This window comes from Thermostichus sp. OS-CIW-20 (assembly GCF_054061455.1).
This window is the reverse complement of record NZ_JBSSEF010000010.1, coordinates 1-54240: the sequence shown is the minus strand read 5'-3', so window position 1 is coordinate 54240 and position 54240 is coordinate 1. Positions and strand designations below refer to the sequence as shown.

54 protein-coding genes, 4 tRNA genes and 1 rRNA gene (1 of these 59 only partly in view) are annotated in these 54240 nt (G+C 61.1%); 23 read left to right on the top strand and 36 right to left on the bottom strand.

Going from position 1 to position 54240, the window contains the following annotated elements; translation table 11 throughout:
• The 7 genes from ACVWXC_RS05860 to ACVWXC_RS05830 form a co-directional block, all read right to left on the bottom strand.
• A protein-coding gene (locus ACVWXC_RS05860; protein WP_457391602.1) for a YbhB/YbcL family Raf kinase inhibitor-like protein crosses the window boundary here: on the bottom strand, positions 1 to 458 show its 5' portion. The gene continues 28 nt to the left of window position 1, outside the view; 458 of the gene's 486 nt are visible here — the first part of the coding sequence; it begins with the start codon at positions 456 to 458; its stop codon lies off the left edge, out of view.
• An 88-nt stretch (positions 459 to 546) separates the two neighbouring features.
• A tRNA-Ser gene (locus tag ACVWXC_RS05855) sits at positions 547 to 631 on the bottom strand.
• 79 nt (positions 632 to 710) lie between these two features.
• Positions 711 to 1127 carry a DUF2358 domain-containing protein gene (locus tag ACVWXC_RS05850; RefSeq protein WP_011431055.1) on the bottom strand — a complete coding sequence of 139 codons (417 nt, stop codon included), beginning with the start codon at positions 1125 to 1127 and terminating at the stop codon, positions 711 to 713.
• Complete coding sequence (locus tag ACVWXC_RS05845; RefSeq protein ID WP_011431056.1) at positions 1124 to 1921, bottom strand: MBL fold metallo-hydrolase; 798 nt, start codon at positions 1919 to 1921, stop codon at positions 1124 to 1126. Before ACVWXC_RS05845 ends, ACVWXC_RS05850 begins: the two co-directional genes overlap by 4 nt.
• Positions 1922 to 1925: 4 nt before the next feature.
• Positions 1926 to 3266, bottom strand: a complete 1341-nt coding sequence (locus ACVWXC_RS05840; protein WP_011431057.1) for a TldD/PmbA family protein — start codon at positions 3264 to 3266, stop codon at positions 1926 to 1928.
• Between the two features lie 12 nt (positions 3267 to 3278).
• Positions 3279 to 4187, bottom strand: a complete 909-nt coding sequence (locus ACVWXC_RS05835; protein ID WP_414402692.1) for a DUF4351 domain-containing protein — start codon at positions 4185 to 4187, stop codon at positions 3279 to 3281.
• Between the two features lie 15 nt (positions 4188 to 4202).
• Positions 4203 to 5663: a TldD/PmbA family protein gene (locus ACVWXC_RS05830; protein ID WP_011431062.1), complete on the bottom strand. Its 1461-nt coding sequence runs from the start codon at positions 5661 to 5663 to the stop codon at positions 4203 to 4205.
• A gap of 170 nt (positions 5664 to 5833) precedes the next feature.
• On the opposite strand from ACVWXC_RS05830, the gene ACVWXC_RS05825 reads away from it, so the two are divergent.
• Positions 5834 to 6574: a uracil-DNA glycosylase gene (locus tag ACVWXC_RS05825; protein ID WP_240527830.1), complete on the top strand. Its 741-nt coding sequence runs from the start codon at positions 5834 to 5836 to the stop codon at positions 6572 to 6574.
• 80 nt (positions 6575 to 6654) lie between these two features.
• Here ACVWXC_RS05825 and ACVWXC_RS05820 read toward each other — a convergent pair whose 3' ends face one another.
• Positions 6655 to 7503, bottom strand: coding sequence for a methyltransferase domain-containing protein (locus tag ACVWXC_RS05820; RefSeq protein ID WP_011431064.1), 849 nt, complete (start codon positions 7501 to 7503; stop codon positions 6655 to 6657).
• 122 nt (positions 7504 to 7625) lie between these two features.
• Here ACVWXC_RS05820 and ACVWXC_RS05815 point away from each other — a divergent pair, with 122 nt between their 5' ends.
• Positions 7626 to 9233, top strand: coding sequence for a B12-binding domain-containing radical SAM protein (locus ACVWXC_RS05815; RefSeq protein WP_457391606.1), 1608 nt, complete (start codon positions 7626 to 7628; stop codon positions 9231 to 9233).
• 20 nt (positions 9234 to 9253) lie between these two features.
• Here ACVWXC_RS05815 and rbsK read toward each other — a convergent pair whose 3' ends face one another.
• The gene (gene rbsK, locus ACVWXC_RS05810; RefSeq protein WP_457391608.1) at positions 9254 to 10183 is read right to left on the bottom strand and encodes a ribokinase; all 930 of its coding nucleotides are present in this window, start codon (positions 10181 to 10183) and stop codon (positions 9254 to 9256) included.
• 120 nt (positions 10184 to 10303) lie between these two features.
• Between rbsK and ACVWXC_RS05805 the strand changes: the two genes are divergently transcribed.
• Positions 10304 to 10615, top strand: coding sequence for a YbjQ family protein (locus tag ACVWXC_RS05805; RefSeq protein WP_457391642.1), 312 nt, complete (start codon positions 10304 to 10306; stop codon positions 10613 to 10615).
• Positions 10616 to 10625: 10 nt separating this feature from the next.
• Here ACVWXC_RS05805 and ACVWXC_RS05800 read toward each other — a convergent pair whose 3' ends face one another.
• A complete protein-coding gene (locus ACVWXC_RS05800) occupies positions 10626 to 11375 on the bottom strand; it encodes a YebC/PmpR family DNA-binding transcriptional regulator (protein WP_099812893.1) in 750 nt (249 codons plus the stop codon).
• A 95-nt stretch (positions 11376 to 11470) separates the two neighbouring features.
• Positions 11471 to 12070, bottom strand: a complete 600-nt coding sequence (locus ACVWXC_RS05795; RefSeq protein ID WP_457391611.1) for a hypothetical protein — start codon at positions 12068 to 12070, stop codon at positions 11471 to 11473.
• A 400-nt stretch (positions 12071 to 12470) separates the two neighbouring features.
• Between ACVWXC_RS05795 and ACVWXC_RS05790 the strand changes: the two genes are divergently transcribed.
• Complete coding sequence (locus ACVWXC_RS05790) at positions 12471 to 13181, top strand: hypothetical protein (protein WP_099812891.1); 711 nt, start codon at positions 12471 to 12473, stop codon at positions 13179 to 13181.
• Here the strand turns inward: ACVWXC_RS05790 and ACVWXC_RS05785 are convergent.
• A complete protein-coding gene (locus ACVWXC_RS05785) occupies positions 13178 to 15343 on the bottom strand; it encodes a serine/threonine protein kinase (protein ID WP_457391613.1) in 2166 nt (721 codons plus the stop codon). The genes ACVWXC_RS05790 and ACVWXC_RS05785 overlap by 4 nt on opposite strands.
• A gap of 427 nt (positions 15344 to 15770) precedes the next feature.
• Here ACVWXC_RS05785 and ACVWXC_RS05780 point away from each other — a divergent pair, with 427 nt between their 5' ends.
• Positions 15771 to 16730: an NAD(+) kinase gene (locus ACVWXC_RS05780; protein WP_011431074.1), complete on the top strand. Its 960-nt coding sequence runs from the start codon at positions 15771 to 15773 to the stop codon at positions 16728 to 16730.
• Positions 16731 to 16916: 186 nt separating this feature from the next.
• Here the strand turns inward: ACVWXC_RS05780 and ACVWXC_RS05775 are convergent, their stop codons facing one another.
• Entirely contained in the window at positions 16917 to 18125 is a 1209-nt protein-coding gene (locus tag ACVWXC_RS05775; protein ID WP_099812889.1) for a DUF58 domain-containing protein, read from the bottom strand.
• A 95-nt stretch (positions 18126 to 18220) separates the two neighbouring features.
• On the bottom strand, positions 18221 to 19381 hold the full coding sequence (locus tag ACVWXC_RS05770; RefSeq protein ID WP_011431076.1) for a DegT/DnrJ/EryC1/StrS family aminotransferase: 1161 nt from the start codon (positions 19379 to 19381) through the stop codon (positions 18221 to 18223).
• A gap of 499 nt (positions 19382 to 19880) precedes the next feature.
• On the opposite strand from ACVWXC_RS05770, the gene ACVWXC_RS05765 reads away from it, so the two are divergent.
• Positions 19881 to 20894, top strand: coding sequence for a glycosyltransferase family 9 protein (locus tag ACVWXC_RS05765; protein WP_457391616.1), 1014 nt, complete (start codon positions 19881 to 19883; stop codon positions 20892 to 20894).
• Positions 20895 to 20909: 15 nt separating this feature from the next.
• On the opposite strand, the gene ACVWXC_RS05760 is transcribed toward ACVWXC_RS05765, so the two are convergent.
• The 5 genes from ACVWXC_RS05760 to ACVWXC_RS05740 all read right to left on the bottom strand — a co-directional run bounded on the left by ACVWXC_RS05760 (position 20910) and on the right by ACVWXC_RS05740 (position 24535).
• Positions 20910 to 20990, bottom strand: a tRNA-Leu gene (locus ACVWXC_RS05760).
• A 339-nt stretch (positions 20991 to 21329) separates the two neighbouring features.
• The gene (locus ACVWXC_RS05755) at positions 21330 to 22307 is read right to left on the bottom strand and encodes a M23 family metallopeptidase (RefSeq protein WP_457391618.1); all 978 of its coding nucleotides are present in this window, start codon (positions 22305 to 22307) and stop codon (positions 21330 to 21332) included.
• A gap of 21 nt (positions 22308 to 22328) precedes the next feature.
• Positions 22329 to 23150: a biotin--[acetyl-CoA-carboxylase] ligase gene (locus tag ACVWXC_RS05750; RefSeq protein WP_457391620.1), complete on the bottom strand. Its 822-nt coding sequence runs from the start codon at positions 23148 to 23150 to the stop codon at positions 22329 to 22331.
• A gap of 18 nt (positions 23151 to 23168) precedes the next feature.
• Positions 23169 to 23801 (bottom strand): DUF3318 domain-containing protein, encoded by a 633-nt coding sequence (locus tag ACVWXC_RS05745; RefSeq protein WP_011431080.1) that lies wholly within the window; start codon positions 23799 to 23801, stop codon positions 23169 to 23171.
• Positions 23798 to 24535: a pyridoxine 5'-phosphate synthase gene (locus tag ACVWXC_RS05740; RefSeq protein ID WP_457391622.1), complete on the bottom strand. Its 738-nt coding sequence runs from the start codon at positions 24533 to 24535 to the stop codon at positions 23798 to 23800. The genes ACVWXC_RS05745 and ACVWXC_RS05740 overlap by 4 nt, the downstream gene beginning before the upstream one ends.
• 168 nt (positions 24536 to 24703) lie before the next feature.
• On the opposite strand from ACVWXC_RS05740, the gene ACVWXC_RS05735 reads away from it, so the two are divergent.
• Positions 24704 to 25771 (top strand): ATPase, T2SS/T4P/T4SS family, encoded by a 1068-nt coding sequence (locus ACVWXC_RS05735; protein ID WP_457391624.1) that lies wholly within the window; start codon positions 24704 to 24706, stop codon positions 25769 to 25771.
• Between the two features lie 129 nt (positions 25772 to 25900).
• Here the strand turns inward: ACVWXC_RS05735 and ACVWXC_RS05730 are convergent, their stop codons facing one another.
• Entirely contained in the window at positions 25901 to 26215 is a 315-nt protein-coding gene (locus ACVWXC_RS05730; RefSeq protein WP_011431083.1) for a BAR domain-containing protein, read from the bottom strand.
• A 160-nt stretch (positions 26216 to 26375) separates the two neighbouring features.
• Here ACVWXC_RS05730 and lepB point away from each other — a divergent pair, with 160 nt between their 5' ends.
• The gene (gene lepB, locus ACVWXC_RS05725; RefSeq protein WP_011431084.1) at positions 26376 to 27062 is read left to right on the top strand and encodes a signal peptidase I; all 687 of its coding nucleotides are present in this window, start codon (positions 26376 to 26378) and stop codon (positions 27060 to 27062) included.
• Positions 27063 to 27077: 15 nt separating this feature from the next.
• On the opposite strand, the gene sds is transcribed toward lepB, so the two are convergent.
• Positions 27078 to 28049: a solanesyl diphosphate synthase gene (gene sds / locus ACVWXC_RS05720; RefSeq protein ID WP_011431085.1), complete on the bottom strand. Its 972-nt coding sequence runs from the start codon at positions 28047 to 28049 to the stop codon at positions 27078 to 27080.
• 89 nt (positions 28050 to 28138) lie between these two features.
• Here sds and ACVWXC_RS05715 point away from each other — a divergent pair, with 89 nt between their 5' ends.
• Positions 28139 to 28558: a metal-sensing transcriptional repressor gene (locus ACVWXC_RS05715; protein ID WP_228375284.1), complete on the top strand. Its 420-nt coding sequence runs from the start codon at positions 28139 to 28141 to the stop codon at positions 28556 to 28558.
• 51 nt (positions 28559 to 28609) lie between these two features.
• Here the strand turns inward: ACVWXC_RS05715 and ACVWXC_RS05710 are convergent, their stop codons facing one another.
• Positions 28610 to 29047: a TerB family tellurite resistance protein gene (locus tag ACVWXC_RS05710; protein WP_414346108.1), complete on the bottom strand. Its 438-nt coding sequence runs from the start codon at positions 29045 to 29047 to the stop codon at positions 28610 to 28612.
• A 238-nt stretch (positions 29048 to 29285) separates the two neighbouring features.
• On the opposite strand from ACVWXC_RS05710, the gene rpsP reads away from it, so the two are divergent.
• From rpsP to cysQ, 5 genes are all read left to right on the top strand, one after another.
• Positions 29286 to 29753, top strand: coding sequence for a 30S ribosomal protein S16 (rpsP, locus tag ACVWXC_RS05705; RefSeq protein ID WP_011431088.1), 468 nt, complete (start codon positions 29286 to 29288; stop codon positions 29751 to 29753).
• A 63-nt stretch (positions 29754 to 29816) separates the two neighbouring features.
• Entirely contained in the window at positions 29817 to 30077 is a 261-nt protein-coding gene (locus ACVWXC_RS05700) for a KH domain-containing protein (protein WP_011431089.1), read from the top strand.
• Complete coding sequence (locus ACVWXC_RS05695) at positions 30074 to 31177, top strand: Get3/ArsA fold putative tail anchor-mediating ATPase NosAFP (protein ID WP_011431090.1); 1104 nt, start codon at positions 30074 to 30076, stop codon at positions 31175 to 31177. Before ACVWXC_RS05700 ends, ACVWXC_RS05695 begins: the two co-directional genes overlap by 4 nt.
• Before the next feature lie 27 nt (positions 31178 to 31204).
• Positions 31205 to 31966, top strand: a complete 762-nt coding sequence (hisF, locus tag ACVWXC_RS05690) for an imidazole glycerol phosphate synthase subunit HisF (RefSeq protein ID WP_011431091.1) — start codon at positions 31205 to 31207, stop codon at positions 31964 to 31966.
• A 17-nt stretch (positions 31967 to 31983) separates the two neighbouring features.
• Positions 31984 to 32781 carry a 3'(2'),5'-bisphosphate nucleotidase CysQ gene (gene cysQ, locus ACVWXC_RS05685; protein ID WP_011431092.1) on the top strand — a complete coding sequence of 266 codons (798 nt, stop codon included), beginning with the start codon at positions 31984 to 31986 and terminating at the stop codon, positions 32779 to 32781.
• Between the two features lie 11 nt (positions 32782 to 32792).
• On the opposite strand, the gene ACVWXC_RS05680 is transcribed toward cysQ, so the two are convergent.
• From ACVWXC_RS05680 to ACVWXC_RS05665, 4 genes are all read right to left on the bottom strand, one after another.
• A complete protein-coding gene (locus ACVWXC_RS05680) occupies positions 32793 to 33257 on the bottom strand; it encodes a pentapeptide repeat-containing protein (protein WP_011431093.1) in 465 nt (154 codons plus the stop codon).
• A 168-nt stretch (positions 33258 to 33425) separates the two neighbouring features.
• Positions 33426 to 34199 (bottom strand): PspA/IM30 family protein, encoded by a 774-nt coding sequence (locus ACVWXC_RS05675; RefSeq protein WP_011431094.1) that lies wholly within the window; start codon positions 34197 to 34199, stop codon positions 33426 to 33428.
• Between the two features lie 552 nt (positions 34200 to 34751).
• A tRNA-Val gene (locus tag ACVWXC_RS05670) sits at positions 34752 to 34823 on the bottom strand.
• Positions 34824 to 35117: 294 nt separating this feature from the next.
• Positions 35118 to 36314, bottom strand: a complete 1197-nt coding sequence (locus ACVWXC_RS05665) for a metallophosphoesterase family protein (protein ID WP_457391631.1) — start codon at positions 36312 to 36314, stop codon at positions 35118 to 35120.
• Positions 36315 to 36558: 244 nt separating this feature from the next.
• Here ACVWXC_RS05665 and ACVWXC_RS05660 point away from each other — a divergent pair, with 244 nt between their 5' ends.
• Positions 36559 to 36987, top strand: a complete 429-nt coding sequence (locus tag ACVWXC_RS05660; RefSeq protein ID WP_011431097.1) for a Fur family transcriptional regulator — start codon at positions 36559 to 36561, stop codon at positions 36985 to 36987.
• 64 nt (positions 36988 to 37051) lie between these two features.
• Here the strand turns inward: ACVWXC_RS05660 and ACVWXC_RS05655 are convergent, their stop codons facing one another.
• The 3 genes from ACVWXC_RS05655 to ACVWXC_RS05645 all read right to left on the bottom strand — a co-directional run bounded on the left by ACVWXC_RS05655 (position 37052) and on the right by ACVWXC_RS05645 (position 40321).
• Positions 37052 to 39157, bottom strand: a complete 2106-nt coding sequence (locus ACVWXC_RS05655; protein ID WP_457391633.1) for a thioredoxin domain-containing protein — start codon at positions 39155 to 39157, stop codon at positions 37052 to 37054.
• A 122-nt stretch (positions 39158 to 39279) separates the two neighbouring features.
• Positions 39280 to 39783 (bottom strand): GNAT family N-acetyltransferase, encoded by a 504-nt coding sequence (locus ACVWXC_RS05650; protein WP_099813335.1) that lies wholly within the window; start codon positions 39781 to 39783, stop codon positions 39280 to 39282.
• Positions 39784 to 39853: 70 nt separating this feature from the next.
• The gene (locus tag ACVWXC_RS05645) at positions 39854 to 40321 is read right to left on the bottom strand and encodes an SRPBCC family protein (protein WP_011431100.1); all 468 of its coding nucleotides are present in this window, start codon (positions 40319 to 40321) and stop codon (positions 39854 to 39856) included.
• A 294-nt stretch (positions 40322 to 40615) separates the two neighbouring features.
• On the opposite strand from ACVWXC_RS05645, the gene ACVWXC_RS05640 reads away from it, so the two are divergent.
• On the top strand, positions 40616 to 41383 hold the full coding sequence (locus ACVWXC_RS05640; protein ID WP_168173335.1) for a DUF502 domain-containing protein: 768 nt from the start codon (positions 40616 to 40618) through the stop codon (positions 41381 to 41383).
• Here the strand turns inward: ACVWXC_RS05640 and ACVWXC_RS05635 are convergent.
• Both ACVWXC_RS05635 and aroA read right to left on the bottom strand, forming a co-directional pair.
• Positions 41380 to 41712: a TIGR03792 family protein gene (locus ACVWXC_RS05635; protein WP_099812882.1), complete on the bottom strand. Its 333-nt coding sequence runs from the start codon at positions 41710 to 41712 to the stop codon at positions 41380 to 41382. The two genes, ACVWXC_RS05640 and ACVWXC_RS05635, sit on opposite strands and share 4 nt — an antisense overlap.
• 24 nt (positions 41713 to 41736) lie before the next feature.
• Positions 41737 to 43071, bottom strand: coding sequence for a 3-phosphoshikimate 1-carboxyvinyltransferase (aroA, locus tag ACVWXC_RS05630; RefSeq protein ID WP_011431103.1), 1335 nt, complete (start codon positions 43069 to 43071; stop codon positions 41737 to 41739).
• A gap of 333 nt (positions 43072 to 43404) precedes the next feature.
• Between aroA and rsmH the strand changes: the two genes are divergently transcribed.
• On the top strand, positions 43405 to 44334 hold the full coding sequence (gene rsmH / locus ACVWXC_RS05625) for a 16S rRNA (cytosine(1402)-N(4))-methyltransferase RsmH (RefSeq protein WP_011431104.1): 930 nt from the start codon (positions 43405 to 43407) through the stop codon (positions 44332 to 44334).
• Positions 44335 to 44660: 326 nt separating this feature from the next.
• Entirely contained in the window at positions 44661 to 44969 is a 309-nt protein-coding gene (locus tag ACVWXC_RS05620; protein ID WP_414511347.1) for a hypothetical protein, read from the top strand.
• On the opposite strand, the gene ACVWXC_RS05615 is transcribed toward ACVWXC_RS05620, so the two are convergent.
• Both ACVWXC_RS05615 and ACVWXC_RS05610 read right to left on the bottom strand, forming a co-directional pair.
• A complete protein-coding gene (locus tag ACVWXC_RS05615; RefSeq protein WP_099812881.1) occupies positions 44966 to 45709 on the bottom strand; it encodes a response regulator transcription factor in 744 nt (247 codons plus the stop codon). The two genes, ACVWXC_RS05620 and ACVWXC_RS05615, sit on opposite strands and share 4 nt — an antisense overlap.
• 130 nt (positions 45710 to 45839) lie before the next feature.
• The gene (locus ACVWXC_RS05610) at positions 45840 to 46700 is read right to left on the bottom strand and encodes a prephenate/arogenate dehydrogenase (RefSeq protein WP_011431107.1); all 861 of its coding nucleotides are present in this window, start codon (positions 46698 to 46700) and stop codon (positions 45840 to 45842) included.
• A gap of 227 nt (positions 46701 to 46927) precedes the next feature.
• Between ACVWXC_RS05610 and ACVWXC_RS05605 the strand changes: the two genes are divergently transcribed.
• Positions 46928 to 47431 carry a DUF6679 family protein gene (locus ACVWXC_RS05605; RefSeq protein WP_011431108.1) on the top strand — a complete coding sequence of 168 codons (504 nt, stop codon included), beginning with the start codon at positions 46928 to 46930 and terminating at the stop codon, positions 47429 to 47431.
• Between the two features lie 47 nt (positions 47432 to 47478).
• Here ACVWXC_RS05605 and ACVWXC_RS05600 read toward each other — a convergent pair whose 3' ends face one another.
• Complete coding sequence (locus tag ACVWXC_RS05600) at positions 47479 to 48234, bottom strand: segregation/condensation protein A (protein ID WP_457391638.1); 756 nt, start codon at positions 48232 to 48234, stop codon at positions 47479 to 47481.
• Between the two features lie 177 nt (positions 48235 to 48411).
• Here ACVWXC_RS05600 and ACVWXC_RS05595 point away from each other — a divergent pair.
• Positions 48412 to 48483: transfer RNA gene (locus tag ACVWXC_RS05595), tRNA-Val, on the top strand.
• A 210-nt stretch (positions 48484 to 48693) separates the two neighbouring features.
• Positions 48694 to 49143: a hypothetical protein gene (locus tag ACVWXC_RS05590; protein ID WP_041438520.1), complete on the top strand. Its 450-nt coding sequence runs from the start codon at positions 48694 to 48696 to the stop codon at positions 49141 to 49143.
• A gap of 58 nt (positions 49144 to 49201) precedes the next feature.
• Here ACVWXC_RS05590 and ACVWXC_RS05585 read toward each other — a convergent pair whose 3' ends face one another.
• The gene (locus ACVWXC_RS05585) at positions 49202 to 50290 is read right to left on the bottom strand and encodes a PQQ-dependent sugar dehydrogenase (protein WP_011431110.1); all 1089 of its coding nucleotides are present in this window, start codon (positions 50288 to 50290) and stop codon (positions 49202 to 49204) included.
• A 546-nt stretch (positions 50291 to 50836) separates the two neighbouring features.
• On the opposite strand from ACVWXC_RS05585, the gene ACVWXC_RS05580 reads away from it, so the two are divergent.
• Positions 50837 to 53206 (top strand): glycoside hydrolase family 31 protein, encoded by a 2370-nt coding sequence (locus ACVWXC_RS05580; protein WP_240530530.1) that lies wholly within the window; start codon positions 50837 to 50839, stop codon positions 53204 to 53206.
• Here ACVWXC_RS05580 and ACVWXC_RS05575 read toward each other — a convergent pair.
• Positions 53203 to 53670 (bottom strand): peroxiredoxin family protein, encoded by a 468-nt coding sequence (locus ACVWXC_RS05575; RefSeq protein ID WP_011431112.1) that lies wholly within the window; start codon positions 53668 to 53670, stop codon positions 53203 to 53205. The two genes, ACVWXC_RS05580 and ACVWXC_RS05575, sit on opposite strands and share 4 nt — an antisense overlap.
• 283 nt (positions 53671 to 53953) lie before the next feature.
• Between ACVWXC_RS05575 and ACVWXC_RS05570 the strand changes: the two genes are divergently transcribed.
• Positions 53954 to 54240 (top strand): 16S ribosomal RNA (locus tag ACVWXC_RS05570); the annotation flags it as partial.

The window sequence follows — 54240 nt, the reverse complement described above, 5'->3', positions numbered from 1 at the left end:
AGTTGGGCCTGGGCAAGGAGGTGGCCTTCCATAGCCTGCAGCAGGGCTTCCTTCGTCGCCCCTGCAGCCAAAGACAGTTGCCGATCCAGGGCGTAGAGGGTGAAGAAGTAGCGGTGGGTGCCGCTGGGAGGGCAAGGGCCACCGTAGTCGTTACGCTCCCAACTGTTTTGCCCATGCACAGCCCCCTGGGGCAAATCGGCATCGCCGCGGATCCCTTCTGGCAGGCTGCTAACGCTGGTGGGCAAGTTGTAGACCACCCAGTGGACAAAGGTGCCCCTGGGCGCGTCTGGGTCATCCATGATTAGGGCAAAGCTCTGGGTTTCCGAAGGTGCCCCCGACCAGGCTAGGGGTGGAGAGAGATCTTCCCCATCACAGGTGTAGCGGGAGGGGATGGATTCTGAGTGGGAAAAAGCGGAGCTGGTGAGTTGCAAAGCCATAATTTCTTCAGGTTTCAGCAACTGGCCATATCCTGCCACACGAGGGGACTGGGGGGTGGAGGGATATAGGGGGTCTCCTGCAGCTTCTACCTGAGGCGGGCCTCGATGACGGAGAGAGTGGGATTCGAACCCACGGTGAGTTGCCCCACACAGCATTTCCAGTGCTGCGCCTTCGACCACTCGGCCATCTCTCCAGAGGAGAGAAAACGACTTTTTAGCGAGCCTAAAAAGTCAGCTTTGTAATCCTAGCAGAGGTGTGGACCGGCAGTCAGCTCATTTGGCAGCCCCGACTCCCAAAATCTGCAGCATCACCTCCCAGCGGGAGCAGCGCCAGTGGTCGATGTGGGATCCGATCAACCCTGCTTCGTTGATCTGGATTTCTGTCCAGCCGGGGACGCACAGGCGGGGACGCCAGGGCAAAAAAGCCAGGGATCCCCTCAGCGTCCACTCGCTGCGGATGTGGTTGCCGCTCTGGTGGATGTCGTGCAGCTCGAGGTGGATATCCTGCAGCCAGCGTCCCAGGCTTTCGACCATGGCTCGATAGCGATCCAGGCCGCGAAACTCGTTGAGGGGATCCCGAAAATAAACTTGGGGATCGTAGATGGAGTAGGTTTGATCGCAAGGAAAGCGGGCGTAATCGGCCCGCAGGATGGCCACGAGATCGGGGGCGGCCTGAGAAGGAGGGCTCACGTCTTAACCTCAGCGGGAAGGGATACCGTCTCCCCCGGGGCAGGGCAGCACAACTGGATGGATTGGCCGGTGGCAGCGTTCAGGGATCCCAGCTTTTCCCGGAACTCCTCTAGGCTCCCCAGGGGGCGGATCTGGGCGGCAAACCAGCCGTGGTAGTCCACCTCTCCCATAGCGGTGGGAATCACCTGCTGCGGGCGCAGGGCGGCCACCACCTGCAGGGCCCGCTGCGGCCCCATGATCACCTCGCCCAAGAAGGGAAAGATCTGCCCTACCACCGGGATCAGCAGGGTGTGGATGGGGGTGAACTCCTGCTGCAGCCGCGGGCGGACATCCGGTTGGGAAAGGTGGGGCTCGTAGTAAAGCCGCGTCTGGGTCGGCAGCTCCTCCAGCAAAAAGCCCAGTTCCCGCACCGGCCCCAGGGGGGCGCCAGGAACCGCTGTGATGCCTAGATCTCCCCACTGCACGGACTGCCAGGGATCCAGGGCCTGCACCCTCATAAAGCCAAGGCTCCGCGCCACCCTGGCGGCTGTTGGAGAAGCGAAAACCGGGATCTGCTTGTCCAGCCGCTGCAGGGTGGGGGGGTGGCAGTGGTCGGGTTGGCCTTGGCTGAGGAGGATACCGTCGATTTTGGGCAGGGTTTCCGGCGTGAACGGCGGCATCTGGCGGTGCTGCAGGCGGATGAACCAGGGCAGGCCAAAGAACACCAAGGGATCCACCAGCCACGGATCCAGCAGGAAAGTCTGGGTCTGGGTATGGACTAGCCAACTGTTGAGGTCGATGCGGGTGAGTTTCATGGGGCTATTGGCCGGTGATGGAAAGATCGGCTACCCAAATGCGGGGACACAGACCACTAGGAGTGATTTGTGGCTCCGGCTCGACGTAGAAAATGGACTGCAAGAGTGCTAGAAAATCCCCCGCTACTGTCGCCGCCTCGATGCTGATGCGCTCCCCCTGGCGCACCCACCAGCCCTGGAAGGGCAGGGAAAAGGATCCCTGCAGAGGCTTGACTCCGGCATGGAGAGCCTGCAGCTCGTCAATCCAGACCACATTTTCAGCCGTGGCCAGGTCGTAGGTGCTCTCTGGCGGAGCCCCGGCAAAGACGTGGTAGTAGTGGGCTGCCACCGTCACCTTGGCGCCGATATTGGCGTGCCCCGTGGGCTGGGCCCCCAGGCGTTTGGCGGTGCCAGCGCTGTGCAAAAAGTGGGTCAGAACTCCGTTGGTAATCAGGGAAACGCGGCGGGTGGGGGTGCCTTCGCCGTCAAAGCTAATCGCGCTTACGTTAGTCGGGTGCAAGGCATCGTCACACACCGAAAGCAGCGGCGAGGCAATCTGCTGGCCCAGCGAGTCGGGGGTGGACAGGCTTTGGTTGTCCAAGATGTTCTGGGCGTTGAAGAGATTGGAGAAAGCCCCCAACAGGCTTAAAAAAGCTTCCCCAGAAAAAACCACCGTATATTTCCCCGAAGGGATCTGCGCGTACTCCAGGTGGCTGATGAGCTTCTCGGCGGCTTCTTTTACGCACCCCTGGATATCCAGCTCCTCTAGGCTGCGGGCCACCCGCATGGCGCCGGCGCTGCGGGGCTTGCGGCCTTCTTGTTCTGCTTTGCCGTAGAGAAAGACCGAGGCCAGAGTGTGGCCCTCCTGGCGCAGAGCTTGGTCGCTGTTGAGGTAAAAGCGGTCGATCTGTCGCTGGGCCAGGCCGTTGTAGGGCACCCCCTGGATGGCGGGATGGGATCCCAGCAAAGCCTTCTCGGCAGCCACCAGCTGATCTAGGAGCTCGCTGGCCAGCGCCAGGGGCCTTTTGTCATTACAGGGCTGGAGAATGGGCAGCTTCGCTTCTGGACTGAATTGGGGCGCGTGTTCCCGCACGCCGAAGTGGCTGGCCTCAAAGGCCGTCTGCAGAGCTAGTTCCAGCCCTGCTTCGTCCACATCGGTGGTGGAGGTCACCCCTACCTGGCCCTGGTCGTTCCAGGCCCGCACCGTCACACTGCAGCGGTGAGAAGCTTTTACCTGACGGGGCTCCCCCTGCTCCACCTGCACGCTGGTCTCATCCACTGCGGCTCCGTAGAGATCAAACTGGGGGATCCCCAGGTGTTTGGCGCACCTTTGCGCCTGTTCGGCCAAGAGTTCAACTTGCAGCATGTCATTCCTTCTCTACCGACGGGCCAGCCAGGCGGTCAAGTCCTCCACGCTGTTGAAATCCAGCAGCGCTTCCCCCAGCGCCTCCAGTTGCGACGGGGGCAAGGCCCAAATCCTGTTTTCCAGGGCCGGGTCAAGGGATCCCAGCTTCCGCCGCAAAAGCCGCAAAACCAGCGTTGCTTCTCCATGCTGCAGTCCCTGTTGCAATCCCTGTTGCAATCCCTGTTGCAGCCCTTGCTGCAGGCCCAGTTGCAGACCTTCTTTGCGCCCTGCTTCCAGCCCCTCCCGCAAAGCTTCCGAGCGCCACTCCTGGTAGATCACCGATTCCCTCATATCCAAAGACCTCATGATTTGCCGAATCAAACCCCGATCCAATGCTAGTCCCGCCAAAACGGCTGTTGCTGCTGCCAGTTCTCGCTGCTTGCTGGGGTCTGGCAAGCGCTCCAGCTCGGCAACGACTTCTCGTAAGGTTTCTACAGGATCCTCCACCTGGCTTAAGACCCGAAAAGGCAGCAGGGCTGGCCAATCGACGTTGGTTGGCAAGTTGCATTCCCACAGGCGAATGACCTCAAACTCGTGGCTCAGCCGTTCTAGGCGAAAGGAAGTTTGGAAAACTCGCTCCGAGGTCGTTTTGCGCAGATAAATCACCACCTGATGCACAGGTAGCTGTGGATATTTCCGGTAAAGGCGCAGCCGATAGTCGGCCATGCGAAAGGGGATTTCAGGATCTGGATCTGTTTGAAATTCCAGGTGCAAAATGCCCTGCTGCAGCCCCAGCAAAATAACAGAATCTGCTCGAACAGGTTCCTCCGAAAGTTCTGTGGGCAACATTTGCACTGGCTCAGCCACTTCTCCCACTAGCCAACGGGCAAACTGCTCCGGGAAGCGCTCTGCCAGGTACTTGCAGACGTTGTCGTAAGCCATGGGGGATCCCTGGGCCTAGCGCCCGCCCACGGTGATGGCGTCCACCTTGATGTGGGGCTGGCCGACGGTGACGTAGATGCTGCCGCTGACAGAACCACAGAAGCCAGGGGCCAGGCGGAGATCCTTGGAGCACATGGAGATCTTGGTCAGGATATCCTTGGCTTCCCCGATTAAAGTGGCTCCCTTGAGGGGCTTGGTGATCTTGCCGTTTTGGATGAGATAGGCTTCTTCCACGGCAAAGTTAAATTGGCCGGTGGGGCCGACGCTGCCGCCCCCCATGCGCTTGCAGTAGATGCCTTTGTCGATAGAGGCAAACAGGTCGTCCAGTTCGGCGTCGCCGGGGGCGATGTAGGTGTTGCGCATGCGGCTGGCGGCGGCAAAGGTGTAGTTTTGCCGGCGACCGCTGCCGGTGCGGGGATGGCCGGTGCGCATCGAGCCGGCCCGGTCGGCCAGGAAGTTCTTCAAAATGCCCTTTTCAATGAGCAAAGTGCGCTGGACGGGCATGCCCTCGTCGTCCACATCCAAGCTGCCAAAGGCCCCCTCGGAAAGCCCCTCGTCCCAGGCGGTGAGGTTTTTGTGGGCAATCTTCTGGCCTTTTTTGTCGGCAAAGGGGGTGGTTTTGCGCTCAATTTGGGTGGTTTCCAAGAGATGCCCACAGGCCTCGTGGAAGATGACGCCGCCAAAGGCGTTGGACATCACAATGGGGTAGGTGCCCGATTCCACGTAGTCGGCATAGAGCATCTGGCCGGCAGCCTCTGCCAGCTCCTGGCTGTGGGCCACAAGATCCCAGCGGCGCAAAAAGTCGGGATCCCCGGTGCCCCCCGCGCGCTGGCTAACGGAAGCGCGATGATCCCCGTCGGCACAGAGCAGGGTAGAGCTGACCGACTGGGTAAGGCGGATGTCGCGCACAAAGGTGCCGTCGCTGCAGGCTACCAGGATCTCCTGCCAGTCGCGGAAGTAGTTGGTGCGGCGGGACTGGATGTGGTGAGCTTGCCGCTTGAGCTCTGCGTTGGCCCGCCCCAAGATCTCCCCCATCTCGGCAAGGGAGCTGCATTCTTTGAGCCAGCCGTCTTTGCGGCGGCGCTCGGCGTAGTCCTGCAAGATCCCCAAGTTGACAGGGGAGACCAAGGCGGCAGGGCCTGGGGGGGTAAGGCCCATCAAGAGCAGGCCTTTTTCCAGGGCGGCTTTGAGGCCGGCAAAGGAGAGATCGTTGGTGCTGACGTAGCAGTCGGCCAGGCCGCGGAACACCCGCACGCCGGCGCCAGTGGCAAGCCGAGGGGTGATGCTGGTGATGGCGTCGTCTTCGGCCAGGCAGCTGATGGAGTTAACCCGCTCCAGGAAGATCTCCACCAGGTCGGCGCCAGCAGCCCGCCCCCAGCCTAAGAGAGTTGCAAGGGGATCCCGCCAGTCTTCGTCGAAGCGCTGCAGGGTGGGACGATAGTCGAGGTTGGGCAGTTCTTTGGACAAAAGCAGCATAGGAGGCCGAGAGCACTCAAAAGAGGGAAAGGGCAGGCTGAGATGCCGCCACCTTCTGTTCCCTCAGTTTAACAAGACGTAAAGGCTGCCCTTTTGGGGAAAGAGACTCCAAGCTTGACAAGGGCAGAGGAGCAGCCGAAGATCGCTGCACAAGGATCCCTCACCTTGCAATGGCTGCCAAGAAAAGATCCTCGGAGCTTCAGCCCAGCCTATTTGACGATCCCCTAGAGCCACCTGCCCCCGCTGCGGAGACGCTTCCCCAATGGGATCAGATCCCGCTCTCGGCCCAGGTGCCCATTCCCCCCGGTACCTATCGAGAACTAGAACAACTGGAGCAGCACTGCCGGGTCTGCCAGCGCTGTGAATTGGCGGCCAACCGTACCCACGTGGTGGTGCACCGCGGCAACCCCAAGGCCAAGATCGTGATCGTCGGAGAAGGGCCGGGGGAAAACGAGGATCTGCAGGGGCTGCCCTTTGTGGGCAAGTCGGGCCAGTTGCTCGACAAGATCCTGGCCTCGGTGGGCCTAGATCCGGAGCAGGATACCTACATCTGTAACGTGGTCAAATGCCGCCCTCCCCACAACCGCGTGCCCACCCAGGAGGAGATGGACGCCTGTCGGCCCTATCTGCTGGAGCAGATTCGCCTGGTGGATCCCTGGATCATTCTGTTGACGGGGGCCACTTCGGTGCGCTCTCTTTTGGGGGATAAGCGCGGCATCACCAAGATCCGCGGCGAGTGGATCCAGTGGCAGGGGCGCTGGTGTATGCCGATTTTCCACCCGGCCTATTTGCTGCGCAACCCCGACCGCACCCCCGGCAGCCCCAAGTGGCTGATGTGGCAGGATATTCAGGCGGTGAAGCAAAAGTACCTAGAACTTGCCGGCGCAACGCCGCCCCAGCCGGACTTCTGAGCTACTTTCCCTGGTATTTGGCCAGCGCCGCTACCCTCACCCCCAGCCCCTCTCCCAAGGGAGAGGGGGGTATGGGATCCCTAACTTGCAGGCTTGAAGCCGCTCAGCAGGCCGAAGCGCAGCAAGCCGCTGGCATAGGCCCGCCGCATCAGGCCCAGCCCCAGCGCCCCACGGACGGTGACCCAGCCGCTGCGCAGCAAAGCCGGGATCCACCGCCAATCGCGAGCCGAGGCGATCACCTCGTCCCAAAAGGGGGCCACCCGCTCCGACCAGTCGGCGGTGCGCAACCGCTCGAACCCCACCTGGTGGGCCAGCGCTTCATACTCCGACAAGCTGATGACATAGGGCAGGCAGTACACGTCGTAGATCTGCTGCAAAAGGCGCTCATCCTGGCGGCTCAGGGATCCCTCGCGGTGGCACCAGGTAACCACCATCATCTGCCCGCCCGGCTGCAAGACCCGCCAGCACTCGGCCAGAAACCGCCGCTTATCCGGCATGTGCTCGCCGCTTTCCAGAGCCCAGACCAGATCGAAGGTGTTGTCGGCAAAGGGCATGTCCAGGGCATCGGCCACCCAAAAGCGCACCCTGTTGCTCAGGCCGGCTGCTTGAGCGCGCTCCTCGGCCCGCTGGGCTTGGACAGGGCTGAGGGTAATGCCTGTTACCTCGGCGCCAAAGCGCCGCGCCAGCTCCAGGCTGCTCCCCCCAATGCCACAGCCGAGATCGAGGATGTGCCGGGGGGGCTTGGGATCCCCGATCTGGCCCCATTGAATGACTCGGTCGATGAGATCGATCTGGGCTTGGCGGCGATCCTTGCCGGTCTGGCCCGGCTCGTAGTAGCCGTGGTGCATGTGCTCTCCCCACACCTGCTCCCAAAGGCCAGAGGAAGCATCGTAGAAGCGGCGGATGCGTTGGTTGAGCGGAGAGGTCATCGGCAGGTGCAGGTCGGGATCCCTCTTATTCTGGACGATCTTGCCGTCCTTCCTGGCCCTGGGGGCGGGCTGGCAAAACCCCGATTAAGCTGGGAAAGTAGGCTCTTGTTGCCGCTGGGATCTTGGCCACCTCAGACTTTGCCCTCGAGCAGCTTCTCTTCACCCCGGCCACGCCCGAGCCCGACGCGGTGCGGCTGATCTACGCTTTCCCCAACACCTACTCGGTGGGGATCACCAGCCTCGGCTACCAGGTCATCTGGAGCCTGCTGGCCAGCCGCCGTGATGTGTCGGTCGCCCGCCTGTTTACCGACCTGGCCGAGCCGCTGCCGCGGGATCCTGAGCTGCTGGGCTTTTCCCTCTCCTGGGAGCTGGACTACGTCCACATCCTGGATCTGCTGGAACGACAGAGGATCCCCCTCCAGGCCGAGGCGCGGGAAGAAGCGCACCCCCTGGTTTTCGGCGGCGGCCCAGTGTTGACGGCCAACCCTGAGCCCTTTGCTGCGTTCTTTGACTTGATCCTGCTGGGGGACGGGGAGGGGCTGGTGGAGCAGATGATCCAGACCTATCGGCAGGTACGGCGGGGATCCCGCGCCGAAAAGCTGCAGGCGCTGGCCCAGGTGCCGGGGATCTACGTGCCCAGCCTCTACGAGGTGCGCTACCGCGAACCCGACGGCCCAGTGGAGAAGGTGATCCCCAAGCTGGACGGGATCCCCAGCTCCATCCGCAAGCACACCTTCCGCGGCAACACCCTCTCGGTGTCCACCGTGGTTACCCCCAAGGCGGCCTGGGAGAGCATTTACATGGTGGAGGTGGTGCGCAGTTGTCCGGAGATGTGCCGCTTTTGCCTGGCCAGCTATCTAACATTGCCTTTTCGGGCAGCGGATGTGGAGGGACATCTGATCCCGGCGGTGGAGCGGGGGCTGCAGGTTACCCAGCGGATTGGCCTTTTGGGGGCTTCGGTAACCCAGCACCCCCAGTTTGAGGAATTGCTGGAGTACCTGGCGCAGGATCGCTTTGAGCAGGTGCGCCTTAGCCTGGCCTCGGTGCGCACGGGCACGGTTACGCCTCGCTTGGCGCAAGTGCTTTCCCGCCGCGGCAGCCAGTCCATTACCGTGGCCATCGAAAGCGGCTCGGAGCGGCTGCGCCGGGTCATCAACAAAAAGCTGGCCAACGAAGAGATCCTGGCGGCGGCTGCCCACGCCCAGGCCGGCGGCCTGAAGGGGATCAAGTTCTATGGCATGGTGGGGATCCCGGCAGAGACCCAGGCCGACCTGGAGGCCACGGTTGCCCTCTTCAAGGAGCTCAAGAAGGTGGCTCCCCGCCTGCGCTTCACCCTGGGCTGCAGCACCTTTGTGCCCAAGGCCCACACCCCCTTCCAGTGGCAGGGGGTGGATCCCCAGGCGGAGAAAAAGCTGCAGTGGTATCAAAAACACCTGCGCCCCCTGGGCGTGGAGTTCCGCCCGGAAAGCTACAGTTGGTCGGTCATCCAGGCCTTGATCTCAAGAGGGGATCGGCGGGTGGCCCAGGTTTTGCAGCTAGCACGGCAGTGGGGCGATTCCCTGGGCAGCTACCGCCGCGCCTTCAAAGAGCTCAAAGGGCAACTGCCGCCCCTGGACTTCTACGTGTACCACAACTGGGATCCGGCGGATCCCCTTCCCTGGCAACACATCGAAGGCCCTCTCAGCCTGGAGCGGCTGCAGCAGCACCGCCAAGAGGCCTTTTCCGTGTAGCATGTCGTGCCTAAAATCCCCTAGGAAGGGGATTGACGGTGAGAGCCTGAAGCGGCCAGAAACGCCTCGATCTCGGCGCGGTGGGGCAAACTGGGCTGAGCGCCAGGGCGGGTTACACACAAGGCCGCAGCGGCATTGGCAAACCGTAGAGCTTCCCTCAGGGGTTTGCCAGTAGCTAGGCAGGCGGCCAAAGCGCCGCAGAAGCTGTCGCCGGCAGCGGTGGTATCCACTACCGCCACAGGGTGGGCCGGCAGGTAGCCGCTTTCTCCGCCATCGGCCCAGACCAAGCCTGCTCCCCCCAACGTGACGATCACTGTCGGGATCCCCTGCCGTTGCAAGGCTTGGGCCACTTTTTCGGCTTGCGCGGGTGTCTCCACCGGGGATTGGGCAAGAGCAGCAGCTTCACTCTCGTTGAGCACCAAGTAGCGCACCTGGCGCAACAGGGATCCCGGCAGGGGCACCACAGGGGCTGGATTGAGCAGGATGGGGATCCCTTGGGCAAAGGCTTGCTCTGCCACCGCCTGCACCGTGGCCAGGGGGATTTCCAGTTGCAGCAGAACCATCGCTGCCGGCGTCCAAGGAGGCAGCTGGGCGGGGGTGTAGCGACCGTTAGCGCCGGGGCTGACCACAATCCGGTTTTGCCCTGCTGGATCCACAGTGATCAGAGCGATGCCGCTGGGCCCTTCCAGCTCCCGCAGGTGGTGGGTATCGACGCCGTTCTGCTCCAGGTTCTCTTTCAGCAGGCGGCCAAAGCTGTCAGATCCCACTGCCCCCCACATCTCCACCTGGGCTCCCGCCCGTGCCGCTGCCACCGCTTGGTTGGCCCCCTTGCCGCCAGGGTAGGTGGCGTAGTCGGATCCCAGCACCGTTTCCCCAGGCCCAGGATGGCGTGGTACCTGCACCACCAAGTCCAGATTCAAGCTCCCCACTACGCGAACTAGGGCTGTCATTGGCTAGCTGAAAAACGGTGCCCTAGAGGTAGCTCATTCTAGCTCCCACCACTGGGTTGGAGAGCTTTCCACCTTGGAGAGGATTGGCTAGCTTGTGAGGGGGTGACGCGGAAACAAGCCATGCTGCTGACCACCACAGACGTGCTCCAAGGTAGAGAGGTTGAGCGCTACCTGGGCATTGTTACCGCCGAGGTAGTTTATGGCACCAATGTTCTACGGGACTTCCTTGCTGCCCTCCGCAACATCATCGGGGGACGCACAAGAACCTATGAAGAAGTTCTCGAGAATGCCCAGAAAAAGGTTTTGGAAGAGTTGGAGCAGCGGGCCAAACGTTTGGGAGCAAATGGCATCCTAGGCGTTAGCATTCATACCAACATGAGCGCGACCATGATCCTCGTCACCGCCGCCGGCACCGCCGTTAAGCTGCGCTGACCATTTCCCTTTAGGCCAGGCTCTCCATCACCGCCTCGTCGATCTCGAAATTGGCGTAGACATTTTGCACATCATCCAAGTTGTCCAGCCGCTCCATCAGGGTCAGCACCAGCTTGGCTGTCTCGGGATCCTCCACATGCACCTCCGTAGAGGGGATCCAGCGGATGGCCGCCTCTTGCACCTGGTAGCCTTCTTTTTTGAGGTAGGTGGCCACCTGCTCCAGCAGGGTGTAATCGCAGTAGACTTCTGCGTCGGTTCCCTCTACCTTGAGATCCTCCCCGCCTGCTTCGGCTACCGCTAGCAGCAGAGCTTCGGGATCTGTCACCCCCTCTAGGCTAATCACCCCTTTTTGCCGGAACAGCCAGCTCACGCAGCCACTTTCCCCCAGGCTGCCGCCGACTTTGCTGAAGGCCTCCCGCACCTCGGCAGCCGTGCGGTTACGGTTGTCGGTCATCGCCTCGATCAAGACAGCTACCCCCCCAGGGCCGTAGCCTTCGTAGCGAATTTCCTCCAGGGGGCTGTCGTCGGTCCAGTTGCCGGATCCCTTAGCGATGGCCCGTTCAATGTTCTCGGCGGGCATGCCTGCCGCTTTGGCTTTCTCCACCGCTGAGCGCAGCCGAAAATTGGCTTCCGGGTCTGGCAGGCCGCTGCGCGCTGCCACAATGATGGCTCGGGAAAGTTTGGTAAACAGGCTGCCTTTTCTAGCATCTACGCGGGCTTTTTGCCGCTTAATGTTGGCCCATTTGCTGTGTCCTGCCATGCTGTGCACACCAGTCAAGCAACCTAAGGGGAGGGATCCCCTAACTCTGAAGCCTAGATCACCACCTGCTCAGGTCTCAACCCCAGGGGAGTAGGTCAGGGCTGAATGGGTTGCCGCTCGATCACGCCCCCTGGTGGCGGTGGAGCTTCTGGCGTTGCTTGAGGTGTAGGCGTTGGTGTCTCTGTGGGAGCTGGCGTGGGAGGCAAAGGAGGCACAGGCTCTTCAAACACGGCTCCAGGCGGAGGGGTTGGGGTTTGCGGCCGAGTTAAAAAGGGCGTTACCTGTTCCAGCAGCTCGGCATAGAAGATTCCATCCTGCTCTGGCCCAAAGCGGCCTACCGCCCAGCGGTGACGGGGCACAAACAGCGTTTGCAGCAGCACCTCTCGACTGGCGAAAGAGGGAGTGCCCACAAAGACGTAGCCATCGACAATGACACGGTTCAAGTCAGGCCGAGTTTGAAACACCCGATCCACCTCCCGCAGCATCTCCGCATCCAGCCGCTCCAGCAGAGTTTCCAGCGTATCCTCAGGCCTGACCAAAACTCGCACCTGAAAGCGATAGCCTTCGCAGCGATAATCTCCGCAGAGTTTAACCAGCTCGTTTCGCACCCGAATCTGCGCCGCCGGATCGATGTCCCTCACCGGCAGGAAGACTTCTGGCTCTGGCTGTTGTTCTGCTTCCTGTGCCCAGGTCAAGGGCTGGCTGCTCCACGCCCTCAACAGCAGGGATCCAAACAACAAGGCAAGTCCCCACCCTCCAAGGGGGAGGCTCCAGCCCAGGCTGCCCCGCTTAGGGCGTTGGGAAAAGAAGGGATCGCGATCCCGATTCGGGCTACTCAGCGGACTGTTCATAACCAATACGGCAGCGATGGCTACCGCCAACTCTACCCAACATCTGGCGAAGAGGCACTAAGCCGGAGAGAAAACGGAGTCGCTCTTGCTGGACATCGCTGCTCTAGGGATCCAGAAGCAGCTCAACAGAAAGACAGCACCCCAAATCAAGAGGAGAGCATCGTTGGCTGAGCTCTGTTCGCTGCAGCTTGCCGAGGTGGCTGTATTCTGGAGAAGCTAATGATCCTGTGGCAGAGGAGTGTCTATGCCATTGCCGGCATCGAAGGTTTTTGGATCCCAGGTGGGATTTTTCTGGGGTTTACTGGCCTCGACTGTACTCTTGGCAGGCTGTGGGGGAGGTGGGGGGACGGTGCCGCCTCCGGTCAATGTTTGCGAGCAAGCCTTTAGCCCAGAGTTTTTCGCAGCGATTGGCCTGCGCCGCCCAGGAGATAGCCGCAGCGGAACCTTGGGGCCGAATAGCCTTTTGGAGTTCTACTACGATAGCGCCGGCGAGATTCAAAATGCCCGGGAAGTTCCACCGCCGCCCGGCACCTTCACCTTTTACTCAGATGGATTTCTCTACTTTCCTTCTGCAGCCAACGTTACCGGAGTTACCATCCGGCTGACCAGCCCGGCTTTCGATCCGCTGTTGGTCATCGGTGCCTTTGATACCGGCAGAAACTTGGATCGGAATATCCTTTTTGTTAACGATGATGCCGCCCCTGGCAACTTTACCACCTCCCAGCTCACGATCCCGGTGCGGCAAGACCGCTGTTACTTGATCCAGGTGCAAAGTTACTGGGCGCAAAATGCTTCCCCAACCGCTGGGCCGGGCAGCCCTGGACGAGGGCCATATACCCTCCAGGTGGTGAGCGAAACGTTTGCCACCCCTCCCCCTCCCCCTGCCATCCAGCAGAAACCGGAGGATAGGGAATCGGGAGGCGGCGGTGACCGAGGTGGCGGCGTGGGTATTTAACTCTGGCGTGTGAGCTTAATGGCAAAGCTGGCGCTGCCGCAGGTGGCCGTGCCGCGAATGGAGCGCCCGTCGGCGCTGACGGTGCCGCTCCACGTGATGGTTGGGGTACCGCTACCCCCTATCCTACCGCTAACAGAAAGTTGGTTGCCGATAAGCTGGCCGCCGCGCTCGGAAAAGCTGGGTGAGGAAATGGTGATCTGGTTGCCGTCTTGCCGAATGGAGACGGTTTCCTCAATGCCGGTTGCAACATTAACCTTACACAGGGATCCCTGCCAGACAAAGGATCCTCCCTCATAGAGCCACTGACCGCTCAAGGCAAACTCTGGCGCAGGCGTTGGTGTTGCTGGGGCTGGCGTCGAGGTGGGCGTCGGGATCGGGGTGGGGGTAGGGGTAGGAGTACGGGGGACGAGCGGGGTAAAGCGAGGGATAGGGGTAAGCGTTGGTGTTGGCACCGGGGTGGGAGTGGGTGTTGGTGCCGGAGTTGGAGTGGGTGGCGGTGTCGGAGTTGGAGTGGGTGGCGGTGTCGGAGTTGGAGTGGGTGGCGGTGTCGGAGTTGGAGTGGGTGGCGGTGTCGGAGTCGGGGTGGGTGGCGGTGTCGGAGTCGGGGTGGGTGGCGGTGTCGGAGTCGGGGCGGGCTCGGGGGTAGGTGTTGGGGTGACTTCAGCGGTAGAAATCGGCTCCGGCTCTTCCTGAGTATCGCGGATTGTTGGGCGCGGCCAGAGCCAAAAGGCGGCCAACAAAGCCACAGCGCCTCCCCCGGCCAAGACCCACTTTAGGCTGCTGCCGGAAGGCTGGAGAACCGTTGGGGGGGCGGCTTGCGGCAGGGGACGGGTAGGGGGAGTATCCGTTCGTGGTGGGACGGGGGGATCCTGAGGGGGAGCAGCCGGAAGCGTGTTGCTGGCCTGGATGACTGTAGAGGGCGTTTCGGCAGTTTCGCCTTCAACTTTGGGGGAGGGATCCGGCGCAGCTTCTGCCGAGGGATCTGAGGGGAGAGGTTCCCGCTCGGCGATGTAATAGGGGATCCCTGCACCTGCAGGCGGGATGGGCTCATCTTCGACAAGATCCAGATCTTCATCGCGGATGTCTTCAAAGGCTCCAGAAGCCGATCCTGTATTGCCGGTGGTTTTGATCGGCGGTCTGGGATCGGAAGAGGGTGGAGCCTCGTTTTGAGCCTTGGCACCGCCGGTGGGAAGAATCACGGTACTGGCCTGGCTGCTGGGGAGTTGAGTGGCCACCGTCAGCTCATAGGCCTGCAGCAGCCGCTCCCCCAGCTCCTGCATCGTCTGCGGGCGTTCGTCCGGGTTTTTCTTCAGGCAATCCATCACCACCGCTGCCAAGGCGGGCGGGATCGGCTGCGGAGTTGTCTCCGGGTTGATCTCAAGGGGGCTTTCGTAGCAATGGGCGTGGATCCAACTGTGCAACGAGTCGGTTTCCAATTGAAAAGGCATGGATCCCGTCAGCATCTCGTAGAGCACCACCCCAAACGAGTAGATATCCGAGCGGGCATCCAGAGACTTGCCCCGTATCTGTTCAGGAGAGGCGTAACGGGCCGTGCCGATAAATCCGCCCCCTTTGTGGGTGCCTAGGCTGAGGGTGTGATCCGCCAGGGTCTTGGCCACGCCGAAGTCGAGGATTTTCAGTTGAGACGTGAGTTGGCCCTCTTGCAAGACTTGCTCGAGAAACAGGTTGCTGGGCTTGATGTCGCGGTGAATCACGCCCCGAATCTCGGGGCCATCTACCTTGGCGCGGAACGTGTGGGCAAAGTGCAGCCCTTCACAAGCCTGCAGGGCCAACCGAATGACTTGCCGAAGCGGCAGAGCCCCTTTTTCCCGCATCAGCTTGCCCAGATCCTGCCCCTTGAGGTACTCCATCACCAGGTAGGCTTGCTCGCCCTCTTGGCCGTGATCCAAAACTTTGACGATGCGGGGATGCTGTCCCAGAAGGATGCTGATGCGGATCTCTTCGGCAAAGCGGCGGCGCAAATCGATCTGGGCGTCGCCCCGGCTCAGCAGCAAGGGCGCGTGCAGGATCTTGACCGCCACCTCTTGGTGGTTGTTGTGTAAGTCCAAGGCGCGAAAGACGGATCCCATGCCGCCACCACCGATTTCTTGAATTAGCCGGTAGCGACCGCCCAAAATGCGATTGGTGAGATCAAAAGACATAGGTTTGCAGGCGCAAGAAAAGGCAGCTCAGGCCAAGATGTCCATACGATAAACCAATTGCTGGAATTCATACCCGCCCATTGCTCAGTCCAACTTCAGGGATCCCAATCTTTGACTCTCTGGAGGCCCAAGCGCTCCGCGCCGCCGGCGCGACCACCTCCAGCCCCTCTCCCAGCCCCCCTCACCCCCAGCCCCTCTCCCAAAGGGAGAGGGGAGTTAGGGATAGCGCTTTGCGCCGCCAGCGCGTGCGCGACAGCGTTGCGACAAGCCGTTTTTTATTACCATTTGGAATGACTATTTAGAGATTTTTTTAAGGATCTCCAGTAAATGTGAAAAAAGCGCAAGGGAATGCTGGGGGAAATTCAGCCTTCTGGGCAACCTTCAGCCCAAAGGGGGATGATCGGAAGGGATCCCTGCGCGAGGGCTTATGGACTTGGGCTTGGTGGTGATTGCCTACAAAGAGGGGGATCGGGAGAGCAAGGCCGCCTGTCAACTGTGTGCGGAGCAGTTGCGCCGGCGCGGCGTTACGGTGCTAACAGCCCCCACCGGCTTGCACCACAACCCCTACCCGGTCTTCCTGGAGGCCACTTCCGATCCCATCGACCTAGCTGTGGTACTGGGGGGAGATGGGTCGGTGTTGGCGGCGGCCCGCCACCTGGCCCCCCATGGGATCCCCATTTTGCCCATTCAGTCGGGGGGCAGGCTGGGGTTTTTGGCCCAGTCAGAGCGGGTGCTGCACCAGGATCCCTGGGATCGCATCCAGGCCGGAGACTTCGTCCTGCAAGCCCGGATGATGTTGCAGGCCCAGATTTGGGAGCAAGTGCAACTGGGGCAGGGGGCTATTCCTGGCGAGGGCAAGCGGCAGGGCCGCCCGGTCAGTGACGTGTACTACGCCCTCAACGAAATGTGCCTCAAGCCCATCAACCGGGAACGCCTGCCCGCCGCCATCCTGGAAATCGAAGTCAATGGCGAGATTTTGGATCAGTACCACGGGGATGGTGTGCTGGTGGCTACACCGACGGGATCCACCTCCTACACCCTGGCAGCCAACGGCCCCATTCTGGAGCCCAGCTTTGAGGCCATCATCATCACCCCCATCTGTCCCCTCAGCTTGTCCAGCCGTCCCATCGTCATCGGCGGCACGGCTACGGTGGAGATCTGGCCCCTTGCCGATCCGGAAGGGCTGACCCGCCTCTGGAGCGATGGCGTCTTGGCCCAATCGGTCAACCCCGGCCAGTGGGTACAAATTCAACGGGCTCACCTGCCGGCCAAGCTGCTGATCCTAGAAAAAGACCTCTCCTACTTCCGCACCCTGCGAGAAAAACTGCAGTGGGCCGGCAGCCGCATCTACATCCCCACCACCAACCACCGCCCGGAAGGGGGATAAAGGGATCCTAAAGTTGGGGAGCTAGAGTAGCGGAGTTTGACTCCCCTGGAATCCTCTCCCATGAGCCTCAGACTTTACCTACTCAGACACTTTTCCAGCAGTTCAACCTAAAGCTTTAAAGAGATCCGCGACTCAAGCTTTCCAAACGCTCCCCGACGGATTCCGCTATCAAAATGAGTCTGAGGTTCACTCAATTGGGATAAATTGCAGCAGGGATCCCGTGTGGATGAGATGGGCCGGGGCAGATTTTCCATCCTGGCCGGGATGGGCCAGCAGCACACAGCGATCTTGGGGGGTGAGGTTAAACCCGACAGAGGGATCAGGCTCTCTTTTCAGTTGAGAATTGAGTTGCGGATCCCCGACAAACGTCAGTTGAGCCAAGAGGGCCAATAGGCAATCTAGATGGGCCAAATCCGTTCCGAAAGGAGTCCGCTCCTGCAAGGTGGCCAACGCCACCGGGTGGCCTTCCCGGATGAGATAGGTGAGGATCCCGGCACAGCGCTCTACGGCCCGCTCCAGCTTGTTGCGATGCGCTTCAGGGCCTTCTCCCCGCGGCTGCCAGCGGTTTTCAAAACAGAGGACAATGGCCTGGGAACGGGGACGCTCCAGCTCGCGCACGACCAGTTGATCCCGTTTGGCCGAGATCTTCCAGTGCACCGAGCGCACATCATCTTGGGGACGATAAGGCCGCAAGCTGAGATAGTCCCCCTCCTGGCCCGGCTGAGGGCGCAACCGGCTGCCGCCGCTGAACTGATCCGGCAGCAGCAAACCCTGCACAGGGGCAGGCCGAGGAAACACGATCACCGTCTGCGCATCCTCAATTTCCACTGCCTTGCGGAAGAGTTCAAAGGGAAAGCTGGTGGCAATTTCAAAGCCCTGCAGCCGCCACGCCCCTCGCCGTGAAAAAGTGTGCTGATAGAAGGTATCTAGCTTGGCGCCGGGATCCAAGCGCAAAACGTAGCTGGAAGGCCAATCGGCCCGCCTGAGCCCCTCAATGCGCTCGCTGACCTGTAGGGAAAAACTGGGCAGGCGCCGTTTGCGGTTGACCAGCGTCAGCCCCACCAAGACCGGCTGGCCGGCAAAAATGCGGCTGGGCAACTGCCGGCTCACCTCCAGATCTTTGAGGGTAAGCTCGGAGAGCATGCCGCTGAGGAGAATGAGGCTGAGCAGCATCCCCAGCACCAAGTAAAGGGGATTGTTGCCGGTGTTGAAGGCGGCAATGCTTACCAAGAGGGTGATCCCAACAAACCGCCCCCCGATGCGGGTAAAGCGGAAGCGGCGCAGAAAACGAACCCGCTGCCTTGAGGACAACTGGGGAGGGCGGATCCCCAACTTCCGCGGCCACTGCAACGATTGCAGGAGTTGAAGTGCCGTTTGGCTAAGTTTCAATAACATTTGCCTGCCTCCTCTGCAGCCCTGTACCGCTAATTCTTGCTCCCCAACCCTCCGCGCAAGAATACCCGTATCTTGCAGCGTAAAGGGATCAGGCACTAGGAGCAGGTTTGTTCGGTGAGGATTTGGGCAATGGCCGCAGCCACCCGCTCCTGTTGTTGGAGAGTCAACTCAGGAAAACAGGGCAAGGACAACACTTGAGCAGCACAGAGCTCAGCATTGGGCAGATCCCCAGGTTTGTACCCCAACTTTTTGCGGTACACCGGCTGCAGATGCAGCGGGATGGGGTAGTAAACGCGGCTGGCAATGCCCCGCTCCTGCAACTGCTTTTGCAACCGGTCGCGCCGCCGCGAGTCCGTCGAGTCGGAACCAGGCACCCGCACCGTGTACTGGTGCCACACCGAGTTGCCCCCCACCGCCACCTGGGGCAGGATCAGCCCAGGGATCCCCTGCAACAGGCGGTGATAGGACTCGGCAATCCCCTGCCGCCGCCAGTTCCACTCCCGCAGGTGGGTCAACTTAACCGACAGGATCACGGCTTGCAGCGCGTCGAGGCGGCTGTTGAGGCCGATGTGCTCGTGCTGGTATTGGCGAGTCTGGCCGTGTTCTTTAAGAATGCGAACCTTGCGGGCCAATTGTGGATCCCGGGTCACCACCGCCCCACCATCCCCTGCTGCCCCCAAGTTTTTGGTGGGAAAAAAGCTGAAGCAGCCGATATCTCCCCAGGTTCCCACCGGCCTGCCCCCCCAACAGGCCCCCACCGCCTGGGCGCAATCTTCTATCACGGCCAACCCATGTCGCCGCGCGATGGCCAGAATCTCGGTCATGTTGGCCGCCTGGCCGAACAGATGCACCGGGATCACCGCCTTGGTGCGGGGGGAAATGCTCTTTTCCAGAAGCTGGGGATCCAGGTTAAAAGTGCAGGGATCCACATCCACAAACACCGGCCGTGCCCCCACCAAGTCGATAGCCTCGGCGGAGGCAAAAAAGCTAAAGGCAGTGGTGATCACCTCGTCACCTGCTTGGATCCCAAGGGCGCGCAAGGCCAGCACCAAAGCATCGGTGCCGGAATTGCAGCCAACAGCCTCCAGGTCCCCGCCGCCAAGAAACCGGGAGAATAGCTCCTCAAAACGCCGCACCGCCTCTCCCCCGATGTACTGGCCTGAGGCCAGCAACGCCTCCACCTCGGGCAGAAGGGTTTCAGCCAGAGCGCGGTATTGCAAGGTCAAGTCCAGCAGCGGAATAGGCTCATCCGTCACGGTGCTGCCTTTTGGGAAGGTAGCGGCCACAGCCCATTATCGAGGATGAGAGCTTTCGACACTCCCACCAACTAAAGAAAGCTGGAGAATTCTTACCCAGTCCGTTGCTGGAGTCGTAAAGGCGTTGTCAAGCCGCCTCTAGACAGCTCTCACAGCCCTGTCCCGCTAGCGCAAGCAAGGACATAATGCCAAGGCTCTGCTTGGTTTGTCTTGCTTAGCTGCCGGCTAGGTTTTTCACGAAGGTAGGTCAGTATGTACAGTGTAGCAGAGAGAGAAATCAGCGATTAAAATCGCCTATGCCTCTTCCCTGAGGCGGAAAAGCTGATTTTCGGCGTCCACAACGCTCTGGCCCCAAGTGATTCTTCCCTTATCTTCGCTACAAGTGGACTGCTGGGATCCCAGCCCACTCCGAATCTATCCCAATCTGAGATAGAGTAAACGCGGTACGTCCCTGGCCAGGGATTCCCTAGGTCGGCTACAGCTATCGACAGGATGTTCTATGCAGGTTGCTTCTCAAGCAGTTCTCGGCAAAGCCCCTTTGGCCCCCCGAATTCTCGCTTTGGTGCCGGGAGGGATTGGCGACCAAATTCTTTTTTTTCCCACCCTGGCAAGTTTGCGGCAGCGCTTTCCAGAAGCGGAGCTAGAGGTGTTGGTGGAGCCGCGGGCGGCAGCTGCCTACGAGGTTTGTCCCTCGGTGAATCGGGTGCTAACCTTTCCGTTTAAAGAGCAGCTCTCGTTGGGAGATATCAGCGATCTGCTGGGGCGAATCCGGGAACGGCAGTACGATGCGGTGCTGAGCCTGGGCAGAAGCTTAGGGGTCAAGCTGCTGCTTTGGCTAACTGGGATCCCGAAGCGGGTTGGCTATGCTCCACCAGGGCCTGGGCGACCTTGGCTGACCGACCCGGTGCCCCTGAAGCCGGCCCAATATGCAGCGAGCATGTATCACGACCTGCTGCAGGGGTTTGGCATCACTGCGACGGCAGGCCTGCCTCAGGTTCGCCTAAAGAAGACAGACCTGGAGTGGGCCGAGCAGGAACGCAAGCGCCTGCTGGGGGATGCTGCCCAAGATTACGTGCTGTTACATCCCGGCGCCAGCCAACTGTCCCAGGAGAAGGGAATTCAGAAAATCTACCCCCCCGCCAGCTGGGTCAAGGTCATCAAGGGCTTCCGGGAAAAGCGGCCGGAGCTGCCGCTGGTGCTGCTGCTGGGGCCAGAAGATGAGCAGCTGGCGGAGGGCTTTCTGTCGCAACTGCCGGATCTGCCGGTGAGCCGCCCTCCCCACCTGGGCCAACTGGCGGCCTTGATTGCTGGCTCCACCCTGCTGTTGTGTACCGACAGCGCCCCCATGCACCTAGCAGTAGCCACCCAAACTCCCCTGGTGGCTGTGTTTGGCCCCACTGAGCCGGAGCGGCTGCTGCCTTCCGAAGGGCCGTTCCGCGCCGTCAAGGCCGCCAATGGGGTGATTGACTCCATTGCCCCTGAGCAAATCCTAGAGGTGATCTTCCCCGGCTAGAAGCAGGGCTTGCCATGCGGACGAAGGGACTTGAACCCTTACGCCTTGCGGCACTAGATCCTAAGTCTAGCGCGTCTGCCATTCCGCCACGTCCGCAAAAGCTGGCCCCCTAGGCCGGTTGTCAGCCGACTCGGATCCCGCTCAATTATGCTAACCCAAGCCGGCTCTGGCTAACCCGGCAACTGGGCAACGGCGACCTTCAGCTGATACATTCACGCTGAACTCTCCTGAACATGGTTCAGGAAAGAAGCGATCGCATCCTGCCTATCTCTGAGCAGGAAGGCGGTATCCCGCAAAGCCCTGAGGAATACCCCCCGAGCGCTTTCCCCCTTCACTTCCCGGCAACCGTTGCGGTGGACTCAAGGATCAGGGGGAAACTTGGTCTACTATATCCCTCTCAATGACTTTTGCCAAACCGCTTAAAGCTCAGTAAATTCAGCAAAGTTCAGGGTTTTGGGGGTTAGAGGCATGCTCCTCTGTGGCGTCCAAAACCACCCAGCCTTGCCCCCCTGCCCGCTTCCACAGCTCAAAGTGCAGGTGTGGCCCGGTTACCGCCCCGGTTGCCCCCACATAGCCGATCACGGATCCCTGTTCCACCACTTCCCCGGCTCTTACCGCGACTTCGGACATGTGGCCGTAGCGGGTGCGCCGACTGCCGCCATGGTCCAGCACAACCGTAATTCCCAGGCCTCCCAAGGATCCCGCGCTCACCACCTTGCCGCTCAACGCAGCCAGGATTGGCGTGCCCAGGCTGGCCCCCAGATCCACGCCGGCATGGAACTCTGGCTGGCCGCGGATGGGGTGAATTCGCATGCCAAACCCAGAGGTAATCGGCACGGGGTGGGGCAAAGGATAGAGCAACTGTTCTTCACCTGTCGCCAATTCGGGCAATGCCGGCGCTGGCGGCTTAGGCGTTTGGGGTTGGCTGGGATCCTCAATACGAATCTCTTCGCCTGGCATGAGGATGATGCGGCGACCGGAGCTGCGCTCCATCAGCACCACCGGCACCCCACTTTCCGGCTGAGCATCGACGGCCAAGTTCTGGGTTGCTGGCGGCTCCATAATAATTTCCCGCCCCACCACCGTCTCTGCGCGGGTTTCTGCCTCCAGGGTTGGAGAGCTGCCAGGTTTGGACGCCAAGCCTGGAGACTCTGGGCTGCCCGCCGGCAGGGGAATGGCACCATCCAACAGCAGGGCTTCTGCTCCAGGGGTGTCCAGAGCCGGGCCTATTGAGGGAGGAGGGGGCAGAGGATGGAGTTGCGTCTGCGCCAGCAGAGCGGTGGAAGAGAAGCAGAGCAGCAGGCCCAGTCCCAACCCTAAGCCCAGGCCCAGCCGCCGCAGCAGCCGCGCCCTTCTCGCCAACCGGCTGCCTGGCCGGGAGAGAAGACGCAGCCAAAAAGACTTTGCCGACATGCGCAAGGGATCCAACACGGGTCACTCAGGAGGAAACGAAGGGCCACTGGCAAGAGACGCTTGATAGCTCAGGCGCACCTGGTCGGGAGAAAGGACGAGGATCTGTCCTCCTGGAGTTTGTACCCGCAGCCTGCCATCCTCGGCAAGGCCCAAAACCGTAGCCGACGCCTCACCAGGGAGCCATTGGACTTGCGGCTTCACCGTCCAGGCTTCGTACCTGGAGCGCACAGGGGCAAACCCCTCCTGCAGCCAGATCTGAAACCCGCGCCCCATCCCCTGCAAAACCCAGGCGGCAACTGCGGTGCTGTCCTGCCGGGATCCCAGAATTTCTGCCAAGGCAATCCCGCCAGCGGGCACGGGATTGTTGACATTGACCCCAACGCCGGCCACCAGCCCCAGCAGTTGCCCTCTCTCCCCAAAGCGGCTCTGCACCAAGAGGCCACCCAGCTTGCGCAGAGAACCCGGACACTGCTCATCCACCACCACCAGGTCGTTGGGCCATTTCAGCCGCAGCGGGATCCCCAGTTTCTGTCGTAGGCTATCCACAACACCCCAGGCCAGCGTCAGGGTCAACTCCAGCAGCGAATGCCGCAGAGGCGGGGATCCCAACCAGACCGACAGATACAGCCCCCCCGGCTCCGAGTGCCACACCCGCCCGTGCTGGCCCTGTCCTGCCCGTTGGCGGGTGCTGACCAAAACCGTGCCCGGCGGCAGGGGCTGAGGAAACTGGCGCCCCCACTGCAAAAGCAGCCGGTTGGTGGAGTCGGTTGTCACCACCTGCAAGAGGTGGTGGCCCCATGCCCCCTGGCCCACCAGGGATCCCAGCCGCGAGGGGGAGAGCATGGCTAAGTCCCCCCAGCCCTAGCTCAACACGATATCTTCTGCCGGGCGTTGGGCCAACCGCTTCAGATTTTGATAGCGCAACATGTCCAGCAGGTCGTTGCCGGAGCGCCCCTCCAGACGGGCCTCCACGTGCAGCGCCTGCCCCAGCGCCTCCACCGCCTGCAGCCGTGGGATCCCGCGCAACACCAGGCGATCCACGGCGTAGGCATCGGCAGCCAGAAGACGGCGGTCGTTGGTCTGGTCGCGGCGCAACTGCCAAAGCGCCAAGCCGCTCAACCCTCCCGAAACCGTCGCCCCCACCGGGTCTTGCTGCACGACCTCGAAGATCAGGCTCAGCCCTCCCAGAGCCGCTATGGCCAGGTAAAAGTCGATCTGCCGCGAGGCTGCCCGGCTGTAGTAGCCCACCTTGTGGAGAAACAGCCCTGCCCGCTGCAGGGGAGTGAACTGTCGCCACTCGTAGGGTTTGATGAACAGCCGCATCTGCCGTTCCCAGGGCATCTGTCGGCGGCCCTTGATCACCACCGTCTGCCGCTCCGAGGCCGGCAAGATCTTCACGCTCTCCCGCATGCTGGCGGGCAGCAGATCCAGCAGGCGATCGATCTCAGCCTGGTCGAGAACGTAGTTGTCGTAGCTGTAGTACTCCGAGTTCATGCCGGGCCTACTCCTGAGCTTAATCCCATCGCCTGACGCATCTCTCGCACTGCCCGCTCCAATCCCACCAGCACCGCTCGACTGATGATGCTATGGCCGATGTTCAGCTCTTCTATGCCAGGGATCCGGGCCACCGGGCCGACGTTCCAGTAGGTGAGGCCGTGTCCGGCGTTCACCCGCAAGCCCAGTTGAATCGCCTGTTGGCTGGCCTGCCGCAGTTGGGCCAACTCCGCCTCTTGCTGCGCCTCCGAGGATGCCTCCGCATAGCGTCCCGTGTGCAGTTCCACCCAGCGGGCCCCCACCTGGGCAGCGGCGGCAATTTGGATGGGATCGGGATCGACAAACAAGCTGACGGGAATGCCGGATCCCTGCAGTTGGCTTACCACCTCGCTAAGACGCGACACCTGCCCGGCCACATCCAGACCGCCCTCGGTGGTGACCTCTTCTCGCCGCTCGGGCACTAGGGTGACATAATCGGGCTTGATCTCCAGGGCGATGGCCACCATCTCGTCGGTGGCGGCCATCTCCAAGTTGAGGTGGGTGCGCACCGTCTGGCGCAGTAGCCGCACATCCCGCTCCTGGATATGGCGGCGATCCTCGCGCAAATGCACCGTGATCCCATCTGCCCCTGCCAACTCGGCGATCACCGCCGCGGCCACCGGATCCGGCTCTACGGTGCGGCGAGCCTGGCGCAGGGTGGCGACGTGGTCGATGTTAACTCCCAGACTTAACAAGGCTCAACTTCTTTCACTGTAGCTGGTGATGAATGCTCCTAGTATTACATTATTCATTACTTGTGCCGGTCAGACGAGTCAGGGTATTGCGGGGCGCAGAGCTAAGGGGCACAGGCTTTATGATCGAGAACGACACCTCGCCCCTCCGGGATCCACTGCGGGCTTGCCATGACCAATCCAGATACCTCTTTGGCGGTGGGACAACACTCCATTGTTGACCGGGCGCGGGTGCCGGTCCTGATTGCCCAATACCTGCCGGTAGAAATCTGCATCTACTACCAGGTTGTGCCCCTCGCTCTGGACACCGACAGCTTGATCTTGGGCATGGTGGATCCCCAGGATTTGGCAGCCCTGGACTACGTGAGCAAAATGCTGGCTTACTCCCAGATCTCGGTTGAGCCAGTTCCGATTACGCTGGAGCAGCAGCAGGAGTTAATTGCCCACTACTTCAGCCATCCGCCGAGCCCGGCAGAGGTGGAGCAGCTACGCCTCCAGGCCCAAGCCAGCCGCACCACCCCAGAAGTCCCCGCTCCCGTGGCCGAGCCGCCCAGCCGACTGACCCCCACCCAGCCGCTGCCGGCACGGCCAACTGCTCCGCCCCTTCCTGTTGACGAATCGGAAGAGACGGCGCAGCAGTTGCTGAACTCGATGCTGCGGCGAGCTTTGGAGGAGAAAGCGGAGCAAATTTTTGTTGAACCCCAGGAGGGGTTGGTGTGTCGGGTGCGCTACCGCCAGCAGGGGATTTTGCGGGATCTATTTAAGGATCTCTCGGAGTCGATACGGGCAAAGTTGATCGCCGCCATGAAGCGGATGATGGCCCTGGATGCAGGGCTGATCGGGGAGCCCCAGCAGGCGGAAGCAGAGCGGATGTATCGGGGGGAGCCGCTGGTACTGCAATTGCGCATCATTCCCCAGCGCTCCAAGAGTGGCCAGGTTTCCTCCTCCAGGGAAGGCGCCATCCTCAGCATTCTGCGAGGGGAGACCCTCCACAAGTATCAGCAAGGCCAAAACCGCCTCCGCGTCTCCGAGACTGTGGCTTTGGCCCAGCAGGCCCATCAACTGCTGCAACAACTGCAAGCTGCCCTCAGCACCACAATCGAGAAGCTGAAGCAATACCCCACCCCCCCCGGCAGCGACTGGCCCCTGATGACAGAAATGCTGGCGGCCATTCAGGCCCAAGCCCAGATGATCGCCATCCGCCAGCAGGACTGGGAAAAACTCAATTCCGGCAGTTGATCTCCTATGGGCATTTGGATACAGGCCGGGCCACTGCTCTCCTGCCCCAATCCCTGCCCGTAGGAATCCAGAAGCCTCTCCTCCTCGCTCCAGGCGTCCCATTCCCACGACAACCTGAGCGGCTTCTTCCTAGCGGGATCCCTCCCGCAACAGCACCAAAATCACCCCGGCAATAATGCTGATGGTGGCCCCGGCAATCAGGCTGGTGGCCAGACGTTCCAGCCGTTCCCCAATGGTTTGGGCGGTGTCGAACTTAAAAGTGAGCTTTTCGACGTCACCCGAGAGCTTCTCGACCCGCTCCGAGAGCTTTTGGGTATCTCCTGAGAGCCGATCGATCCGATCCAGAATCTCCCCTTGTTGTTGGGTGAGGCGAGCTATTGCTTGGCTGTTGGTTTCAACCAGCCGCTCGACCCGCTCTAGGCGCTCTTCTGTCGAAATCGTCATGGGGCTTGGAAGTCACGAGCAGGGTATCTCCGCCTATCGATCCTAGGCTACTCCCGGCCTTTTGTCTCTCTAGCGTCAGCTTGACCGGACAGCCTCTGCTCCTACTGCCTCGGTTGAGTGCGATAATCTGGAGATCGTGCAGTCTTGTGCGCTAGCCGCCATGTCGTCAAAAGATCCGACGTCTTTGCCCCAGCCCAAGCTGCCGCCAGGAGAAACCTCCGCTGGCTCCAGATCCCGCGCTTGGTGGCAGGCTCAGCGGGAGAACTTGCTGACAGTGGTGCTGGCGCTGCTGTTAGCCTTCGGCATTCGCACCTTTGTGGCGGAAGCACGTTGGATCCCCTCCGATTCGATGCTGCCCACCCTAGAAGAAGGAGATCGGCTGGTGGTGGAAAAGATCAGCTACCGCTTCAGCTCCCCCAGACGGGGCGACATCATCGTCTTCTACCCGCCTGCCAAGCTGAACTTCGACGGTGCCTACATCAAGCGGGTGATCGGCCTGCCGGGGGATCGCATCCGCATTGCCGATGGCAAGGTGATCGTCAACGGCATCCCGCTCCAGGAGGACTATATCTACGCTCCCCCCAATTACTCCTGTCCGGGCGAGCGCTGCCCCGGCGTGCCCAACCAGGGATCCGAATTTCTCGTCCCCCCCGGCTCCTATTTTGTGATGGGGGACAACCGCAACGACAGCCAAGACTCCCATGTGTGGGGATTTTTGCCGGAAGAGAACATCATCGGCAACACCATCTTCCGCTTTTGGCCCCCCAATCGCCTGCACTTTTTCACCCCGCCAGAGTATCCGGAGCTCTCTTCTGAAGGGGCGCAGGCCTCGGGGAGTCGAACCTAAACCTGGGAAAACCTCTCAGCGGGCCCGCTCCAGCACATAGTCCACCATCTGAAACAAAGCTCGGCGGGCTACCGAATCGGGGAGAACTTCCAACGCCTCAGCAGCCCGACGGGCATAGTCTCGCGCCAACTCGCGGGAGCGCGGGATCCCATTGCTCTGGTAAACCCACTCCAGGGCCTGCTGGAGATCCTGGGGTTCGGCCAGCTCTCGGAGGATCAGCTCTCGCATCTGGGGAAACTCCTCCAGGGCGAACAAAACCGGTGCCGTCAAGTTGCCCTGGATGAGGTCAGATCCCACCGGCTTACCGAGCATCTCTGCCGAAGCGGTGAAATCCAGCAGGTCGTCCACGATTTGGAAGGCAATGCCCAGGTCGCGGCCAAAGTCGAAGAGGCGATCGGCCACCTCAGGACTGACCCCGCTCAGCAGCCCGGCGGCCTTAGAACTGCCGGATATGAGGGAGGCGGTTTTGTAGAAGCTCTTGGCCAGGTACTCTTCCAAGGACACATCCGGGTCGAAGCGGGTGAGGCTCTGGCGCACCTCGCCCTCCGGCAGATCCATGATCACCTTGGACAGGAGCTTCACCACTTCCAGATTGTCCAGGTTAGCCAAATACCAGGCAGCTTGGCCGAAGAGGTAGTCCCCCGCCAGCACCGCTACGCGGTTGTCGAAAAGGGTATTTACTGTGTCGATGCCCCGCCGCACATCGGCAGTGTCGATGACATCGTCGTGCACCAAGCTGGCCGTGTGGATCATCTCGGTAATTTCCGCCAGGCGCCAATGCTGCGGGGTAATCTCCCCATCCGGCGTAGTAGCCCGCGCAATCAACAGCACAATCGCCGGTCGGATCCCTTTCCCCCCCGCCGAAAACAGATGTTCGGCAGCCATGGCCAGAATTGGGTGTTTGGCGCTAACCAGCCGCGACAGATTCTGGCGTAAACGCTCCAGATCCGCTTCTACAGGGCCAAAGGGGGAGAGCACAGAGGTCATGGAGCCAAAGTATGAGAGGTTTTACAAAATTTCATATCTCCCCTTATTGTAGAGCACCCCAACGTTCTCGGGGAAAAGCGAGCGGTATCATGCAAACAGTCCTCTGCTTTTTTATGTCGGATCCCGTTCCCCCAGTGCCAACCGGCTCTGTCCCCCCCCTCCCTGCAGAACCCGATTGGGAGGAGGAGTGGGAGCTTGCACTGGAGCGGCCACCTCTATCGGGGCGAGCCCAGCCTCACCACCATGACCCGCAGTCGCGGCGCAAGCTGATCCATCGTCTGGCTCGCATCGAGGGGCATGTGCGCGGGATCCGCTCCATGATCGAGCAGGATCAGCCCTGTCCGGATGTGCTGCTGCAGATTGCCGCTGTCAAGGGGGCACTGGATCGGGTGGCGCGCCTTATTCTTGACGATCACATCCGTCACTGCATCCGCCACGCCATCGAAAGTGGCAACATCGAGGTGGAACTGGAAGAGCTGCAGCGGGCCCTGGATCGCTACATCAGCTAGTGGATACAAGCCTTTCCCATGGGGGTGGGCTGGGCTTTGCTCAAGCCAAGGCTAGCTGTTGCCGTCGGCAGCGTAGCGCTCCAGCAGAGCGGCGCTTTTCAGTTGCCATTGCAGGCCCATGAAGGCCCAGTCCAAGAACTCGTTGATCTCCTCCTGGCTGAACTGCATGGCTTTGCCGATCTCGAAAATCAGGGCCTCTTCTTTTTCCGCCAGCTCGTTGTTGACCACCGCCATCGCCGCCAAATCTCTCAGGATCAAGGCTCCGGCTGCATTGTGTAGAGGAGGGATCCGGCTGAGGTCTAGGGTTGCGCCTGTCTCGTCGGCCAGATAGCTTTGGGCCACCTGTTTTTCGACGCCCATCCCTTCTGCAATTTGCAGGAAAAAGTTGCTCTCCTCTTCGTCCAACTGGCCGTCCACGCGGGCCACCGCGATCAAGGCTTTGAGGTAGAGCTGGCGCTGCTCATCTGTCAAGTCGGCGTAGTTGACCATAGGGGTTGCTGCTGAGCTTGGGTTTCCTCTTCAACTTTGCCACGAAGATGCCACCTGGTGTCGATTCGACCCTTTTTCAGCCGAGGAAAAATCGATTACAATAGAGGGCCTGTGTCATAGCTAGCCGCCAAGACTTCCGCTGGGATGTGGGAAGGGGCGGCAACTTGGCTTGCTTCATCTTTTTTTCTCTTGGTAACCCTTTACAGCTTGCGGAGCACCCCCGAGGAGCAGACACCCCATGGTTAAATTGCGGCTCAAGCGCTACGGAAAAAGACGGCAACCCACTTATCGCATCGTCGCCATCGAAAGTAAGGCCCGCCGCGAGGGTCGTCCGCTGGAGGAGTTGGGCTACTACAACCCGCGCACCAAGGAGACGGTTCTGGAGACGGCAGGCCTGCTCAAGTGGTTGCGTTGTGGCGCTCAGCCTACAGATACGGTGGACAGCCTCCTCAGGAAGGCCGGCATCTACGAGATGCTCAAAGCCGGCGAGGGCGGAGTGGTTGCCGCGATTCGCATCCCGGCTATCGCCAAGCCGGAGGCTGGGATCCCTGATCCGGCGCCGTCCACAGAGGAGCCTGCCGCTGTTTGCGAGGCCTCTGCCGAGATGGCAGGGCAACCGGGGGAAGTCGAGCCGGCTGGGGCGGCAGCGGAACCGAACTCCCAGGAGCCGGAGCCTGAGGAGGAAAAGCCTCAGGTTGAGGCCTAGGGTCGGCTACGCTTTCGGTTAAGCTTGGCTCGGCAGTTGTTCTTCCCTGTCGTCTAGCTCCCCATGCCGGATTACGAGGCCCTTGTCCATCTCCTGATCGAGCCGTTGCTCAGCGGTGGCCCGCCGCAAATGGATGTGGAAACCACTTGTGGCGGGCGCAAGGTATGGCTGCGGCTGGCTTTTGACCCCAAGGATCGCGGGCGGGTGTTGGGGCGAGGCGGGCGCACCCTGCAGGCCATTCGGCAGGTAATGATGGCGGCAGCTCAGTTGGCGGGGCAATCGCTGTACATCGACATCTACGGAGAGTCTGGAGAGCGGGAATGAGCCAGATCCTTACCTTCTTGGGCAAAGGGGGCACAGGCCGGAGCACCCTGGCCGTGGCAGCGGCCCGGGCAGCAGCCCAGCAGGGGCGGCGGGTGCTGTTGGTGGGCCATCAGCCGGGGTCGGGGCTGGAGATGCTCTTGGGCGGGATCCCGCTTTCCGGCGAGCCGGTAACCATTGCCGCCAATTTAAGTGTGGTGCAGTTGCGCACAACTCAGCTCCTGGAGCAACACTGGACGGCGGCCAAGGAGCTGGAAGCCCAATACGTGCGCACTCCCTTTTTCCGGGAGATCTACGGCCAGGAGCTGGGGGTGTTGCCGGGGATGGATCAGGCCCTGGCTCTGGAAGCCCTGCGTCGCTACGATGCCAGCGGCCAGTACGACTGTATTCTCTACGATGGGCCGGGGGATCTGACCACCTTGCGGGCTTTTGGGATCCCGGAGGTGGCCAGTTGGTACTGGCGGCGGGCTTCTAAAGCTTTTTTGGGCTCCGACTTGGCCAAAACCCTGCGCCCTTTCGTCGAGCCCCTGCTGCGATCGGTCAGCACAGTGGAGTTCTCGTCTTTAGAGGATCTGTCGAATCGGCTGGGGGGGATGACCAACATTTTCGAGGAGGGACGCCAGGCCATCGCCGATCCTCGTCGCGTGTTGGCCCACCTGGTAACCACCCCGGATCCGATGGCCGTGCAGACTGCCCGCTACCTCTGGGGCAGCGCCCAGATGGTGGGGCTGACGGTGGGTGGCCTCTGGGTCATGCCGCTGGTTCCTGGGGAAGTGTCGGCTGCCGATTTTTCTCCGCTGCCTGTGCGCATCCTGCCGCGGCGCCAGGGATCCGATTGGTCGGCTTTGGAAGAGGCGGTAGGAGGGATTTTCGCGGTGCCGCAGGTGCCGCCGCCGGTGGCCATCGACGAGGGAGCCCGTACCGTCAAGCTGTTTATTCCCGGCTTCAGCAAGGCCCAGATCGAGCTGAGCCAGTCGGGGCCGGAACTGACCATCACCGCCGGGGATCAGCGGCGCAACTTGTTCTTGCCCCCCAGCTTGGCAGGCCGGCAGGTAACCGGGGCCAAGTTTCAGGAGCCTTTCTTAGTCATCACCTTTGGCTAGGCCATCGCGCCAGCGGAGGAGAAGGCGATGTTGGCCAAGCGGATCATTCCCTGCCTGGATGTGGCGGCGGGGCGGGTGGTCAAAGGGATCCGGTTTGTGCAGTTGCGCGATGCCGGGGATCCGGTGGAGCTGGCCCAGGCCTACGACCAGGCGGGAGCTGACGAGCTGGTTTTTCTAGACATCACCGCCACTCACGAAGAGCGGGAAATCTTGCTGGAGGTGGTGCGGCGCACGGCGGAGCAGGTGTTTATCCCCCTCACGGTGGGAGGTGGGATCCGCGATCTGGAAGGGATCCGGCAACTGTTGAGGGCCGGGGCCGACAAGGTGAGCCTCAATTCGGCGGCAGTCCGGGATCCGGATCTGGTCACCCAGGCCAGCCGTCGGTTTGGATCCCAGTGCATCGTGGTGGCCATCGACGCCCGTGCCAAACCTCAGGGTGGCGGTTGGGAAGTGTACGTGCGCGGGGGGAGGGAGCCGACGGGCCTGGACGCGGTGGAGTGGGCCAAAACCGTGGCCGAGCGGGGGGCGGGGGAGATCTTGTTGACCAGCATGGACGCCGACGGCACCCAAGCGGGCTACGACTTGGAGCTGACCCGCCGCGTGGCCGAGGCGGTGGCGGTGCCGGTGATCGCCTCAGGGGGGGCAGGGGAATGTGCCCACATCCGCCAGGCTCTGCAAGAGGGGGGAGCAGAAGCAGCCCTGTTGGCCTCGCTGCTCCACTACGGCCAGTTGACAATTGCCCAGATCAAAGCCGATTTGGCCGCCCACGGCATTCCGGTGCGTCGCTAAACCTGGAGAGTTTGCCCATGCAGGATCTGGCCGATCTCCTGCCCCATGTCAGCCGCCTTGCGGAAACAGCCGGGCAGGCCATTTTGGAGATCTATCGGCAAGATCAGATCCGGGTCAGGGACAAGGCCGACTCCTCCCCCCTCACCGAAGCCGATCTGGCCGCCCACCACTTGATCCTGCGGGGCCTGCAAGATCTGACCCCCGGCCTCCCCGTGCTCTCGGAAGAATCCGGCGGGATCCCGTATCCGGAGCGGCAACAGTGGCGGCAGTTCTGGCTGGTGGATCCCTTGGACGGCACGCGCGAGTTTATCGGGCGCAGCGGCCAGTTCACCGTGAACATCGCCCTCGTCGAGGCAGGGATCCCCATCTTAGGCGTCGTCCATGCCCCCGCTCTCGGCCTTACCTACAGGGCTGTGCAAAGGCTGGGGGCCTATAGAGGAGATCAGCCCATCCGGGCCCGCCCGCCCGCCCAGGCCCCTCTGCAAGTGGTGGCCAGCCGCTCCCACCGCGGCCCGGAGACGGAGCAATTTCTCGAGCGGCTGCGGCGGCGCTACGGTTCCCTCGAGGTGAAGTCGGTGGGCAGCGCCCTGAAACTCTGCCTTGTGGCCGAGGGATCCGCCCATCTCTACCCCCGCTTCGACCCAACCATGGAGTGGGATACTGCTGCTGCCCACTGCATCGTCGAGCAAGCCGGGGGAAGCGTCACCGATCTAAAAGGGGATCCCTTGCGCTACAACAAGCCTGATCTGCACAACCCGCCCTTTGTGGCGGCTGCCGCCGATGCAGCCCAACTGTGGCAGGAGCTGGTTCCCTAGAAAGCCTGGGATTACATGCCCATCTCGGTGGGGTTGAACCCCTCCGGAAACTTGGTGTACTCATCGTAGAGGGCGCCGCGAAAACGGGTGTTGGTGATGATGGCTCCCCGCAGATCGGCGCCAATTCGCAAATCGGCGCGGCTGAGATCGGCCTCGCTAAGGTCGGCCCTGAGCAACTTGGCCCGGTAGAGGTTGGCCCCCCGCAGATCGGCCTTGACCAGCTTGGCCCCAATGAGGTTCACCCGCCGCAGTTTGGCTCCGCGCAGGTCGGCCCCTGAGAGATCTGCGCCCGACAGATCCCCCTCGCGCAAATCCGCCCCACTTAAGTCGGCATCCCGCAGGACAATGCCCCTCAAGTTCGCGCCGCTCAACTGGGCTCCGCTCAGGTTGGTTCCAGAAAAATCCCGCCGGCCAGACGCATAAGCCTGCAACAGTTGCTTGGCGTCCAGCAGAGGTTTGATACTCGCTGTGGTCATCGCTGTTTGTTTCTCTCGCAAAAACGCAGAAGGCTACCCTAACCCCACCAGAGGCAGGCCAAGAGCTCTTCTGGGCTAGCTTACCACTCTGTGTCCCCCTGCTTAGGATACCCCAACGCCCCTGAGCCCAGAGGAGACACTCTCAAGAAGACGCTACCTCCCATTCGTTCAAAGCCGGTCGATTTCGCGGCGTAGATTTTCTAGCTCTACATCTACCTCGCTCTCGCTGGTGGCAGCAGATTGATCTCTCGGCAGAGCTTTCTGCTCTCCGGCGGGCAATTGGCCCCCCATCGCCGCTTTCAGCATCATCAGCTCGTGATCGATGTCCGAGCCACCTGCTTCCAAAGCGGCAAACTGTCGCTCCAAGTTGTCCACCGCCAGCTCGGCCACGGCCGCCGACTGAGCTTCCAGGGCGTTTACCTTCTCTTCCATACGCTCGAAAGCCGCGAAGGCACTGGTGGCGTCCACCCGTCCGATAACCTGGTTAATTTGTTGGGAAGCTTTGGCCGCCCGAGCCCGCGCGATGAGCATATCCTTTTTGGTCTTGGCCTCGGCGATCTTGCTCTCCAGCTTGGTCATGTTGGCCTTCAAGACTTCCACCTGTTTGGTCTGCTCATCCAACTGCCGCTTCAGGCTCTGGGCGGTTTCGGCAAAGGTTTTCTTGCGCACCAGCGCTTCGCGGGCCAGGGCCTCGTTGTTGTTGCGCAGGGCCAACTCGGCGCGCCTTTGCCACTCGTCGACGTTCTGCTGCGCCTGCTCGTACTGCCGCTCGATCCGCTTCTGGGCAGCAATGGCCTGGGCAACTGCCTGCCGCATTTGGTAGTGATCCTCAGACATGTCCTGAATGGTTTGGTTCAGGATTTTCTCCGGATCTTCGGCACTGCTGATCAGCGCGTTGAGGTTGGCTCTGATGATCCGGCTGACCCGATCGAACAATCCCATCGGTCGTTTCCCCCTCTCGCAGTTTGACCTAATGCTACCCTTGCCACGCCGGCGCCTTCCAGGGCTCCTACTCCAGTATAGGGATCCCTGGCCGGGATCCGAAGAAATTGGCCGTAACCCCAGACCAACGCTCCAGCCCTCCAAAACAGCCGCTGCAGAGAGGAGCCCGTCCCCCCCTGGATTTTCGCAGGTTGCATGGAATTGTCGGGATCCCTGAAAGCCGAGAGGGTTTGCCGGACAAGGCCTTTTCGAACTTTGGCAGAGCATGCCTCTAACCCCCAAAACCCTGAACTTTGCTGAATTTACTGAGCTTTAGGCGGTTTGGCAAAAGTCATTGAGAGGGATATAGTAGACCAAGTTTCCCCCTGATCCTTGAGTCCACCGCAACGGTTGCCGGGAAGTGAAGGGGGAAAGCGCTCGGGGGGTATTCCTCAGGGCTTTGCGGGATACCGCCTTCCTGCTCAGAGATAGGCAGGATGCGATCGCTTCTTTCCTGAACCATGTTCAGGAGAGTTCAGCGTGAATGTATCAGTCTTTGGGATCCTCTGACAATGGGCTGTGCTGGAATCGAACCAGCGGCTCCCACCGTGTCAAGGTGGTACTCTACCTCTGAGTTAACAGCCCTCGCTGAAGATGCGGCTGCGCATCTGCCCAAGGGTTGGAAATTGATGATATCACATCTGCAAGCCACTTCGAGGCCCACTCCTTGCCGCTCGGGGCTGCCAAGACGACGACTTCTATGGCCTTGTCCATCCCCTCCTACACTTGTGCCTGGCCCAGCGCAGGCGGGGATCCCATCTGCACAAGCGGCACTTCTCCCAGGTGTCGATACAGGACATTGTGCAGCAGCGCCATCTCTACCATCCGCAGAGGAGCTATCAGTCTTTTGCCGAGATGCAACGCTCCTGAGCTTAAGAGTCAGTCGTCGCGGCACAGGGATCCAATACGAGCTTGGCAGGTGGCGATTTCTTCGGGGGTGAGGTTATCCCAGTTAACATCGCGGCGCAGCACCAGGCCGTTGTGGCCGGTGATGAAGCGGGGCAGTTCGGCTTGGTCGATCACGCTCAGATCCCGCATGTGGTAGGTGGTGTAGTAGGTAACCTCCGGAGCGTCGAAGTCCACATCGATGAGGGTAAGGGTCTTGCGGGGGGGCAGGGGGCTATTCAGGAGGGGGCGGGGGCCGGAGCCGAGGATGCCGCAATGGAGCAGTTGCAGTTGCCCCTTGTGGCCGGGGTAGTAGCCGTGGTGGTGGCCGCTGATGTAAGTGTGGACGCGATATTTCTCCAGCAGGGCCCGTTTGGCGTCTGCCTCCAGCAGCACCTCTCCCGGATCGTCGCGTCCGACGGTAATCGCATAGAGAGGTAGGTGACCGATGACGATGCGCAACTTGGCCTTCTGGGCTCGTTCGCTGGCCAGCGCCGCTTCTGCCCAGGCCATCTGTTCCGGCGGGATGTAGTTGCAGGTGGCATCCCAAACTAAGTAAAACACCCCGTCTTTTTCGAAGGTGTAATAAAAGGGAAAGTCGCCTCGATCCACAAAATTCAAACCGGGATCGTGGGCCGGGTCGTTCCAAAACTCGCGGGCCAGATCCCGTTCTTTTTGGAAGAGAAAGCCCCCGCGCGTGCTGCGGGCACAGGACGCATCGTGGTTGCCCAGCGTGAAGCCGTAGGGCAGTTTGGCAGCACGAAGCGGGCCGGCCACATGCCGGTCAAAGGCTGCCCACATGGCGCGGATGCGCTCCTCCGACAGGCGGGGATCTTGGCCAGCCACCATGTCCCCTCCCCCCAAGACGATATCCGGCTGGAAATAGGGGATGAGGCGGATGGCCCGATCCACCTCCGGGTCGTAGTCCACCGAGCCGTAGATGCCATTCAGGTCGCTGATCACCATCAGGCGCAGATCGCGGCGGGCTGGGATGTAAAGGCCCCGGGGAGCTTCCGGATGGGGGACAACTGTGGGCGTAGGCCGAGGGGTAGGAGGCGGGGAAGCAGGGGATCCCATCTCTGCGGATAGAGGCACAGAAGCAGGGCGCTGCCGACTGGCCCAATAGGCCCCCACCAATGCACTGCTGCCGGCCAATCCCAACAGGCCTAAGATCATTTGGCGCCGCCGCATCCCGCTTCTCCTCAACACCCCAGCGATATTCGTAGATAGGCGATATCGTATTGTAAATAACTGAAGAAAATAACTGATAATTGACGCGCTCCCGTTGGCGCCCTTTCCTCCGCACACTGCCTGGACAGGTCGATGCCCGACGGAGATCTGGAGATCAGCCTTTGGAAACTTCGATTTAGGAATGTTAAACTAGTGTGAATGAGTAACCAGCTATCTCAGACTCGGTATGACTTGAGGTTTGCCCATGCCTCGCCCTGTGGATTCTTTGGAAGCTGCTTTGGAGCGATGCCGGGAGTGCAATCTGCGCCTCAGCCGGCAGCGTCGCTATATTTTGGAACTGCTGTGGCAATGCGGCGAGCACCTTTCTGCCAGAGAGATCTACGACCGCCTCAATCGGCAGGGCAAGCCCATTGGCCACACATCCGTCTATCAAAATCTGGAGGCTCTGGCCAGCCACAACATCATCGAGTGCCTAGATCGCGCCGATGGGCGCCGCTACGGCAATCGTACCCATCCTCACAGCCATGTCAACTGCCTGGATAGCAACCGCATCCTGGACGTAGATGTGGAGCTGCCGCCGGAGCTGCTGGCCCAGGTAGAGCAGAAGACAGGCACTCGCATCCAGAGCTACCGCATTGAGTTCTATGGGGTGGAAAATCCCGGGGAAAGCTGAGCTGGCCAGCCAGTAGATTCTCGGGGCGGGATCCCGAGTTCTTCTGGAAGAGGATGAGCCAATGTCAGTAGGCTCGGTTTTGCCCTTTGCCGATCTGCGACTGGATTTGCTCAAGAGAAGCGGCGGGGGCCAGACACTTGCTGCCCCAGCACACCAACCCCACAGCTCCTGCCGGCAACGGCTCGGCTGCGGTGGGCAGGGCAAAGACGGTGGTGGGCCAAGAGCGCTGTTGCAGCGCAGCAATGTGCTCCGCTTCTAGGGTTGCCTTTACCCAGTTGTTGTACCAATCCAGCCCGACGAACAAACTGGGGCAGACCCGCGGCTGGGTGCTCATGATGTGGGCAAAGGTTTTCAGGGCCTGTTCTGCCCGTTCCAGGTAGTCCAGATCTCCGGTGATGGCGGCCAGGCGCACCAGGTTAGCAACAGCCACCCCATTGGCTGCGGGGGTGGCGTTGTCCTGAAACTCCTTCTCCCGCACCAGCAGCTCCGGGGTGCTCTGGGCGTCGCTGACAAAGTATCCCCCCCTGGCCTCATCCCACAGTCGCGTGTCCATCTCCTGCTGCAGCCGAATGGCGGCCTCCAGCCAGTACTGGGAGCTGGGATCGCCTGTCCGCGGCAGGCAGGCCTGGTGCAAATCCAACAGGGCCTTGATCAGCAGAGCGTAATCTTCCGATTGGGCAGGTACCTGGGCTGTGCCATCGTAGTTCAACCGCAGCAGGGATCCCGTCTGGGGGTGGCGCTGCTGGCTGAGGATGAATTGGGCGGCCCGCAGGGCCAACCGCAGATAGTCCTCCTCGCCAAACACCTGGTAGGCCCGCGCCAGGCCGGAGATCATCAGGCCGTTCCAGGAGACGATCATCTTGGTGTCGGTGACCGGCGGAATGCGTCCTGGCCAAGATTGCCGGCGGGCCGATTGGGCATCTACTGCGGGCGGGAAGGGGGTTCTCCGCTCGGTGGAGCCGTAGCGAGCTCGAAACAAATGGGTCGTCAAAGCCGTTTCCACTTCCGGCGGCAGCTCCCCTCCTTGCCTGCGCTGTAGGACGATACAGCCGGGCCGATCGGGGAAATTGCCCCCCGGCGAGAGGAAGAAAGCCTGCTGCAGGGCGCGGAAGGTTTCTGCATCCAGCAGATCCTGCAGCTCCTGCCAGCGCCAGACGTAGAACTCGCCCTCCTCGGGCTCCGCATCCTCTGCTCGGGCAAAACTGTCGGCATCCTGGGCCGCGTAGAAATACCCGGCAGGGGCGGTCATCTCCCGCGCCACCCATTCCACCGTCAGGCGCACCGCCCGCTCGATGGCCGCATCCTGGATCCCGTGGACCCACAGCTCGGAGAGAAACTCCAAGATCTGGCCGTTGTCGTAGAGCATCTTTTCAAAGTGGGGCACCGTCCAGGTGGGATCCACGGTGTAGCGGTGAAACCCGCCGGCCACATGGTCGAAGATCCCTCCTAACACCAAGGCCATCCCTCGCTCCTTGGCCCGTTCTAGCGCCGTCGGCGAGCCGGGGATCCCTTCTGGCGGGTCGAAGCGGGCCGAGCGCAACACCAACTGGGCGTAGGGCATCATGGGAAACTGCTGCACTGCCCCGGCGTTGGCCAGCAAGGGTTGGATTTTGGGGATCCCGGAGCGCAACAGGTCAGGGGGAATATGGTCTTCCGGCACCAGGTCGCTGAGGGTGGTCAGGGCCGCCAAGATTTGGCCCTTCATGTCCTCGATTTTGTCTTTTTCCTGGCGGTAAAACTGCAGGATGCGCTGCAGTACGGTCAGAAACCCCGGCCGGCCAAAGCGAGGCTCCACCGGAAAATAGGTGCCCGCGTAGAACGGCACCAGGTCGTCGGGCGTGAGGAAGACATTGAGGGGCCACCCCCCCTGCCCGCTCATGAGCTGCAGCGCCTGCATGTAGATGCTGTCTAGATCAGGCCGCTCCTCGCGATCCACCTTGATGGGCAAAAAATGGGCATTGAGGAAGGCGGCGATCTCCGGGTCGGAGAAGGCTTCCCCCTCCATGACGGTGCACCAGTGACAACTGGAGTAGCCGATGGACAGAAAAATCGGCTTGTCCTCGGCTCGGGCTTTCTCCAGGGCCTCCGGGATCCAAGGCCACCAATCCACCGGATTCTCGGCGTGCTTGCGCAGGTAAAGGCTGGAACACGTGGCGAGGCGATTGGCCATAGGTACACCCTCTCACCCTTTTTGCTTCAGGCTAGCGCGTCCTCTTCCCAAGGCGGAGCCAACCCACTGTTGTTCAAGATACACTGACCTACGCCTCCCCTTGCCCCAGGGATCCCTGTTGGTCAGACCTGCTCCTGTTCGGCAGCCGGGATCAAAAAATCCAGCGGACGCCCGTGCAAAACCAGCGTGGTGCTGGGGTTTTCCACAAAGCCAATGCGCTCGTAAAAGCCGCGCTGATGGGTGGTAAACAGGTAGATGCGCTCCACCGACTGCAGGTGGGGATGGCTGATCAGGGTTTCCACCAGCTTGCGCCCGATGCCCTGCCGTCGATACTCGTGATCGACCACGATGTCCCAGAGGACGGCCCGGTAAACCCCATCGGAGGTGGCGCGGCCAAAGCCAATCAGGCGCTCCCCGTCCCAGGCGCTGACCACCGGGTGGCTGTGGGCGATGGCCCGCTCCATCTCTTCCCGCCGGCGATTTTGGGCCCAAAAGGCGTTGCGGTTCAACAACACCAGGAGCTGATCCAGATCCAGATCTTGCCGCTCCAGGGAGAAGCGAATGTTGCGGTTGTCCACCGGTTGATGAGAAAAGGTGATGACAGGCTCGAGGGAGGGATCGGACATGAAGCAGACCTTGGGCAACGAAGATTGGCAACGGTTCACTGGGCAGCAGAAAACGGCAGCAAGATCGAGGCTAGCCAGCGGAGGCATTGTCGGCGGCCCGCCCTGCCTGCTCCAAAGCATAGGCTTTGAAGCGCTCCAAGTCCGCTTGAATCGTGCTCTCCACCACTTTGCCCACAAACAGGCCGTCCAAGATTTTGCCGAGGAGCCCCGGGATCTTGTAGGCCACCGACAGCTTGACAATAGTACTGCCCTTGCGATCGTAAAACCGCAGTGCCCCCCGATTGGGAAGCCCCTCCACCGATTGCCAGCCGATGTGCTGATGCTTCACCACCGTATGGGTGCGGGAGATCCAACTGAAGGTGAGGCCGCGCGTATCCAGTGTCCACCGCGACAGCTCCTGATCCAGCAGCTCCACCGAGCGGATCCACTTCATCCAGCGCGGCATGAGGGCGAGGTTGGCCCACAGCTCCCACACCTGCTCGATAGGAACCGGGACCTCCACCTGACAGGTGTGCTCTAACCAATCCGACTCTGACATAGGGCCTCCCACACGACATCCGGCAGAGATGAGGGAGCATCCTACGGCTTGACCACAAAGCCTCTAGGAGGGATCCCTGCCTTTACAAAATTTTATATCGACCTAAGATAACAATATCAGCTCAGCCGAGTTTGGGGCTTTGCGCTTTGGAGCAGCTCCAACCTCTCTCCAGGCAAGTTGCAGCTGATGCCCATGAGAGAGATGCAGAAGGCAGGTATCATGGTTGCCATCTGCAAGCTCCACTTGCATCGGCTCGGTGCGTCCACTTGTTTGACTCGACGGAACGATCTCACCATGATTTCCCAGTGGAAGCAGCATCTCAAGAACTACTTCGTGGCGGGGTTGCTGGTGGTGATCCCGTTGGCAACCACCATTTGGCTGACGGTGGAAGTGGCCACCTGGAGCATTGGCTTTTTGACCAGCATTCCCAAGCAGTTTAATCCCATCCAGGGGCTGCACCCGATTTTGATCAACCTCATCGATCTGGCGGTGGGCTTGCTGACGCCAATCCTGCTCATTTTGTTGATTGGCTTCATGGCCCGCAACATTGTTGGCCAGTGGCTGCTCAACCTAAGCGAGCAGTTGCTCCACGCCATCCCGATAGCGGGGCTGGTCTACAAAACCCTGAAGCAATTGGTTAGCGTTTTGTTTGCCCCCAACAACCAGCGCTTTCGACGGGTGGTGCTGGTGGAATATCCTCGGCCTGGGGTTTGGGCGTTAGCTTTTGTAACGGGCGTCATTCAAACTCCCATTCGACCGGATGGGCCGCAGCGCTCCCTCAGCCTGTTCGTGCCCACCACGCCCAACCCAACCACCGGCTGGTACGCCATCGTGCCGGAAGACCAGGTGGTGGAGGTGTTCATGCCGGTGGAGGATGCTTTTAAGATGCTCATCTCCGGCGGGATCGTGACCCCCGAGACCTTTGAGGCGGGTCTCAAACGGCGCGAAGGGGCTCTGGCGGTAACCATGCCCAGCCTGCGGGAGTTGGTGGAGCAGGAGCGGGCGGCAGCATCCACTAGGGCCGACTCAACGGCTGCCGAGGTGGGCTTTGAGGCTTCCTAGTTGGCCGCTTCCTCTGCTGGCAGGCCGGGCTGCCAGAGCTGGTATTCTTTGGCCTGCTCCAGGCGCACGTAGAAGGGCTGCATCTGCCGATCCAAGGCTTCCGCCTGCTCCGGGGGGAAAGCTTTCCAGGCGGCGCGGCTGGCCCAGCGGAGGATGAGGTGGACAAGTTCGGGATCCTCTACATCCAGCCAGACTTCTTTGCCCAAAAAGCCCGGCTGTTGGCGCAGGGCCGGCCCCCAAACCTGCTCGTCTTGTAGGATAAAGGCCCTCTGGCCACCGGGAGGAACGCGGAAGCAGAGGTGCTCGATGGCGATGGGCTGGTCTGACATTGGCAAAGGTTGGCTCTTGGCTGGCTAGGAGGCGGACGAAGGGTTGATCAGCCGCTGCAGGGTGGGAATGAAGTCGGGGTAGGAGATGCGGGCACAGTCGGCCCCTCGAAGGGTGGTGGATCCCTGGGCGGCCAGGGCAGCTACCATCAAGCTCATGGCGATGCGGTGGTCGGCGTGGCTATCCACCTCGGCCCCCTGCAGAGGGATCCCCCCTTTGATTTCCAGGCCGTCGGGATATTCGGTGACCTGGGCCCCCATCCGGCTGAGTTCCTGGGCGATGGCCGCCAAGCGGTCGCTCTCTTTAACCCGCAATTCCGCCGCATCGCGAATGACCGTAGTCCCCTCGGCAAAGGCTGCCGCCACCGCCAAAACCGGGATCTCATCGATGAGGGTGGGAATGAGATCGCCGGCAATGCTGCAACCCCGCAAACGGGCCGAGCGCACGCGCAGATCCCCCAGAGGCTCGCCGGCCACCTCCCGCCGCTTCTCAACCTGAATATCGGCCCCCATCTCCTGCAACACCTGCAGCACGCCGGTGCGCGTGGGGTTGAGACCCACATCCTGTAGCAGCAATTCGCTCTCGGGCACAATCGAGGCGGCCACCAGCCAGAAGGCTGCCGAGCTGATGTCCCCTGGCACCTGCACCGTCTGGCCCACTAGGCGGGATCCCCCCACCACCGCCACGGTTTTTGCCGCCACATCGACAGAGATCTCGGCGCCAAAGGCCCGCAACATCCGCTCCGAGTGGTCGCGGGAAAGGGCCGGCTCTGTAACCTGAGTAGTGCCTTCTGCCAACAGGCCCGCCAGCAGCAGGCAGGACTTTACCTGGGCCGAGGCCACGGGCGAGTGGTAGTGGATCCCCTTTAGGGATCCCCCCTGCACAGCCAGAGGTGCCAGGTTGCCCCCGGCCCGTCCCCAGATGTTGGCCCCCATCTGCCGCAGCGGCTCCACCACCCGTCCCATGGGCCGCGAGCGCAGGGAGCGATCCCCAGTGACAGCAAAAAAGCGACCCGCCTGGCCAGCCAGGATCCCCAACATCAGGCGCAGGGTGGTGCCGGAATTGCCGGCATCCAACACCTCTGCCGGCTCCTGCAGGCGATCCAAGCCCACCCCCTGGATGCGGACGCACTCGCTGTTGAGCTCTGGGATATCGGCCCCCAGGGCCCGAAAACAGGCTGCCGTACTGCGGGGATCCTCCCCCAACGACAGGCCGTGAATGACGGTTTCCCCTTCCGCCAGGGATCCCAGCATCAGGGCGCGGTGGGAGATGGACTTATCGCCTGGAATGCTCACTTGACCGCGCAGGCCGCGGGCGGGCGAGAGCGTCAGGATGTCGGCAGAAGAAGCGGTGGTCAGCACAGCAGCCGTAACACCAAACTAAAGAACAGACAAAGGCAAGAGCAGTCTTAATCATACGTTAGGCTGGAACCTGCCCTGCTCTTGCCGGCGGTCGGCCTTGCACCCAGATGATCCTGAACCACTGGAAGACAGCCCGTCTTTTGACGGCAGCCGACCCTATCCTCGAGGATGAGCTTAACAACATGGATTCCTCGGTCGGGGCCTGGCCTCGGCCTTTTTTTTGCAAGCCCTTACGTTGTGAATGCTAGCGTTTGATGGTACTAGAGTTGTCTACCGATCCTGCAATAGGTAAAGCTAGGAGCGGGGAAAGAATCAAAGCCACCCCCTGCGCCTATGGACTTGGCAAGAGCTGAGCTTGGGGAAATGCTTCTGTACCACCACGAGTCCGTTTTGACGGAGGCAGTGGTGGCCTACCTGCAACCCCAGCAGGGCGGCGCGTTTTTGGACGTGACGTTGGGAGGCGGTGGGCACAGCTTGGCGCTGCTGCAGAGGGGAGCGGATCGCGTGGTGGGGCTGGATCGCGATCCGACGGCTCTGCAGGCGGCCCAGGCGCGTCTGGCCGCAGCCGGGATCCCCGGCAATCGCCTCCAACTCTGGCACCTCAACTTTGCCGATTTCGACCTGCAGCGGCACGGCTTTCGGGATGAGCGAGGGCAGGGGATCCCTTTCGATGGCATCGTAGCCGACCTCGGGGTGAGCTCGCCCCAACTGGACTGCCCCGAGCGGGGCTTTAGCTTTCGCGCCGAGGGGCCGCTCGATATGCGCATGGATCCCACTGCCGATCAGGAAACGGCTGCCGACTGGGTCAACCGCCGCCCCGTCGAGGACTTGATCGACATTTTCGTTCGCTATGGCGAGGAGCGCTTTGCCCGCCGCATCGCCCACCACATCGAACGCTCCCGCCCCCTTTTCACCACCACCCAACTGGCCCACGTAGTCTGGCAGGCGGTGCCGCCGGCGGCAAGACGGGGCCGCATCCACCCGGCCACGCGGATCTTTCAGGCCCTGCGCATTGCCGTGAACCGAGAACTGGAAGCCCTGGAAACCCTGCTGGCCCAGGCTCCCAATTGGCTAAAACCCGGCGGCAGGTTGGCCGTGATCAGCTTTCATAGCCTGGAAGATCGCCTGGTGAAATGGGCCTTTCGTACGGATCCCCGCTGGCAGGTGCTCACCCCCAAACCCCTGTGCCCTTCCGAGCTGGAGCAGCAACGCAATTCCCGCGCCCGCTCCGCCAAACTGCGAGTGGCTGCCCGCAGCAGCTAAGTTGCCGCCCTGCCCCCCTGGAGGCCCTCTGAGGTGCGTGGAGATCGGATAGAGTGGGGCCCAGTTGGCAGCAATTTCTTGGTGTGGGTGAGGTGCAAACCCCTATGGTCAGCCAGCCTTTGAACGCGAGCCGTGGCCGCAGTTTTCTCCCTGTCCAGCGCAAAACCGCGACCTTGGCCCCTCGTTCCCATCTAAGGACTACCCCGCCCCTCCCCGCCGGCAAAGTCAGAACCCGTCGCCCCCAACCCTCGAAATCAGCCTATCCCCATAGCCGGGATCCCGCCTGGAGAGAGCACCTGATCTGGTGGAAGCAGATCTCCACGGGCATGGCCATCGTCTCGGGGTTGTCAGTGCTGAGTGTGTACAGTTGGACGGTGCATACCCAAAGCCGATGGAGCCAGCGCTACCAAGTGTGGCAGCAGATGCAGCGCAACGAACGACAGTTTCTCCTCACCCAAGAGTCCATCGCCAATTCCTTGCGGGAAATCGCCGATCGCTCCGACATGGTGCCTCTGGTACCGGAGCGGATGATCGAGGTGCCAATTGCCCTCCCCAGTTCTGGGCAGGGGCAGAGCAAAGCCAAGCCTCTGGAGGCATCCGAGCAAGCCCCTCCTTTTTACCCGGTTGGATACTAATCCAAAGGCTCTAGGCGGTAGCGGCTGAGCCAGTGATCCAAGTGCACCTCCTCCTCATCCAGGAGTTGGGCGTTGATCAGACCCCGCTTGAAGGCAAGGCGAATGGCGCGGGCCCGCAAGCTAAAAGTTGTGCCCCACTCCTCGCTCTCAATTTGGTCGTTGCTCACCTCAAGCTTGTCGTAGAGATTGCGCAGACGATTGGTCACCCCTCGCCGCGACAAAAACCGCCGTGCGGCAATAGCTTGATCGGTGAGGCCGAGGGCAATATCGATCAACACCTCGTACTCAGCATCGCTGAGGCCGGTAATTTTGTTTTGCGAACGGGAATCGACCCCCCGCACCTCCCGATCGATCACGCATTGCTCATCCTGCACCACGGCCTGGATGGCACTGACCAATTTTTCGTCGGTGCAATTCTTCAGGAGATAGCCGTAGACAGTTTGCGGCGGCACGATCTTGTGCAGTTCCCGCACATAAACCTCATCGGCAAAGTGGGACCAAAAGATGATGCGCGTACTGGGTTGCTCCGACCAAACTTGTCGAGCCACCTCGATCCCGCTCATCTCGGGCATGCGGATGTCCAACAACAGGAAGTTGGGACGGTGCTGACGGTAGAGCTCCAATGCCTCTCTGCCGTTGGAGGCCATGTACACCGGGCCAAACTGAGGCAGATGCTGCATCAGCAGGCTGTGCACATGTTGGCGGTAAAGGGTGTCATCTTCAGCAAGGAGGGTGCTCACAGGCCTTGATCGCTAGTCGACCTACTCTATATGTTTCCTACCCTAGAAATCTCTGCGAAGGAAGACAAGGCACTAATGAGCAGTGGCAAAGTCGAGCCAGCGATCCCCTACGGCAGCTACAGGTAGCCCCTCAGGACGGTATTTGATTGACCCGGAACTGTTGCCATTCTTGGCGGGTTCGTTGCAGCATCTGTAGCAGCTCCTCCCACCGTTCGCCTTCGATCAGCCGCTCTATTTTCCCCAACTGGACTTGATAGCCACGCAGGGCGGCCAGGAGCGCCTGTCGGTTGTGACGGGCCATCTCCAGCCCCAACTGCGGGATCCCGCCACCGACACGGCTGGTATCTCGGAACCCGCTGCTGGCCAGGGTGCGAGCCAACTCCAGAATGTCGGGATCCTCCTCTTGGCCGACAGCAGCGATCAAGCCGGCGCCGATCATGACCGGCAAATGGCTGATCCAGGCCACCGCCTGGTCGTGGCGTTTCGGATCGGCCAGGACAACTTCTGCACCGACCGCTGTCACCAGTTCTTTCATCGCCTCGATCGCCTGCGGCTGCGTCTGGGGGAGGGGAGTGAGTACATAGGGCCGCCCCAGAAACAAGCTGGCTTCCGCCGCCTGGATGCCCTGCAACGTCTTGCCGGCCATCGGGTGCCCTCCAACAAACAGCGGCCACAATTCCGTTGCCGGAGCAACAATCGGTTGTTTCACCGAGCCGACATCGCTCACCACCGTCTGCGGCGATAGATGGGGCACCAAGGCCGCCAGCGTGACCAATACCTGCTCCAGGGGGGTGCAGATCACCACCACCTGGGGATCGAAATCAGCCAACTGAGCCAAATCGGTTCCACAGCCCTGCAGCGCTCCCCGTTCCAGCACCGCCTGACAGGTGGCCCGATTGCGGCTGATCCCCCAGACGGGATAACCCTCTTCGCTGAGTTTGAGGGCCAGGGATCCGCCGATCAACCCCAACCCGACAATGGCAATGCGCATGGTTTTCCGTATCTATGGTTACTATTAAGTACTCTGAAACGGCTTGGGGCATGGAGAGACGGCCTTTCCGGATCCCTTCCAGATTAAAACCAGATTAAAGCCAGATTAAAGGCTCCATCCCGCCGCGCAAAAAGCATACAGCGGAGGGATCCAGCAGCTAAGATGGAAGGATGAACTGGGTAACCCCCACAACAGTTCGCCCGGATCTTTCATCTCAGGAGGGGACCGTGCTTCATCGTAGGATCTATCAACTCAGCCGCGAAGGCAAGGATGTGTGGATCTACCTGCGCGATCAGGGACGCTGGCTGGAACGAGCCAAGATCCTCGATATCGAAGGGGATACCATCCTGGTTCGCTACGAAACGGAAGACGAAGAGGAGATTTGCTCCTGGGAGGAGATGATTCGTTTGGAGAGCATCGGAGCTGTTGCCCAGCGCCTTTCCTCCATCCCGAAAGGGGTGCTCAGCACCTCGGATTTGCTCATTTCCGAGGATTGTCCTCCTGCTGAGTTACTGCATTCTCCCTCTTCGCCTCGCGCCACAGAGCCCCTCAGCGAAGAGCATGCCGGCAGCGAGCGCCTTGAAGAGTATTACCTGGATCGGGAAACCTCTGCCGTCCGTGACGGCGAAGCGGAGTCTTTGCTGCCCCTGCGCCTGAACGGAGAAGACCTCAAACGGGCGGATCGGGCCCGAAACGATGTGGAAGGCCAGCGGGAGGGCAACCACGACTGAGCCGCAGTCTTCATGGAAAGCGGCAGAAAGGGATCCCTGGGTAGGATCTATTCTAGGAGGGATCCCCTACGGCAGGGACGAATGGTCAAGGGGCCGTAGAACTCCTCCTGGTAAAGCTCAACCTGCGAGCGAGAAGCCATTAGCAATAGCGACCAGAACACCTGAATCGGGTGGGAAGCCCCACCACTGCCTTTTAGAGCGCTTTCTTGGCAAAAGTATTGCTGCAGGTCGTCAAAGCTGATTTGGGCGAGACCCTGCTGCCAAAGTTGGGCAAGCAGAGATTCCAGCTCGGCGGCGGTCTCTACGAGGTTTTCTGGGTGGGCCAACTGAGCGACTGCTGATAGCGCTTGCTTGCGAGAAACCCGTTGAGCCAGGGGCCTTGAGGCAGGCTCAAGGCGCTGTTCCAGCAAGGTCTCCAGCTCCTGCAGGTGGCCGATTAGTTCTTTGAGGGTGATGGGCCGAGTCCGACTCGGGCGGGGCACGGCCCTGGGTTGCAACACGCGATCCAGTTGGGCCGACGACCAACTCAGCCAGGGATCCTCCTCCACCTGCACCGGGTTGGTCTCCTCACTTTCTTCGTCTTCCGGCTTCGACAGCGCCATCGCCTTGAGATAGACCAACATAGCGGCATGGAGAAAAGCCTGTCCCGACTCCGACAGGTCATGGCTGCTGGCAGTGGGAGCCATACGGGCTAAAAACCGATCGATGACGTCGATAACCTGCACATCCCACGGGTTAATCTCGCCCCGTTCCGCCAAATCGATAAGCAAAGCAATTGCCTCTTCAGTCGGTGAGTAGTCCATAGTGCCCCTAGCCTCTGTCCCTCACTGTAGCCCCCAAGCGGGATCCCGGCCATCTCCAGCCGGATTCAAACCTCCAGCTCAACTTCTCAAGCCAACCGGCTGTGCAGAGGCGGCGCGATCGTGTAAGAATCGTGTAAGATAGTAGTCCAGCTCTAGCAGTTGCTAGAGTGAGAGTAAGGGCGGTTAGCACAGTGGTAGCGCACTTCCTTCACACGGAAGGGGTCACAAGTTCGAATCTTGTACCGCCCATAGGTTTTGACCTTTAGCAGACAGAGCTCCCCCTTCTCCTGCTGGGTGCTGCTTCTGTCTACAGGCTCCCCCGCCTTTGCTGGGGAGCCACCGCTTATCGGCAACGAGGACAGACAGCTTCCTCCCTGCCCTTAGGCAGGTGCTTCAATCGGGGTAGGCTGGGAAGATGCAGGGCTCCCCTGACTATAACCAAAAGCTAGGAGATGCTGCATGAGTCCCTTCACCAACCCTCCTCAATCATTGACTGCCGGCGAGTTTTTATCTCACTTAGAGGAGATAACAGGAGCCTACAAAGTCAAGACGTCTATTATCACCTTTTACAGCAGAATTTGGAGCCAAGCATTCGATCTCAAGTTTTCCAAGGGTCAGTGGGTTTTCGGGTACAGCCCCTACTGGAGAGCGCTTCTGGAAGCCAAGCTCCAAACCAGCGAATACTATCCAATATCTTGCGTTGTCAGGACCTTCACTGACGAAAAACACAAGCGCAAGGCCCCAAATGGCAAAACCGTCTTGATCCCGACCAAAGAGCTAAGGATGTTCTTTCTTCCCGCTCCAGGTCAGGTTATTAAGCTAACTCCAGAGGAATGCTTTGCCTGTCACCATACGGACTCCCAAACAGGAGAGCCACTCCCCCTTGAGCAAGATGTCAAGTTCTTGTAGTGGCGGCAGTGGGAGTTAGAAACTCTGCCGGGGCTGGGGCCATGTAGCTTAACCCCAATCAAGAGCTTGGCTGCAAGCGCAACAGGGATCCGTTGGGGGCATCCGTCAGCAGGTAAAGCAAGCCATCCGGCCCCTGGCGCACATCCCGGATACGGCCAACCGCCCCTTCCAGAAGGCGCTCTTCTGCCACAACGCGATCCCCATCCAGCACCAAGCGCGCCAGGTGTTGCCCGGCCAGCGCTCCCACGAATAGGTTGCCTCGCCATTCGGGGAAAGCCTCTCCTGTGTAGAAAGTCATGCCAGAAGGGGCAATGGAGGGGGTCCAGTGCAGCAGCGGCGAAGCCAATCCAGGAGCTGCCGCCAGTCCTTGACCAACCGGTTCGCCGCTGTACTCCCGACCATGGGTAATCAGGGGCCAGCCGTAGTTGATGCCGGGGGCCAAGATGTTGATCTCGTCCCCACCTTGCGGCCCATGTTCGTGCGTCCAAATGGCTCCTGTATCGGGGTGGCGGGCCATTCCCTGAATGTTGCGGTGGCCGTAGGTAAAAATTTGCGGCAAAGCCCCCGCTTGATTCACGAAAGGATTGTCCGCCGGGATCCCGCCTGTATCCGTAACGCGCAACACCTTGCCAGCAGCATCCCCCAGATCCTGAGCCCGATCCCGCTCGCCGCGGTCGCCGGTGCTGATGTAGAGAAACCCTTCTTCGTCAAAGGCCAGGCGGGAGCCGAAGTGCTGTTGGGCAGGCGTCTTGCGCTCCATGTCAAAGATCACTTCCAGATCCTGGAGTCCCTTCTCCCCCAGGCGGGCCCGCGCCACCCGCGTCCCCCCGCCGCCCGGCCCAGGAGCCGCATAGGACAGGTAAATCCAGCCGTTCTCCGCGTAGTTGGGGTGCAAGGCGATATCCAGCAGCCCTCCCTGGCCGCGGGCAAACACCTCCGGCACCCCGGCAATGGGCTGGGGATCCAACCCCTGCTCGGTAACTCGGCGCAGCCGGCCCGGACGTTCGGTAACCAGGATGGTGCCATCCGGCAGAAAGGCCATTCCCCAGGGATGCTCCAGCCCGCTTGCCAACGTCACCACCCGAAAGCGCTGCTGGCTTTTGGCTCTGGGCAGAGCTTGGGCGTGATCCCCCTGTTGCAGGGACATGACCGTTTCCGGGCTAACCGGGTAGGCCCCCACGGCAGCAGGGACAAATACCCCTCCCAAAAGCAACAAGGAGAGGAGTGGTATCGCCGGGATCCGCATGGCCATTGCCGCCTCGTTTTCGCGATGGATTTTGAGGTCTGAGCTAGCCGATCATTGCTGCTGCTGATACATTCACGCTGAACTCTCCTGAACATGGTTCAGGAAAGAAGCGATCGCATCCTGCCTATCTCTGAGCAGGAAGGCGGTATCCCGCAAAGCCCTGAGGAATACCCCCCGAGCGCTTTCCCCCTTCACTTCCCGGCAACCGTTGCGGTGGACTCAAGGATCAGGGGGAAACTTGGTCTACTATATCCCTCTCAATGACTTTTGCCAAACCGCTTAAAGCTCAGTAAATTCAGCAAAGTTCAGGGTTTTGAGGGTTAGAGGCATGCTCTTCACAAAAAGATGTACCGATGGGAGCAAAGTTGGCTGCGCACAAGAGTGGGGAGCTCCCTGTTCCCTTGCGGCCTTGGGTTAGCCTTGAGGGCGGCGATCTGTCCCCAACCCATGCTGGAACCCGGCGAGATCTTCGGCCAATTCCCCGCCCGCCCACCCCAGCGGCAAACCTGCGGATCCCTGCAGGAACTCCAGATCCATCCCAGAGGGATCCAATTGCTCTGCAGGCAGGGCTGCTGGTCTGTGCAGGTGCTCACCCCTCGTCTGCTGCGGCTGCGCTTTAGCCCCAGCGGCGAGTTCTTGCCCCGCCGCTCTTGGGATGTGGCTCTGGCGGATGAAGAGTGGCCGCCGGCTTTTTTTGAGCTGCAGGAAAGCCCCACCCAAGTTCACCTAGCCACCTCTCAGGTGCAACTGCAGATCGACCGGGATCCCCTCCGCTTTAGCTTTCGCGATCCCCAAGGCCAGGTCTTTTGTGCCGATCTCCCCGCCGGCCTCAGTTGGGGATCCGATGACATCCGCCTGGTCAAATCCCTCCACCCCGCCGAGCGCATCTACGGCCTGGGAGAACGGGCTGGCCTGCTCAACAAGCGGGGCCGGCGCTACAGCCACTGGACCCGCGACTGCTGGGGCTACGACGCCCAGAGCGACAACCTCTATCTGGCCATTCCCTTCGCCCTGGTTCTACGTCCTGGCCTCTCCTACGGCCTTTTTCTGCACTGCACCCACTGGAGCCAGTTCGACCTGGGCCAGGCGGATCCTAAACAGTGGGCCATCGAAGTGCGCGCCCCCGAGCTGGACTACTACCTCATCTACGGCCCCACCCCCGCCCTGGTGCTCCAGACCTACACCCAGCTCACCGGGCGAACCCCCCTGCCTCCTCTCTGGGCCCTCGGCTACCAGCAGTGTCGCTGGAGCTACGCCAGCGCCGCCCAGGTTCTGGCTGTCGCCAAGCAATTTCGCCAGCGCCAGATCCCCTGCGACGCCATCTACCTGGATATTGACTACATGCGCGGCTACCGGGTCTTTACCTGGGATCCCCGCCGTTTCCCTGAACCAGCCCAGCTCATGGCCCAGCTTCACGAAGCCGGCTTCCGAGGGGTAGCCATTGTCGATCCCGGCGTCAAGTTCGATCCCGAAGCTGACTACGCCGTCTTTGACGAGGGCCTGGCCCAGGACTTCTTCATTCGCCGCGCCGATGGCCACCTCTTCCACGGCTATGTTTGGCCGGGCAAAGTCCTCTTTCCCGACTTCTCGTGCCCCGAAGTGCGGCGGTGGTGGGGATCCTGGCAACGGGTTCTCACCCAAGCCGGTGTGGATGGCATCTGGAACGACATGAACGAGCCGGCCCTCAACGACCGCCCCTTCGGCGACGGCGGCCAGATCGTGGATATCCCCCCCGACGCCCCCCAAGGCCCTCCTGAGGAGCGCACCACCCACGCCGAGGTACACAACCTCTACGGCCTGCTCATGGCCCGCGCCTCCCGCGAGGGTCTAGAACAGCTCAACCCCGCCCGGCGCCCCTTTGTCCTCACCCGCTCCGGCTTTGCCGGGATCCAGCGCTGGGCTGCCGTCTGGACAGGCGACAACCAATCCTCCTGGGAACACCTGGAGATGTCCCTGCCCATGCTCCTCAACCTGGGCCTGTCGGGAGTTAGCTTTGTCGGGGCCGACATCGGCGGCTTCGGGGGCAATGCCACTCCTGAACTGTTTGCCCGCTGGATGCAAATGGGGATCCTCTACCCCCTCATGCGCGGCCACAGCGCCCTGGGCACCCGTCCCCACGAGCCCTGGAGCTTTGGCCCTGAGGTGGAAGCCATTGCTCGGCAGGCCATCCAGCTTCGCTACCGGCTTCTGCCCTACCTCTACAGCCTCTTCTGGGAGTCCAGCCAAACCGGCTCCCCCATCCTGCGCCCCCTGTTCTACGAATTTCCCGACGATCCCCAGACCTACGAGATCTCGGATCAAGCCCTGCTGGGATCCGCTCTTCTGGCTGCCCCCGTCGTCCGCCCCGGCGTCCGCTGCCGCGCCGTCTATCTCCCCGCAGGCACTTGGTTTGACTGGTGGACAGGCCAAGCCCAGCGCGGCCCCGGCTCCATCCTCGTCCCCGCCTCTCTGGAGCAGCTTCCCCTGTTTGTGCGCGGCGGCTCCATCCTTCCCCTGGCTCCTCCCTGCCAATCCACCGCCCACCTGCGCCGCGACCAGCTCCACCTCCGCCTCTATCCCGGCGACGGCAGTTTCACCCTCTACGAAGACGACGGCCAAACCCTCGCCTACCAAAGCGGCCATTGGGCCACCACCACTTTCTGCCTGCGCCAAGAAGCCCACCAGCTCATCCTGGAGATCCAGCCGCGCCAGGGCAGTTGGATCCCGCCCCAACGCAACTGGATCCTCGAGCCCCTCGGCCAGAGCCCGCTTATTTTGGCAGACAGCGGACAAGCCCAGCAGATTCGCCTGCCCACTCCAGAAGGATCCCGCCCCTAGCCCACTGCCCTCACCGCCTCCAGCAGTTCGCGGTTGTCCCGCTTGAAGATGGGCAGCCACTCCACATGCTGATAGCGCAGGATCCCTTGGCTGTCCACCACAAAATAGGCCCGCCGCGTCCCCAAAAAACTGTCTACCCCATAGAGCTGGCTCACCTTCCTATCCACATCGCTTAGGAGGGGAAACTCCAGCTTAAGCTGCTCGGCAAAAGCTTCGTGTCGAGAGAGGGGATCGCTACTGATGCCCAGGATCTCACACCCTGCCGCCCGAAAAGCTCCCCAATCCTCCCGAAAGCAGCGCATCTCGCTTGTGCACACCGGCGAGAAGTCCGCCGGGTAAAAAGCCAGCAACACCTTGCTCTTGCCTCGGTAGGCCCCCAGCGAAATCGTCGCCCCCTTCGGGATCCCTTTCCCCACTGCAGGCAGGTTGAAGTCAGGAGCTGCAGTCCCAATCACAATCCCCATAAAGCCGTCCGAAACCTTAAGATCCCCTCACCAGTCTAACGGCGAATCCGGATCCCTTGCTGCGTCTGGAGGGGTTATGGTGGGTGGTATTGACATATGGGTTGAGGTGGGGGTAAGGTAGTAAAGCGCCAGCAAGGCCACCGGCCACGGCGCGCCAGAACCTTGACAAGTAACAGCAGTCAACCACCCGAGGACAGAGAGCTTCTGGGGTTTAAAGGACCGCGGGAGCCCTGTTCTGACAAGCACTCAACCCTGTCAAGCTTTTGAGACAAGCTCTTTGTTTTCTACGAAGAGTTTGATCCTGGCTCAGGATGAACGCTGGCGGTATGCCTAACACATGCAAGTCGGACGGACACCTTCGGGTGTCAGTGGCGGACGGGTGAGTAACGCGTAGGAATCTACCCCTAGGAGGGGGATAACAGCTGGAAACGGCTGCTAATACCCCATACAGGCGCGAGCTGAAAGGAGCAATCCACCTAGGGATGAGCCTGCGTCGGATTAGCTAGTTGGTGGGGTAATGGCCTACCAAGGCGACGATCCGTAGCGGGTCTGAGAGGATGGCCCGCCACA

Coding starts and splice junctions, on each gene's coding strand:
- ACVWXC_RS05820 (WP_011431064.1), bottom strand. CDS start 7,503: ATGACCTCTCCGCTCAACCAACGCATCCGCCGCTTCTACGATGCTTCC.
- rsmH (WP_011431104.1), top strand. CDS start 43,405: ATGGACTTGGCAAGAGCTGAGCTTGGGGAAATGCTTCTGTACCACCAC.
- cysQ (WP_011431092.1), top strand. CDS start 31,984: ATGCAGGATCTGGCCGATCTCCTGCCCCATGTCAGCCGCCTTGCGGAA.
- ACVWXC_RS05650 (WP_099813335.1), bottom strand. CDS start 39,783: ATGTCCGATCCCTCCCTCGAGCCTGTCATCACCTTTTCTCATCAACCG.
- ACVWXC_RS05585 (WP_011431110.1), bottom strand. CDS start 50,290: ATGTCCCTGCAACAGGGGGATCACGCCCAAGCTCTGCCCAGAGCCAAA.
- ACVWXC_RS05665 (WP_457391631.1), bottom strand. CDS start 36,314: ATGCGGCGGCGCCAAATGATCTTAGGCCTGTTGGGATTGGCCGGCAGC.
- sds (WP_011431085.1), bottom strand. CDS start 28,049: ATGACCTCTGTGCTCTCCCCCTTTGGCCCTGTAGAAGCGGATCTGGAG.
- lepB (WP_011431084.1), top strand. CDS start 26,376: ATGTCGTCAAAAGATCCGACGTCTTTGCCCCAGCCCAAGCTGCCGCCA.
- ACVWXC_RS05710 (WP_414346108.1), bottom strand. CDS start 29,047: ATGGTCAACTACGCCGACTTGACAGATGAGCAGCGCCAGCTCTACCTC.
- ACVWXC_RS05825 (WP_240527830.1), top strand. CDS start 5,834: ATGGCTGCCAAGAAAAGATCCTCGGAGCTTCAGCCCAGCCTATTTGAC.
- ACVWXC_RS05610 (WP_011431107.1), bottom strand. CDS start 46,700: ATGCGCATTGCCATTGTCGGGTTGGGGTTGATCGGCGGATCCCTGGCC.
- ACVWXC_RS05635 (WP_099812882.1), bottom strand. CDS start 41,712: ATGTCAGACCAGCCCATCGCCATCGAGCACCTCTGCTTCCGCGTTCCT.
- ACVWXC_RS05640 (WP_168173335.1), top strand. CDS start 40,616: ATGATTTCCCAGTGGAAGCAGCATCTCAAGAACTACTTCGTGGCGGGG.
- rpsP (WP_011431088.1), top strand. CDS start 29,286: ATGGTTAAATTGCGGCTCAAGCGCTACGGAAAAAGACGGCAACCCACT.
- ACVWXC_RS05680 (WP_011431093.1), bottom strand. CDS start 33,257: ATGACCACAGCGAGTATCAAACCTCTGCTGGACGCCAAGCAACTGTTG.
- ACVWXC_RS05660 (WP_011431097.1), top strand. CDS start 36,559: ATGCCTCGCCCTGTGGATTCTTTGGAAGCTGCTTTGGAGCGATGCCGG.
- ACVWXC_RS05590 (WP_041438520.1), top strand. CDS start 48,694: ATGAGTCCCTTCACCAACCCTCCTCAATCATTGACTGCCGGCGAGTTT.
- ACVWXC_RS05715 (WP_228375284.1), top strand. CDS start 28,139: ATGCAAACAGTCCTCTGCTTTTTTATGTCGGATCCCGTTCCCCCAGTG.
- ACVWXC_RS05790 (WP_099812891.1), top strand. CDS start 12,471: ATGCCATTGCCGGCATCGAAGGTTTTTGGATCCCAGGTGGGATTTTTC.
- ACVWXC_RS05845 (WP_011431056.1), bottom strand. CDS start 1,921: ATGAAACTCACCCGCATCGACCTCAACAGTTGGCTAGTCCATACCCAG.
- ACVWXC_RS05695 (WP_011431090.1), top strand. CDS start 30,074: ATGAGCCAGATCCTTACCTTCTTGGGCAAAGGGGGCACAGGCCGGAGC.
- ACVWXC_RS05755 (WP_457391618.1), bottom strand. CDS start 22,307: ATGTCGGCAAAGTCTTTTTGGCTGCGTCTTCTCTCCCGGCCAGGCAGC.
- ACVWXC_RS05655 (WP_457391633.1), bottom strand. CDS start 39,157: ATGGCCAATCGCCTCGCCACGTGTTCCAGCCTTTACCTGCGCAAGCAC.
- ACVWXC_RS05800 (WP_099812893.1), bottom strand. CDS start 11,375: ATGGCAGGACACAGCAAATGGGCCAACATTAAGCGGCAAAAAGCCCGC.
- ACVWXC_RS05620 (WP_414511347.1), top strand. CDS start 44,661: ATGGCCATCGTCTCGGGGTTGTCAGTGCTGAGTGTGTACAGTTGGACG.
- ACVWXC_RS05645 (WP_011431100.1), bottom strand. CDS start 40,321: ATGTCAGAGTCGGATTGGTTAGAGCACACCTGTCAGGTGGAGGTCCCG.
- ACVWXC_RS05775 (WP_099812889.1), bottom strand. CDS start 18,125: ATGTTATTGAAACTTAGCCAAACGGCACTTCAACTCCTGCAATCGTTG.
- ACVWXC_RS05765 (WP_457391616.1), top strand. CDS start 19,881: ATGCAGGTTGCTTCTCAAGCAGTTCTCGGCAAAGCCCCTTTGGCCCCC.
- ACVWXC_RS05575 (WP_011431112.1), bottom strand. CDS start 53,670: ATGGGGATTGTGATTGGGACTGCAGCTCCTGACTTCAACCTGCCTGCA.
- ACVWXC_RS05580 (WP_240530530.1), top strand. CDS start 50,837: ATGCTGGAACCCGGCGAGATCTTCGGCCAATTCCCCGCCCGCCCACCC.
- ACVWXC_RS05785 (WP_457391613.1), bottom strand. CDS start 15,343: ATGTCTTTTGATCTCACCAATCGCATTTTGGGCGGTCGCTACCGGCTA.
- ACVWXC_RS05805 (WP_457391642.1), top strand. CDS start 10,304: ATGCTGCTGACCACCACAGACGTGCTCCAAGGTAGAGAGGTTGAGCGC.
- ACVWXC_RS05750 (WP_457391620.1), bottom strand. CDS start 23,150: ATGCTCTCCCCCTCGCGGCTGGGATCCCTGGTGGGCCAGGGGGCATGG.
- ACVWXC_RS05600 (WP_457391638.1), bottom strand. CDS start 48,234: ATGGACTACTCACCGACTGAAGAGGCAATTGCTTTGCTTATCGATTTG.
- ACVWXC_RS05830 (WP_011431062.1), bottom strand. CDS start 5,663: ATGCTGCTTTTGTCCAAAGAACTGCCCAACCTCGACTATCGTCCCACC.
- rbsK (WP_457391608.1), bottom strand. CDS start 10,183: ATGACAGCCCTAGTTCGCGTAGTGGGGAGCTTGAATCTGGACTTGGTG.
- ACVWXC_RS05700 (WP_011431089.1), top strand. CDS start 29,817: ATGCCGGATTACGAGGCCCTTGTCCATCTCCTGATCGAGCCGTTGCTC.
- ACVWXC_RS05675 (WP_011431094.1), bottom strand. CDS start 34,199: ATGGGATTGTTCGATCGGGTCAGCCGGATCATCAGAGCCAACCTCAAC.
- ACVWXC_RS05780 (WP_011431074.1), top strand. CDS start 15,771: ATGGACTTGGGCTTGGTGGTGATTGCCTACAAAGAGGGGGATCGGGAG.
- ACVWXC_RS05835 (WP_414402692.1), bottom strand. CDS start 4,187: ATGGCTTACGACAACGTCTGCAAGTACCTGGCAGAGCGCTTCCCGGAG.
- hisF (WP_011431091.1), top strand. CDS start 31,205: ATGTTGGCCAAGCGGATCATTCCCTGCCTGGATGTGGCGGCGGGGCGG.
- ACVWXC_RS05730 (WP_011431083.1), bottom strand. CDS start 26,215: ATGACGATTTCGACAGAAGAGCGCCTAGAGCGGGTCGAGCGGCTGGTT.
- ACVWXC_RS05840 (WP_011431057.1), bottom strand. CDS start 3,266: ATGCTGCAAGTTGAACTCTTGGCCGAACAGGCGCAAAGGTGCGCCAAA.
- ACVWXC_RS05735 (WP_457391624.1), top strand. CDS start 24,704: ATGACCAATCCAGATACCTCTTTGGCGGTGGGACAACACTCCATTGTT.
- ACVWXC_RS05745 (WP_011431080.1), bottom strand. CDS start 23,801: ATGAACTCGGAGTACTACAGCTACGACAACTACGTTCTCGACCAGGCT.